Source organism: Anoxybacillus sp. EFIL, assembly GCF_013096955.1.
GTDB classification, from domain to species: Bacteria; Bacillota; Bacilli; order Bacillales; family Anoxybacillaceae; genus Anoxybacillus; species Anoxybacillus ayderensis.
In genome coordinates, this window is record NZ_SDLH01000011.1 from 1 (window position 1) to 57671 (window position 57671).

Annotated in this window: 51 protein-coding genes, 12 tRNA genes, 5 pseudogenes and 1 riboswitch (1 of these 69 running past the window's edge); of the genes and pseudogenes, 54 read left to right on the forward strand and 14 right to left on the reverse strand. The window is 41.5% G+C overall.

All coding sequences use genetic code 11. The features are described from left to right. The first annotated feature begins 129 nt into the window (after nt 1-129). Nucleotides 130-1044 carry an MFS transporter gene (locus ES017_RS13555; protein ID WP_216367566.1) on the forward strand — a complete coding sequence of 305 codons (915 nt, stop codon included), beginning with the start codon at nt 130-132 and terminating at the stop codon, nt 1042-1044. 142 nt (nt 1045-1186) lie between these two features. Here the strand turns inward: ES017_RS13555 and ES017_RS13560 are convergent, their stop codons facing one another. The 3 genes and pseudogenes from ES017_RS13560 to tnpC (ES017_RS13570) form a co-directional block, all read right to left on the reverse strand. After that, on the reverse strand, nt 1187-1627 hold the full coding sequence (locus tag ES017_RS13560) for an acyl-CoA thioesterase (protein ID WP_171335211.1): 441 nt from the start codon (nt 1625-1627) through the stop codon (nt 1187-1189). After that, entirely contained in the window at nt 1618-3894 is a 2277-nt protein-coding gene (gene metE, locus ES017_RS13565) for a 5-methyltetrahydropteroyltriglutamate--homocysteine S-methyltransferase (RefSeq protein WP_171335212.1), read from the reverse strand. The genes ES017_RS13560 and metE overlap by 10 nt, the downstream gene beginning before the upstream one ends. A 142-nt stretch (nt 3895-4036) precedes the next feature. Further along, nucleotides 4037-4226, reverse strand: a riboswitch (cobalamin riboswitch). A gap of 246 nt (nt 4227-4472) precedes the next feature. Further along, nucleotides 4473-5903: pseudogene (tnpC, locus tag ES017_RS13570) on the reverse strand (IS66 family transposase). Between the two features lie 92 nt (nt 5904-5995). Here tnpC (ES017_RS13570) and ES017_RS13575 point away from each other — a divergent pair. From ES017_RS13575 to ES017_RS13585, 3 genes are read left to right on the forward strand one after another with little or no spacing between them, the layout of a single operon-like run. Next, nucleotides 5996-7135: an RHS repeat-associated core domain-containing protein gene (locus tag ES017_RS13575; protein ID WP_021095926.1), complete on the forward strand. Its 1140-nt coding sequence runs from the start codon at nt 5996-5998 to the stop codon at nt 7133-7135. Beyond that, nucleotides 7090-7827, forward strand: a complete 738-nt coding sequence (locus tag ES017_RS13580) for a hypothetical protein (RefSeq protein ID WP_171335213.1) — start codon at nt 7090-7092, stop codon at nt 7825-7827. Before ES017_RS13575 ends, ES017_RS13580 begins: the two co-directional genes overlap by 46 nt. 17 nt (nt 7828-7844) lie before the next feature. Beyond that, nucleotides 7845-8300, forward strand: a complete 456-nt coding sequence (locus tag ES017_RS13585) for a hypothetical protein (RefSeq protein ID WP_035063589.1) — start codon at nt 7845-7847, stop codon at nt 8298-8300. Between the two features lie 174 nt (nt 8301-8474). Here the strand turns inward: ES017_RS13585 and ES017_RS13590 are convergent. The 4 genes and pseudogenes from ES017_RS13590 to ES017_RS13605 form a co-directional block, all read right to left on the reverse strand. Next, nucleotides 8475-9663, reverse strand: a pseudogene (locus ES017_RS13590) (IS701 family transposase). A gap of 433 nt (nt 9664-10096) precedes the next feature. Then, nucleotides 10097-11412, reverse strand: a pseudogene (tnpC, locus tag ES017_RS13595) (IS66 family transposase). Between the two features lie 444 nt (nt 11413-11856). After that, nucleotides 11857-13179 carry an IS4 family transposase gene (locus ES017_RS13600; RefSeq protein WP_171335214.1) on the reverse strand — a complete coding sequence of 441 codons (1323 nt, stop codon included), beginning with the start codon at nt 13177-13179 and terminating at the stop codon, nt 11857-11859. Nucleotides 13180-13230: 51 nt separating this feature from the next. Beyond that, entirely contained in the window at nt 13231-13437 is a 207-nt protein-coding gene (locus tag ES017_RS13605) for a UPF0236 family transposase-like protein (protein WP_042888589.1), read from the reverse strand. Between the two features lie 497 nt (nt 13438-13934). Between ES017_RS13605 and ES017_RS16285 the strand changes: the two are divergent. From ES017_RS16285 to ES017_RS13640, 7 genes and pseudogenes are all read left to right on the forward strand, one after another. Beyond that, a pseudogene (locus ES017_RS16285) lies at nt 13935-14285 on the forward strand (pre-toxin TG domain-containing protein); the annotation flags it as partial. A gap of 9 nt (nt 14286-14294) precedes the next feature. After that, nucleotides 14295-14783: an SMI1/KNR4 family protein gene (locus tag ES017_RS13615; RefSeq protein ID WP_021096119.1), complete on the forward strand. Its 489-nt coding sequence runs from the start codon at nt 14295-14297 to the stop codon at nt 14781-14783. Between the two features lie 417 nt (nt 14784-15200). Next, nucleotides 15201-15518: pseudogene (locus ES017_RS13620) on the forward strand (sensor histidine kinase); the annotation flags it as partial. A gap of 12 nt (nt 15519-15530) precedes the next feature. Continuing rightward, a complete protein-coding gene (locus ES017_RS13625; RefSeq protein ID WP_171335215.1) occupies nt 15531-16157 on the forward strand; it encodes a response regulator transcription factor in 627 nt (208 codons plus the stop codon). A 602-nt stretch (nt 16158-16759) separates the two neighbouring features. Continuing rightward, nucleotides 16760-17464, forward strand: coding sequence for a hypothetical protein (locus ES017_RS13630; protein WP_021096122.1), 705 nt, complete (start codon nt 16760-16762; stop codon nt 17462-17464). 78 nt (nt 17465-17542) lie between these two features. Next, a complete protein-coding gene (locus ES017_RS13635) occupies nt 17543-20602 on the forward strand; it encodes an amino acid adenylation domain-containing protein (protein ID WP_171335216.1) in 3060 nt (1019 codons plus the stop codon). 323 nt (nt 20603-20925) lie between these two features. Next, on the forward strand, nt 20926-22131 hold the full coding sequence (locus ES017_RS13640) for an MFS transporter (RefSeq protein WP_171335217.1): 1206 nt from the start codon (nt 20926-20928) through the stop codon (nt 22129-22131). Between the two features lie 69 nt (nt 22132-22200). On the opposite strand, the gene ES017_RS13645 is transcribed toward ES017_RS13640, so the two are convergent. Then, the gene (locus ES017_RS13645; protein ID WP_021096040.1) at nt 22201-23142 is read right to left on the reverse strand and encodes an RpnC/YadD family protein; all 942 of its coding nucleotides are present in this window, start codon (nt 23140-23142) and stop codon (nt 22201-22203) included. A 170-nt stretch (nt 23143-23312) separates the two neighbouring features. Between ES017_RS13645 and ES017_RS13650 the strand changes: the two genes are divergently transcribed. From ES017_RS13650 to ES017_RS16020, 11 genes are all read left to right on the forward strand, one after another. Further along, on the forward strand, nt 23313-23663 hold the full coding sequence (locus ES017_RS13650) for a lmo0954 family membrane protein (RefSeq protein ID WP_021096039.1): 351 nt from the start codon (nt 23313-23315) through the stop codon (nt 23661-23663). A gap of 14 nt (nt 23664-23677) precedes the next feature. Continuing rightward, entirely contained in the window at nt 23678-24301 is a 624-nt protein-coding gene (locus tag ES017_RS13655; protein WP_021096038.1) for a PspA/IM30 family protein, read from the forward strand. A 73-nt stretch (nt 24302-24374) separates the two neighbouring features. After that, nucleotides 24375-25100, forward strand: a complete 726-nt coding sequence (gene liaF / locus ES017_RS13660) for a cell wall-active antibiotics response protein LiaF (RefSeq protein ID WP_021096037.1) — start codon at nt 24375-24377, stop codon at nt 25098-25100. Beyond that, nucleotides 25097-26104: a sensor histidine kinase gene (locus ES017_RS13665; RefSeq protein WP_042895814.1), complete on the forward strand. Its 1008-nt coding sequence runs from the start codon at nt 25097-25099 to the stop codon at nt 26102-26104. Before liaF ends, ES017_RS13665 begins: the two co-directional genes overlap by 4 nt. Before the next feature lie 13 nt (nt 26105-26117). Then, nucleotides 26118-26744, forward strand: coding sequence for a response regulator transcription factor (locus ES017_RS13670; RefSeq protein WP_171335218.1), 627 nt, complete (start codon nt 26118-26120; stop codon nt 26742-26744). 65 nt (nt 26745-26809) lie between these two features. Continuing rightward, nucleotides 26810-27091, forward strand: a complete 282-nt coding sequence (locus tag ES017_RS13675; RefSeq protein ID WP_019416556.1) for a hypothetical protein — start codon at nt 26810-26812, stop codon at nt 27089-27091. After that, nucleotides 27076-27555: a type II toxin-antitoxin system VapC family toxin gene (locus ES017_RS13680; RefSeq protein ID WP_019416557.1), complete on the forward strand. Its 480-nt coding sequence runs from the start codon at nt 27076-27078 to the stop codon at nt 27553-27555. The genes ES017_RS13675 and ES017_RS13680 overlap by 16 nt, the downstream gene beginning before the upstream one ends. A gap of 71 nt (nt 27556-27626) precedes the next feature. Beyond that, entirely contained in the window at nt 27627-28412 is a 786-nt protein-coding gene (locus ES017_RS13685) for a MerR family transcriptional regulator (RefSeq protein ID WP_171335219.1), read from the forward strand. A gap of 93 nt (nt 28413-28505) precedes the next feature. Next, nucleotides 28506-29549 carry an NAD(P)/FAD-dependent oxidoreductase gene (locus tag ES017_RS13690; protein WP_171335220.1) on the forward strand — a complete coding sequence of 348 codons (1044 nt, stop codon included), beginning with the start codon at nt 28506-28508 and terminating at the stop codon, nt 29547-29549. Between the two features lie 70 nt (nt 29550-29619). Next, on the forward strand, nt 29620-30198 hold the full coding sequence (locus ES017_RS13695) for a DUF4163 domain-containing protein (RefSeq protein ID WP_368737197.1): 579 nt from the start codon (nt 29620-29622) through the stop codon (nt 30196-30198). Continuing rightward, nucleotides 30195-30323: an RsiV family protein gene (locus ES017_RS16020; protein ID WP_244463847.1), complete on the forward strand. Its 129-nt coding sequence runs from the start codon at nt 30195-30197 to the stop codon at nt 30321-30323. The genes ES017_RS13695 and ES017_RS16020 overlap by 4 nt, the downstream gene beginning before the upstream one ends. Before the next feature lie 20 nt (nt 30324-30343). Here the strand turns inward: ES017_RS16020 and ES017_RS13700 are convergent, their stop codons facing one another. After that, nucleotides 30344-31963: a carbon starvation CstA family protein gene (locus ES017_RS13700; RefSeq protein WP_042536446.1), complete on the reverse strand. Its 1620-nt coding sequence runs from the start codon at nt 31961-31963 to the stop codon at nt 30344-30346. Next, nucleotides 31960-32475, reverse strand: a complete 516-nt coding sequence (locus ES017_RS13705) for a DUF8052 family protein (protein ID WP_042536447.1) — start codon at nt 32473-32475, stop codon at nt 31960-31962. The genes ES017_RS13700 and ES017_RS13705 overlap by 4 nt, the downstream gene beginning before the upstream one ends. A gap of 160 nt (nt 32476-32635) precedes the next feature. On the opposite strand from ES017_RS13705, the gene ES017_RS13710 reads away from it, so the two are divergent. From ES017_RS13710 to ES017_RS13755, 10 genes are all read left to right on the forward strand, one after another. Next, complete coding sequence (locus ES017_RS13710; protein ID WP_019416563.1) at nt 32636-33271, forward strand: TetR/AcrR family transcriptional regulator; 636 nt, start codon at nt 32636-32638, stop codon at nt 33269-33271. 98 nt (nt 33272-33369) lie between these two features. Next, nucleotides 33370-34512 (forward strand): acyl-CoA dehydrogenase, encoded by a 1143-nt coding sequence (locus ES017_RS13715; protein ID WP_042536272.1) that lies wholly within the window; start codon nt 33370-33372, stop codon nt 34510-34512. Between the two features lie 143 nt (nt 34513-34655). Continuing rightward, the gene (accC, locus tag ES017_RS13720; protein ID WP_021095843.1) at nt 34656-36017 is read left to right on the forward strand and encodes an acetyl-CoA carboxylase biotin carboxylase subunit; all 1362 of its coding nucleotides are present in this window, start codon (nt 34656-34658) and stop codon (nt 36015-36017) included. Further along, nucleotides 36010-36222 (forward strand): acetyl-CoA carboxylase biotin carboxyl carrier protein subunit, encoded by a 213-nt coding sequence (locus ES017_RS13725; RefSeq protein ID WP_021095842.1) that lies wholly within the window; start codon nt 36010-36012, stop codon nt 36220-36222. Before accC ends, ES017_RS13725 begins: the two co-directional genes overlap by 8 nt. A gap of 10 nt (nt 36223-36232) precedes the next feature. Further along, entirely contained in the window at nt 36233-37123 is an 891-nt protein-coding gene (locus tag ES017_RS13730; protein WP_021095841.1) for a hydroxymethylglutaryl-CoA lyase, read from the forward strand. After that, nucleotides 37123-37905 (forward strand): enoyl-CoA hydratase, encoded by a 783-nt coding sequence (locus ES017_RS13735; RefSeq protein WP_035063618.1) that lies wholly within the window; start codon nt 37123-37125, stop codon nt 37903-37905. The genes ES017_RS13730 and ES017_RS13735 overlap by 1 nt, the downstream gene beginning before the upstream one ends. Nucleotides 37906-37910: 5 nt before the next feature. Continuing rightward, nucleotides 37911-39458 (forward strand): acyl-CoA carboxylase subunit beta, encoded by a 1548-nt coding sequence (locus ES017_RS13740; RefSeq protein ID WP_021095839.1) that lies wholly within the window; start codon nt 37911-37913, stop codon nt 39456-39458. A gap of 193 nt (nt 39459-39651) precedes the next feature. After that, on the forward strand, nt 39652-40320 hold the full coding sequence (locus ES017_RS13745; protein ID WP_171335221.1) for a polysaccharide deacetylase family protein: 669 nt from the start codon (nt 39652-39654) through the stop codon (nt 40318-40320). A gap of 14 nt (nt 40321-40334) precedes the next feature. Next, complete coding sequence (locus ES017_RS13750; RefSeq protein WP_021095837.1) at nt 40335-40916, forward strand: DedA family protein; 582 nt, start codon at nt 40335-40337, stop codon at nt 40914-40916. A gap of 14 nt (nt 40917-40930) precedes the next feature. Further along, nucleotides 40931-42043 carry a UDP-N-acetylglucosamine--LPS N-acetylglucosamine transferase gene (locus ES017_RS13755; RefSeq protein ID WP_021095836.1) on the forward strand — a complete coding sequence of 371 codons (1113 nt, stop codon included), beginning with the start codon at nt 40931-40933 and terminating at the stop codon, nt 42041-42043. A 16-nt stretch (nt 42044-42059) separates the two neighbouring features. Here ES017_RS13755 and ES017_RS13760 read toward each other — a convergent pair whose 3' ends face one another. From ES017_RS13760 to ES017_RS13770, 3 genes are read right to left on the reverse strand one after another with little or no spacing between them, the layout of a single operon-like run. Further along, nucleotides 42060-43190: a Ger(x)C family spore germination protein gene (locus ES017_RS13760; RefSeq protein WP_021095835.1), complete on the reverse strand. Its 1131-nt coding sequence runs from the start codon at nt 43188-43190 to the stop codon at nt 42060-42062. Further along, nucleotides 43187-44650 carry a spore germination protein gene (locus tag ES017_RS13765; protein ID WP_021095834.1) on the reverse strand — a complete coding sequence of 488 codons (1464 nt, stop codon included), beginning with the start codon at nt 44648-44650 and terminating at the stop codon, nt 43187-43189. The genes ES017_RS13760 and ES017_RS13765 overlap by 4 nt, the downstream gene beginning before the upstream one ends. Then, the gene (locus tag ES017_RS13770) at nt 44647-45723 is read right to left on the reverse strand and encodes a GerAB/ArcD/ProY family transporter (RefSeq protein ID WP_021095833.1); all 1077 of its coding nucleotides are present in this window, start codon (nt 45721-45723) and stop codon (nt 44647-44649) included. Before ES017_RS13770 ends, ES017_RS13765 begins: the two co-directional genes overlap by 4 nt. A 151-nt stretch (nt 45724-45874) precedes the next feature. Here ES017_RS13770 and ES017_RS13775 point away from each other — a divergent pair, with 151 nt between their 5' ends. The 9 genes from ES017_RS13775 (at nt 45875) to ES017_RS13815 (ending at nt 55624) form a co-directional block, all read left to right on the forward strand. Beyond that, the gene (locus ES017_RS13775) at nt 45875-46939 is read left to right on the forward strand and encodes a D-alanine--D-alanine ligase (protein WP_021095832.1); all 1065 of its coding nucleotides are present in this window, start codon (nt 45875-45877) and stop codon (nt 46937-46939) included. 9 nt (nt 46940-46948) lie between these two features. Then, complete coding sequence (locus ES017_RS13780; protein WP_042536274.1) at nt 46949-48325, forward strand: UDP-N-acetylmuramoyl-tripeptide--D-alanyl-D-alanine ligase; 1377 nt, start codon at nt 46949-46951, stop codon at nt 48323-48325. Nucleotides 48326-48470: 145 nt separating this feature from the next. Further along, nucleotides 48471-49856, forward strand: coding sequence for a degradosome RNA helicase CshA (gene cshA, locus ES017_RS13785; RefSeq protein WP_305793275.1), 1386 nt, complete (start codon nt 48471-48473; stop codon nt 49854-49856). A gap of 47 nt (nt 49857-49903) precedes the next feature. Next, nucleotides 49904-50266 carry a holo-ACP synthase gene (gene acpS / locus ES017_RS13790; RefSeq protein WP_021095829.1) on the forward strand — a complete coding sequence of 121 codons (363 nt, stop codon included), beginning with the start codon at nt 49904-49906 and terminating at the stop codon, nt 50264-50266. A gap of 74 nt (nt 50267-50340) precedes the next feature. Further along, a complete protein-coding gene (locus tag ES017_RS13795; protein ID WP_021095828.1) occupies nt 50341-51360 on the forward strand; it encodes a LolA family protein in 1020 nt (339 codons plus the stop codon). 94 nt (nt 51361-51454) lie between these two features. Next, entirely contained in the window at nt 51455-52612 is a 1158-nt protein-coding gene (gene alr / locus ES017_RS13800; RefSeq protein WP_171335223.1) for an alanine racemase, read from the forward strand. Nucleotides 52613-52764: 152 nt separating this feature from the next. Then, nucleotides 52765-53046: a CopG family ribbon-helix-helix protein gene (locus ES017_RS13805; RefSeq protein WP_055441975.1), complete on the forward strand. Its 282-nt coding sequence runs from the start codon at nt 52765-52767 to the stop codon at nt 53044-53046. Between the two features lie 4 nt (nt 53047-53050). Next, nucleotides 53051-53401: a type II toxin-antitoxin system endoribonuclease NdoA gene (ndoA, locus tag ES017_RS13810; protein WP_003253417.1), complete on the forward strand. Its 351-nt coding sequence runs from the start codon at nt 53051-53053 to the stop codon at nt 53399-53401. Between the two features lie 57 nt (nt 53402-53458). Beyond that, a complete protein-coding gene (locus ES017_RS13815) occupies nt 53459-55624 on the forward strand; it encodes a Tex family protein (RefSeq protein ID WP_246349065.1) in 2166 nt (721 codons plus the stop codon). Here the strand turns inward: ES017_RS13815 and cmpA are convergent. After that, nucleotides 55619-55732 carry a cortex morphogenetic protein CmpA gene (cmpA, locus tag ES017_RS13820; protein WP_171335225.1) on the reverse strand — a complete coding sequence of 38 codons (114 nt, stop codon included), beginning with the start codon at nt 55730-55732 and terminating at the stop codon, nt 55619-55621. The genes ES017_RS13815 and cmpA overlap by 6 nt on opposite strands. 72 nt (nt 55733-55804) lie before the next feature. On the opposite strand from cmpA, the gene ES017_RS13825 reads away from it, so the two are divergent. From ES017_RS13825 to ES017_RS13885, 13 genes are all read left to right on the forward strand, one after another. Then, on the forward strand, nt 55805-56260 hold the full coding sequence (locus ES017_RS13825) for a SprT family protein (RefSeq protein ID WP_171335226.1): 456 nt from the start codon (nt 55805-55807) through the stop codon (nt 56258-56260). Between the two features lie 127 nt (nt 56261-56387). Next, nucleotides 56388-56462, forward strand: a tRNA-Asn gene (locus ES017_RS13830). A 2-nt stretch (nt 56463-56464) separates the two neighbouring features. Continuing rightward, nucleotides 56465-56557: transfer RNA gene (locus ES017_RS13835), tRNA-Ser, on the forward strand. Between the two features lie 16 nt (nt 56558-56573). Then, a tRNA-Glu gene (locus ES017_RS13840) sits at nt 56574-56645 on the forward strand. Between the two features lie 39 nt (nt 56646-56684). Next, nucleotides 56685-56757: transfer RNA gene (locus ES017_RS13845), tRNA-Val, on the forward strand. Nucleotides 56758-56764: 7 nt separating this feature from the next. Beyond that, a tRNA-Asp gene (locus ES017_RS13850) sits at nt 56765-56840 on the forward strand. 31 nt (nt 56841-56871) lie between these two features. Beyond that, nucleotides 56872-56946: transfer RNA gene (locus tag ES017_RS13855), tRNA-Gln, on the forward strand. Nucleotides 56947-57094: 148 nt separating this feature from the next. Continuing rightward, a tRNA-Lys gene (locus ES017_RS13860) sits at nt 57095-57170 on the forward strand. 5 nt (nt 57171-57175) lie between these two features. Further along, a tRNA-Leu gene (locus ES017_RS13865) sits at nt 57176-57259 on the forward strand. Between the two features lie 21 nt (nt 57260-57280). After that, nucleotides 57281-57363: transfer RNA gene (locus ES017_RS13870), tRNA-Leu, on the forward strand. A gap of 59 nt (nt 57364-57422) precedes the next feature. Beyond that, nucleotides 57423-57499 (forward strand) — tRNA-Arg (locus ES017_RS13875). A gap of 20 nt (nt 57500-57519) precedes the next feature. Beyond that, a tRNA-Pro gene (locus tag ES017_RS13880) sits at nt 57520-57596 on the forward strand. A gap of 22 nt (nt 57597-57618) precedes the next feature. Next, nucleotides 57619-57671: transfer RNA gene (locus ES017_RS13885), tRNA-Gly, on the forward strand (it continues 18 nt past the right edge of the window).

Sequence of the window (57671 nt, forward strand, 5' to 3'; positions counted from 1 at the left end):
AAAAGGACATCGCCCAGTCGATTACTCGGTTTGAACAACATGTCTTACAGCACCCAGATGAGGTGTTACGCCGCATCGGGTGTGCTGCATGAACCAGAGGTTAAAATGTCAATTTGGATGTATATAGCTATGATTATATGGGCTTTATCAGATGCACTCATCTCTGGATCACTTGAAACTTGGATGAGTAGAGTTGTAGGAGAAGAGAGATTCGGGAAAGAAGTAATGAAAAATACTCAAATACTCATTGCATTTATTGTTGTTGGTAGTATTATTAGTGGTTACCTATACTCTTATAATATGTTCTTACCATTTATTATCGTAGTAGCACTTTATACAATCTTGTTTATATGGATGTCAATTTTTGTTAAAGTACCTATTGTTAAAATTGAACACGAACAGGAACATATTAAGGAGTCATTTTTAAATATCTTAAAACAAAGTTTAAAAATAGTTTTTCATAAACGAAAAGTATTGTTAATTGTATTATCTGGATTCTTTACCGCTTTAACTTACGATATGGTATCAAGATATTGGCAGCCCTTACTCAATGAGATGGGTTTTTCTGAAACCGGACTAGGCTATATCTTTGCACTAGCAGGAATATTTGCTTTCATTCTCTTAGAAATAACAATGAAATTAGAGGAAAAAATAGAAACAAATCCATATATGTCTTTAACAATTGTAGAATCAGTCAGCCTACTATTAGTAGGAGTATTAACAATAGGTTTCAAACCGTTAGGGGCAATCGCAACTTCAATATTGTTAGCAGTTGAAGATGTTAGACATCCAATCGTTATTAGTTATTTAAATAAATTTTTCCCAGATAATTACAAAAATACTCTATTTTCTTTAAATTCAGGAGTTGGTGCCCTAGGAGAAATCTTATCTGGTGTTATCTTTGGAATTATTGCAGTAAAATTTGGACTAACAACAACATTTTTGGTAGCTGCCATTTTTCTATTCCCAGCAATTATTATTTACTGGGTAGTACCTAAAATCCATGATAAAACTCCTATTACTGTAGATGAGCAAATTCGCTAACATAAAAAATAAAAAAATAGACTTAAAGAGCCTGTTCGTCAAAATAATCACGATGATTCTCATATTATCGGCATTGGCATGGATAAACAAATGAATATAACCCATGACACTAGCTCTCAACTAGCGCCATGGGTATAAACATTTATACCTTATTGTTTTGCTGATACAGTTGTACGATTTGTTCCTCCTGTTCGCTAATGATGACTTTTGGAACAGGGATCGGTTTTTTGTTTTGATCGATGGCGACCATTGTTAAAAAGCATGTGGTTGTTAAGTGATGTTCGCCTGTAAATAAATCTTCTGTTTCGACTTTGACGAATACTTTCATGGATGTGCGTCCGGTCGAGTAGACGAATGATTCGAGTTTCAAAATATCGCCTACTTTCGCGGACGAAATGAAATCAACTTTGTCGATCGAAACGGTGACGACTGCTTTTCGTGCATGGCGCATGGCGGATATTGCCGCAATTTCATCAATATACGCTAAAACCGTACCGCCAAAAATTGTGCCGAGATGGTTCGTATCAGAAGGCAATACGAGCCGTGTTTGAATCGTTTTCGACTGCTCGACGCTCACTTCCATGCTTTCATCCCTCCGTAAGCCAAGAGTCGCTTGCGATATTCGTGTGCGGCTTCCACCATCGCCTTGAGTGCATCGATAGCTTCTTTTTCTTTTCGTGTTTTTAATCCACAATCGGGATTGACCCAAAATTGTTCTGGACGAAGAACGCGAAGTGCCCGTTCGATTTGCTCACTTATTTCTTCTTTTGTCGGAATGCGCGGACTATGAATGTCATACACCCCTAAGCCAATTTCCTTTTGATACTCATATGTCTCGAATGATGAAACAAGTTCACCGTGGCTTCGCGATGATTCAATGGAGATGACATCCGCGTCAAGTTCATCAATGATATGCATCATATGTTCAAACTGGGAATAGCACATATGTGTATGAATTTGCGTTTCCTCTTTCACCGATGAAGTAGCGAGGCGAAACGCCATAACGGCATCTTCCCAATATGATGCATGTTTCTCTTTTTTGAGCGGCAATCCTTCCCGTAACGCTGGCTCATCGACTTGAATGATGCGTATGCCTTCCTTTTCTAACTGCAATACTTCCTCACGAATGGCGAGGGCGAGCTGCATCAGCACATGTTTTCGTGAAATATCGTCGCGAACGAACGACCAGTTTAAAATGGTTACAGGACCTGTCAGCATTCCTTTGACAGGTTTATTCGTCAGCGACTGAGCATACACGGTTTCTTCTACGGTCATCGGTTGTTGGTAGGCAATATGGCTGAAAATAATAGGTGGACGAACACAACGCGATCCGTATGATTGCACCCAACCGTTTGTCGTGCATGCCATCCCTTGTAATTTTTCCCCGAAAAATTCAACCATGTCTGTGCGTTCAAATTCACCGTGAACAAGTACATCAAGTTGTAGCTGCTCTTGAATCTTGATCCATTTTGCAATTTCATTCTTTATAAACGACTTGTATTGCTTGTCGTTCCATTCGCCTTTTTTCCACTTCATTCGAGCTTGGCGCACGTCGTTTGTTTGCGGGAAGCTGCCAATCGTCGTTGTCGGCAAAAGTGGAAGCTGCAAATGTGCTTGTTGTGCTTTTTTTCTTTCGTTGTAAGGTGTTCCGCTTAACGGAACGGTAGTGATGTCGTTTGTTTGTTCTTGTTGTTTGCGGAACTTAGTGAAATAAGCGTTTGTTTGTTCATCGTATTTGATTAGCTCGTCGATTGTTGCGTTTCCTTTCATATGTTCTGTAAGTATACGTATCTCATCTAATTTCTCATCAGCGAAAGATAGCGTGCTGACAAGTTCCGTTGGCAAGGCATGTTCATGTTTTGTCGTGACAGGGACGTGCAGTAAGCTGCAAGACGGTTGAATGATGAGTTGTTCAGCAACGCCTGCTAAATGATGAAGGAGCGTTGCTTTTTGTGCAAGCGAGCTTTTCCATACATTGCGACCGTCTACAATCCCAGCAACTAATATTTTATCTTTTGGAAATCCGTGTATGTTTATATGTTTTACGTTTTCGCCATCGTCATGCACGAAATCAAGCCCAATGCCTGCGACAGGTAAAGCAACGATTTCACGATAATGCGATACGCTATCAAAATATGTTTGTAAAATAAGGTTTATATTTGGTACATCGCGATGAAAAACTTCATATACATCACGAAATGCATCGACTATGTCGTTATCTATATGTTGAACGAGAATCGGTTCATCGATTTGTACGAATGACACGCCCGCTTCGCTTAGTTGTTTGAATAATTCCACATAAACTGGAACTAACTGGGCGAGATGTTTACGCCACTCATTTCGTTCGTATTGTTTAGAAAGCAAAAGAAATGTAATCGGTCCAAGCAATACAGGTTTTGTTTCAATATGGAATGTTTCTTTTATTAGTTTGTATTCTTTTAATAGCCGATTTTCTACTAATTTCGGCTTCGTTTGCCCGATTTCAGGCACGATGTAATGGTAATTTGTATTAAACCATTTCGTCATTTCAAGCGCATGTTGTCCATTTGTGCCGCGTGCCATCGCAAAATATTGTTCGAGTGCATTGTCTATTTGTTGAAATCGCTCTGGAATATACCCGAACATAAATGCTGTATCTAACACGTGATCGTATAAAGAAAAATCTCCGATTGGAATGAGGTCGATTCCTTTCTCTACTTGTTTACGAATCGAATCAAGTCGAATGTGTTCCATCGTTTCTATGAATTGCTGTTCGTTGATTTGCCCATTCCAAAAAGATTCTAACGCTTTTTTCCATTCTCTTTTCTCACCAATGCGCGGATACCCTACATTTGAACTACGGATGAACAAGTTAAGCACCTCCAGTTATTTATATCCCCAATCAAGCGAAAAAGCCCTCTTCCAAACAGAAGGAGGGCATAGCTAGCTCGTATTGAGATACATGAAGTGCCTCAAGATCATATGTCCTCACTCCTCCCTATGACGCGTAGGTCGTAAGTGCATACAACAGGCAGGTCTCCTGACTTAGCTTCATCGCTGTTTATCTCCTTCCCATTTCGCATGAAACAGTGGATTGTGATAAACAGCTCTGCATCACAGTGGCGCGACCGTGTTGGATTTTCACCAAACTTCCCTTTTAAGATTCACAGCATCTGTGAACCACCTGTTGCGTGAACTTATTATGTTGTTGTATAAAATTCAGAATAAACGAACTTTTTGTTTTTTTCAACTGAAATATTTTTTTCATGTGGATGGTTTTGAGAGATGTAACGCCGTAGTTAATGGTTATATTTTTCTTTTAAGTTAATATTGATATTTTATTAGTAAATTCATATGAAAAAGTATTGATTTTTTGTAACTATTCACCCTAATGCTAGTGTGTAAAGAAGCCCAGCACAAAAAGGGCATTCCTTATCCACGAAAATGCCCTAGGTGGAAAGAATGTGGTCCATCGTTTCGCCTATCAACAGAAGACAGAACGAGTTCCAAACATGTTTGTCGTGTTTCATGAGCGTGGACACGATGCTTCGGGTGATGCAAAACGACTGGGCGAACGCTTCTTTGTGGAATGTGCTCGAAATGTTTTCTTTGACTTTCACCATGCGAAGATCTCGCTCGGCTTGGTTGTTGTCGAATGGAACGTGGGCTTCACGCAAAAAGCGCAACGCTTCTTCCTTTCGCTTTTAAAGCCGTCGAACAAAGGCGAGCGCTTTTTTCGGAAGAGGGGGACTTCCAATTGGCATTGTGCTTTCTCCACTATTCGGTCATACACCCGCTCCTAACGTGTCGCTTCTCCTCACAAAGAGCACCGCCATGTTGCTCGATAGCCTGTTTCGCCGTTAAGAGAAACGTGGTCATGTGCCTTCCCCATGCACGCCCTTGTTCCATCAACCCTTTCAAGTCACGCAAATGATGGACATGACAAAGTGCATGGGTGGCTTCCTTGTATCTCGGGTATGTGCCAAATGCATCATCGTCCCCTTATACCGAGGAAGAATCCCGATTTCATCGGTCGCTTTCTTGCCACGTGAGGCATGAGGGGCCAGATATGTATATGTGTGGGTACAGGCCACATGAACCCATGCCTTTTTTCCATCGATGCACAGACTCGTCTCATCGACATGCAAAAGGGCCGAATCAAGCAAAGCGGCTTCGATGATGTCCACATTCGGTTGAAGGGTGTCATGCCCTCGTTGGAGCATGTTGACAAGGAGCCCTGTGCTGATGGGGTGTTGATAGAGCTCTTCTATCATTTGGCTCAAACGCTTGTAGGGGATGAGTTGAATCTCATGCCTATACACCACAAATGCAGCGAGCCGTGGACCGTATGGTACATCGTTTGTTACATAGGGCGGAAACTCCGCTGGTTGAACCCTTTGGCAATGGGGGCATGATTTCACTTCACGTTCGTGTTGGGTCACTTCGATTATCATCAGAGGGAGATCGAATACTTGACGGATGTCGATTTTCAATGATTTCACCTCATGCAAAGACGCCCTACATCCTTGGCACGTCGTCACACGATGGACGACGCGATGATGCGGATGTTCGACTGGACGAAGCGTCGTGCCACGATGTCCCTCTTGTCCACCAGGCTTTTGGCCAGATGGCTCACAAGAAGAACGTGTTGGGTGAAACCGGTCAGAAGATGGGGCAAATGGCTATTGGAGCTGTTTTTTCGTGTGTGCTTCCAACTCTTGAATGCGATCCTTGAGTTGTTCATTCTCTTTACGTAGTTGTTTGATGTCTTGACGCAAGTGCTCATTTTCTTGAATGAGTTGATGAATGAGCTGTTTTTGTTGTTGGACTTTGACGATTAAGCTTTCAACCGTAAATACAGCTTGTTGTACCGTCAACATTCGATTCACCTCCTTGTCTATCATGATTCACATCATAGACAAACAAAACAAAAACTATTCAGCTCACTTTATGATGTGGCTGAATAGTTACTATGTATGAATACTATGTAGATGATTCGCTTGCAAAAGTAACGGCACCGGGGATTACAACTTCTTTTACTTACAATGGTGGGTCGAAAGTCTCTACAATCAAGGGTGTTAACATTAACGGCGCAACAGTGATTGATTACCAATACGGATATACGGATACGGAACAAATTGCACAAGTCACCGAAAAGGGGCAGGTTAAGAAAAAGTATACGTATGCTCCAAACGGCTATCTGGAAACAGTAGAAACAAACGGTACAAAGTTGAAATATACGTATGATTCTAACGGTAATATTGTAAAGGTCGAGAATTTAACAACTGGGAAACTAAAATCAGAATATACGTATATGACAGGAAATCGGATTAAGCAAAGAAAAGATTATAACGATCAAACTGGGGCGTTAATCCGTACAACTGACTATACGTTCCATCCTAATGGAATGCTGGCGAAGGCAATCACAGTGGAAGGCACAAAGAAAACCGTTATTGATTACGGGTACAATAGTGACGACCAGCTCATCAGCATTCGCACTACGGTAGATGGCAATGTGGTCAAGAATATCATTTACGAGTACGACCAAGATGGCAACCGTCTATCCAAAACCGTTGGCCATACACACTATCATTATCATAGAGACACAAACGGTGAAATTTTCACTATTACGAAACAGATAGACGGCGGACAAGATACTACTGCAAGTTTCTACAAGGATTCAGATGGAAACCTACTGAGCTTCCGATATAAGGATGCAGTATATTATTATCAGTTTAATGTACGGGGAGACGTTATTGCGTTAACGGATGCAGCAGGGAACATTGTTGCCTCTTACGATTATGACGAGTGGGGGAACGTGATCAGCATCACCGGAAACTTAGAGGTTGCGGAAGCCAACCCATATCGATATGTTGGAAAATACGGTGTATGGTACGATCCAGATTCCGGTATGTATGTAATGGGCTGGCGCGATTACGATCCAAAGACAGGCCGTTTTATTATTCCTGACGAATACGAAGGAGAAGAAACGGAACCGACTTCCTTGAACCGTTATTTATATGCTGACGGCGACCCCATCAACAATATCGACCCCCGGATGGCCACTTGCCGAAATGGTTACAGCGCGGCTGGAAGGCGACGAAAAAATTAGCGAAGAAAGGGTATAATATTGCGATCGGCGACGATATTCGGACGTTGAAAAGTCCAAAATCAAAATGGTACCATAAAGCTGGGGCTGCAGCGAGTATCGCCAGCAACTTTATTCCAGGTGCTGGAGCGGTGAAATGGGGCATAAAAGCCGTAAAATACGGCAAGAAAATGAAGAAAGCGAAAAAATTCGTTGCAGTATCCGTTAAGAAAACGAGGAAAAGCAAATTACAATCCAAGCGATACTCACAAACATGGGGTTATAAGCCGTCTGGTCATAGAAAATCAACACCTAGGAAGGGGACTCCTAGACTTACTAAACCAGCTTCAGGAGATAATATAGGAGTTAATTTACGTTCTAAGGGTACGGGTAATGTTTCTAAAGGGTGGAAAGTTGGTGACGATGTCTATAAGCCGACGTCAAAAGGTAACGAACCAGCATGGAACACAGTGAGATCAAGATTTTGGAAAAATGAAGCGACAAGCGCTGATGCAGTAGAAAAATATGGTGCAGAAAATGTGGCTAGGATGAAAAAAGGAAATGCTCCGCAAAGATATAACCCAGATAAGGGTGGGATGGAATCAATGGAGTTGAGTCATGAACCTATTCCAAAAAGAGATGGCGGAAAGGATTTTGTTCCAAGATGGCCACAAGACCATGCGAAAGTCGACCCATTTAGAAGACCTGGTTATTAAGGGAGTGATTAAAGACAATGAGTTTGGCTGATATGTTCATTAAAAATAAGGGTGAGGCAATAAATATTAATGGTAGCCTAGTTGTTATGTCACAAAGGCTAGAGGTTAAAACAGGTCAAGATGTCAAAATTGAATTTATTAGAAGTAAAAATGATTTTAGACAAGGCATTGAACTATCACTGGACAAAAGAAAGGGGTATATTGAAGTTGATAATCAAAAATTAAATTCACCCGTCTTTTGGAAAGATACAGCGCCATCAACTTTTATTTTCAAATGCTTCCCTAAAAAAGAAACGGGGCAACTGAATATATGGAACATATGGCAATATATTGATGATAGGGTTGATGCTTGGATTGGAAATGCAGGAATAGTAGTGGAACAAGAAGATAAAGATATCTTCCTTTTTCGTTGTAGCAGTGGTATTGGTGATATTGATTTTGACGACCTAGTTTTCAGACTAACTTTAATGTAATTAAATCTTTTTAACCCTCGAAGTGTATTCTTCGGGGTTCTTTTTTGGGAGATAGCTGAATGCTTGATAAACTTACGATATTGATGATTCAAAAGAAAAATTAAATAAATGACTCTAGATGAGCATTTTTCATTACAGTAAATTCCATTCCCTGAGAGACAAACAGGGTACCCCTTAGGCGACATGGAGCTGTTTTTTGATCACATCAATGGGAATATCTTGCTTTGCGGCGTCATAGATGAACTCGACGACGCTGTGTCCTTTCCGAGACCGAAGAAGCTCCAGTCCGGAAGAGATGTCTTGTTGGGATTCCGCGATGCTGTATACGCAGGCGAACAGCACCACGACCCAATACCGTTTCACCGCCCGAACGTGGCGAACACGGTACCCATCGAGCTTTAGCTGGTCTTTGGCCTGCCGGAAAAAGCATTCGATCGTCCAGCGCTGGGCGTAGTAACGCAAGATATCTTCGTCACTCAGCTCCCGGTCGGTGCTCAAGACGACATGGAGATGATCCGGCGTCATCGGTTGATCCGCCTTCCAAGCCAGCAGCACCACCGCGTCATCAAGACCGTTGAGCGCACCTTCGTAGCGGTAGACACGATAGCGCTCGTTCCCCACCGTGACGAAGCGGGTGTCTTGGGGCTCGATATAGCGGGCGAACTCCTTCGCTTGGACGGCGATGCCTTTCGGATAGAGAATTCGGTTCGTCTTGAGCATCGCGATGACATGGAATCCTTGTTTCAGGCAGGCTTCGATGAGCGTTTGGGACGGATACCATGAATCCATGAGCACATACACCGGCTGAGCCCCCTTCCCCTTGAGCGAGGAAAGCATCTCGATCGCTAGGTCGATTTTGCTTCTTCCCGCCGCCTTATCATAGAGACGAAACGCGAACGGGAATGCCTGAGTCATGGTGTGCACCATCAGCCAAACGAGCGAATGCCCCCATACTGATTGATGATCTTTGTGAGAGAAATGCCAGTCACACCCTTGAATGGCGCGGGCAGCCCGTGACGAAGGCTTCGTTTTTTGGCAAATGGTATCATCCATCGAAACAAAAAGGGGTTGATTCTCCCGTTTGGCTAGGCGTTCGATCTGGCGAAGAACCCACTCTTGAAGCTTCTCAAGCAGTTTTTCCTCGTTCCAAGGGCTTTTCGTGAAAAAAGTGGCTCAGTGTCGTTCGATGATTCGGGTGAAAACTCCAGTACTGGACATCGGTCAATGTCCCTGAAAATCCCTTGGTAGTCAAGGCATCGACAAGATGAACGAGATGCTTGATGACCGGTTTCGACAAATAAAGCGCCAACCCCAACGTCATGAAAAACTTGTGGATTCCTTGATGATGTGCTAATCTATTCATGAGACATGAACCTCCTTGTGGGTAGTTGGTGGTACATCTATTCTAACCAAGGAATCGGGTTCATGTCTCCTTTTTTGTTTGGTTGTAAATTTATGTTAGAAAATTTGCTCATCTACAGTAAGGTATTTAACAATAAATTGAAAACCTTGACTGGCTATATGCCTTTCAAGGTTCTTTTTATTATTAATGGTTTCGCTCTTAAAATAATTGAACATTAACTTCAGAACTCATGATGGTTATACCTACATGGAGTTTTGGCTGATATGCATACTAAAGAGACGGATAGCATTAATACCCTTCGAACATAGTTTAAAACACGAAAGAACGCATTCTCGCGGCGAGAAAGTGGAGATAAACAGTATCCATTCAGCCCAATACTAGCGAGATTTTCAGAATCCAGCACCAATAGGGCATTTCCGGTATCGAAAATGCCCTAGGAGGAGTGGAGAATCGTTTGGAGAGACTCCCCACTTAGAAGTCTTTGCAACGATTCCCACACCGGCTTTCCGTGTTTTTACAGGGTAGAAATGACGCTGCGAATGGTGCAGAAAGCCTCCGCATCGTCTTCCTGGCGAAACGTTCCAGAAATTTTTGGTTTGACTTTCACCATCCGTAAATCGCGCTCGGCTTGGTTGTTGTCAAACGGCACTTCTTTCTTTCGCAGGAAGAGAAGCGCTTCTTGCTTTCGCTTTTCTAGGCGCTGAATGAACTTTTGCGCGTTGCGGACGCCGTCATGCTTGCCTTGTTGGCAACGTTCATCAAGTTCTCGCCGCCCATTCGAAAGAAGCTCGTCGTACACGGCTTCCCAATGCCGGACTCCCTCTTCCGGCAAGGCTCCGCCCGCTTTCTCCACCGCCTGTTTCATCTCCAACAGGGCTTCGGCCCTCTCTTTCGACCAAGAGTGATGGTAAAGCTCGGCATATTCCCGAAGCTCCCGAAGATGATGGGCGTGGCAAAGGGCATGACTCGCCTCCGTATACATCGGATATACGGCATACGCATCATGTACCATCGTTCCTTTGTACCGTGGCAAGATTCCGATGTCATCCGTTGCTTGCTTGCCACGCGAGCGATGAAGCCCGTATCGGGTTTCCTTGGAAGTGGAAGCCACATGCACCGATTGGTTCTTTCCATTCACACGCAGGCTTGTTTCATCGACGTGCAACGCGTGGGAGGTGAGCAACGTTGCCTCGATCTCTTCGAGCGTACATGATTGGTGACATAGAAAGGGAACTCCGCCTGCTGGACAAGTCGGTATTCTGGACAACGCTTGATTTCCCGTTCATGTTGAGTCACTTCCATTCGAACCACAGGGAGGTCGAACACTTGGCGAATGTCTACTCGAAAAGGAACGACCCCTTCCAACGAATGACCACATCCTTCGCATTGGGTCACGCGGTGAATGACTCGATGGTCAGGATTGGGTACTTGGCGGAGCGTCGTTCCTTGGTGCCCTAGCTGTCCTCCCGGCCGTTTCTCGGACGTTTGGCGAGAAGGAGATTTTGCTACAAACCGGTCAGAGGACGGCGGTAAATGGCTGTTGGTACTGTTTTTTTTCGTACGGGCTTCTAATTCTGCAATACGTGTTTTTAATTGTTGGTTTTCTTGTCGAAGCCGTTGGTTTTCTTGACGTAGTTGTTCATTTTCTTTGATGAGTTTTTCAATCGTTTGTGCTTGCTGTTCGATTTTTGCCACCATGCTTTCCAGTGTGAAGACCGCTTTCTGGAAATCAAAAACAGCGTTGGCCATCATGTTCACCTCCCTTGTCTTGGATGGTACTAGTATAGACAAGGAGAGCGAGAATAAACCCAATCTCGTAAACTTTTTCTACGTAGGGGTTGAATAGTTACCTCTCATCCTGCTCCTATGTGCGATTCTCGTTTTTTTAAATTCCTCTTAATCCTTTCAACGCTTGATACAGCGGAGTGCCTGATGACTGCATGCGAGGTTACCTCTCACGACTTCTTGGACACGCGAGGTCGCTTGCTGGATGCTCTTTTTCACAGTGCTTGGTTTGGCGGCTTTTTCCGGATTATCGGAGGGTTGCCCCATACCCGTCAAGTTTAGTGTTAAGGGTCGTTGTGTCCATACGCAATGTTTGTGGTCATTAGCTGAAGAAAAAGAATACCACATGTTTTAGGCATGCCAAATAACCCTCTTGGAGAGGGATATTTGGCGTTTTTATGAATCAAATCAATAAATACCCAATTTAACCAAGAGATCCAATGCCGTTTCTTTCCCTTTCCTTCGATCCTTTCTTCCATGTTTTCTCAATAGAAGGAGGAGAGAAGAAAGGCTGATTTCTTCCTTGGATAGGCGCAAAAGCAGTTGTTGCCAATAGGATTGGAGAACATCTAGTGCTTTCCGTTCGCTAATTTGAATCCCTTCTGTTTGTTGCCAATACGTTCGAGCTTGAAACAGAAAGGTCTGAGTCACCAAAATGACAATCAACGTCCCATATACATGGCATTCGAACCGTTCTTTCTTCATCTTTTTCACTTTCTCCAAATCAAAAACGGACTTCCACGCTTTAAACAGCAGTTCAATTTGCCACCGCAAAGAATAAACCTGTTGCCCATCAAACGACTCTTGTGGTAAATTAGTCAGTAAGATGTGGTATTTCTTTTGTTCGAGGGTTTGGCGTGCCAGCGCCTTCCCTTTTCTTTTTTCCTTTTTTCGCACATACGCCATCCGTTTTTGCCATTCTTCTTCCGTCAGACGTCGAAAAATCAAGCGTGGGATATACAAACGCTCATGCCCGATGTATACATGTTCCATTTCTACTGATTCCCCTTCCTTTAATTGATTCCCAAGAGATTCCCAATCCCATTCCTTCCACTGGCTATTCTCTTTGATATACACTTTCATATCGGAACGGAGCCGAGTAATATAATACGCTCCTCGGGCGTCGATCTCGGTTAGTGCGGCAACGGAGAAAAAGCCCAAATCCCGAATACATAGGTCATTCGGCAAAATCGTGTGCTGGGCATGATGGGCAAAACGGGCGTCCGAGTCATTGGCCGATTGAACGCATAGTTGAAGACAGGCACCAGACAACAAGTCATATTCAAACTGAATTTTCGCTCCTGATGAGACGGAACCTCGGTAGTCCTCCCCGTAGTCGGCAGGAACCAAAAAACTGGTCGAGTCCAAAATCCGCAAGCGAGTAAAACACGTCCGGTAGGTTTGGATGGTGGACCAAAGCAACGGGCGTTGTCGTTGGAGGAGAAGGAAAAACACTTCTCGCAAAAACGCCACGGCTCGCTCGGTAAAGCGCTGATTCAATCCTTCACTGGACAGGGAACAGTCATGGCGGAGCGTGAGAGACGTACATAACCGTTGGAGTGATTGTTGCGCCAGTGAGCCATCTCCCCATGCACAAAGAGTCAAAAATGCTTCTGCCGTTAATGCTCGTTTTCGTTGGATAAATCCTGTTTCTTGAGCAAGATGAGTCAATGTCTCAGGCGAGAAAAGTTGGCGGATGGTTTTCATCCATGCTTGCATTTGATTTTCCATAGAAAAAATCCTTTCTAACGAAGAGTATTCGCTAGAAAGGATACCATGTTTTTAACGGTGTATAAAGGCCCAAATTCTTAACTTGATGGCTATGGAGGGTTGCCCCTTCCCTTTTCGTGTCTGGAGAACAAGCCCGTCTTTCCATGCCACCAACGACTCGATCAACTTCTTGAATCCTCGTTCACTCCAGCTTCGCCCATTCTTCAATCGTTGCGCAAACACATGCATCGTCTCTTCCGCGCTTCCTATCGGTCGCATGCCTGTGGTGTCGCTGTAACTTGAACCGCTATTTATATGCCGACGGCGACCCCGTCAACAATATCGACCCGGATGGCCACCTGCCGAAATGGTTACAGCGCGGCTGGAAGGCGACGAAAAAGTTCGCGAAGAAAGGGTATAATATTGCGATCGGCGAAGATATTCGGACGTTGAAAAGTCCAAAATCAAAATGGTACCATAAAGCTGGGGCTGCAGCGAGTATCGCCAGCAACTTTATTCCAGGTGCCGGAGCGGTGAAATGGGGCATAAAAGCCGTAAAATACGGCAAGAAAATGAAGAAATCGAAAAAATTCGTTGCAGTATCCGTTAAGAAAACGAGGAAAAGCAAATTACAATCCAAGCGATACTCACAAACATGGGGTTATAAGCCGTCTGGTCATAGAAAATCAACACCTAGGAAGGGGACTCCTAGACTTACTAAACCAGCTTCAGGAGATAATATAGGAGTTAATTTACGTTCTAAGGGTACGGGTAATGTTAGACCGTATGATGTCGTACCGTATCGTCCAAGCAATGCACCACTAGAAAATCACCATGGTATATTAGATGTCTGGGCTAAGCATAATGTACCAAACTATGTAAGTAGAGGTGCTGATACTCCTACAGTTGCTTTGACAAAAGCACAACATGATGCCACAAAAGCAGTATATAGACAATGGTTATACGAAAAAACCGGTAAAAAAGTTGGAGGAAAATTAGATTGGAAAACAGTTTCGCCGAGAGAAATGCAACAATTAACAGAGAGAATGTTCGATGCTGCTGGTGTTCCCCAGTCTACTAGAAGAGAGTATTATCGTGCATTTCATCAATATATTTATCGGGAGTAGTGAAGAAAAATGAGGATTGAGAATTTAATTAATAAAATAAAAAATTTAGGGGATTGTGTAGTTTATCCTCCAGCTGGTATTCCAAATGTAAGTACATCGCATATTTTACCTGATGATGTGTATAAGTTTTATGAGTTATGTGGGGGGGCGCTTTTATTTGAAAAGGCTGATTATTCCATTTTAATAGTCCCTCCTCAGGATTTTCAGTTAGCTAACCCTATTATTGTAGGGGAGTTATGTGAAGAAGATATTTCATCCGATTGGTATATCTGTGCAACGGATAGAAATGGAGAGTACATTACGATTGATTTGAATCCGGGTAGGCTCGGTAGGTGCTATGACAGCTTTTATGATAGGCATGGGGTGGTAGGAGAGTGTTCTATTATAGCGACTTCTTTTACCGATTTATTAGAACGATTGATAGAAAATAGAGGTAGACATTGGTACTGGCTACAAGAAGATTTTATACCGTTAGGTGATGCTTACGATGATTTTTAAAGCCATTTTTGAGAAAGGATGCTTCTCAGGATTCCTCTCCGGATTTAAAAAATTATATAAGGTATTTAACAATAAATTGAAAACCTTGACTGGCTATATGCCTTTCAAGGTTCTTTTTATTATTAATGGTTTCGCTCTTAAAATAATTGAACATTAACTTCAGAACTCATGATGGTTATACCTACATTGTTCCATTGCACAAATCTCCGGTTTGAAATTACTCACAGCAAAAAGAGCCGCTTTGTTTTATTGCGGCTCTTTGTTATGAAGGGATGCTTCCATTTCTTTTGATAATCAGCACTTGCGCATTTTCATCCACTCCTATTTTATGGTTATTATACCTCCTTCGCATAAGAATTGAAACGACTTTCATCATTATAAAAATACGCCTTGAGTCGTAGTTGAAAATATAGCTGGATGAAGTGGAAAATAGAAGATGTGACGCTCGACCGTGGGGTGGAAGATCATTTATTTCGTATTTTACAAGAATCGGTGTCTAATACGCTTCGTCATGCGAAAGCAAACATGTTAGAGGTGTTGTTGCTTGAGCGAGATGGGTTTGTCATTTTGCGTGTGTCGGATAATGGAGTCGGCTTTGATGTCGAACGGACGAAAAGTGGCTCTTATGGCTTACAACATATGTACGAACGAGCGACTGAAATCGGTGGGACGTTAAAAATCGTTAGCATAAAAATTAAAGGAACTCGGCTAGAAGTGAAAGTACCGCTTGTGTAGGGAGGAAGCAAGGTGATTAAAGTATTGCTTGTCGATGACCATGAAATGGTGCGGCTTGGTGTTTCTGCGTATTTATCTGCCCAACCGGATATGGAAGTTGTCGGGGAAGCAGAAAGCGGAGAAAAAGGGGTTGAACTTGCGCTTCAACTTCGCCCGGATATTATTTTAATGGATTTAGTGATGGAGCCGATGGACGGCATTGAGGCGACGAAACAAATTATCAGCGCTTGGCCAGACGCAAAAATTATGATTGTCACAAGTTTTTTAGACGATGATAAAGTATATCCAGCGATTGAAGCGGGGGCAGTCAGTTATATGTTAAAAACGTCGAAAGCAAGCGAAATTGCGAATGCGATTCGTGCCACGTTTCATGGGCAATCGGTATTCGAACCAGAAGTAACGGGAAAAATGATGAACAGCATGCGGAAACAATCGCTTCCACACGAACAACTAACGAGTCGCGAGATGGAAGTGTTGTTATTCATTGCACAAGGAAAAACGAATCAAGAAATTGCCGAGGAGCTGTTTATTTCGTTAAAAACGGTCAAAGTCCACGTCAGCAATATTTTGGCGAAACTAGATGTCCAAGATCGGACGCAAGCGGTCATTTATGCGTTTAAACATGGGTTGGTTAAATAACGCTCGCTTTTATGGCGAGATTTTTTTATTTTTTTGCTTTACATTGACGTTACGTAAACGTTTATAGTGAAATTGGGTATTGTCAGAAAATCTATGAAAAGTCGTCATGGGACACCTTTTTAAGGAAAATAAAGGGGATAGTGGAATCGGATTCGCCCTTGACTAACACTCGCCAAAGGAGAAAAACGGTGAGTAAGGGCAAGGGCAGAAAAGAAGGGCATAGGAAAGTAGCTCTTGCCCAATACTAATTTTACCTTTGGCGAGGTTCGGATGGTCAAGGGTTCGCTCCATCGAATCCGTCCTTAGGATGTTGCTTGTTGGGACAACATCTCTTGCGCCATGACGATCCGCAGGCATATGATGAGAAATCGACAACCCGTGAACGTCTTTCATGATCCTCGCTGTTTTCCGCGCGAAGAGCCCATAGTTGACTTGATGAAAGGTCATTCACGTCGTTCTCCCTTATCGTATCAACGGTTTGCGATCATTGTAAAGATGTTTTGCCACGGATTTAGGATTGATTTTTTTTTTTTTTTTGTTATAGTTTTACATAAAGTGGATTTGAATATAAATTTTTTGAATAAAAGGGAGACAGAGGGGTTATGTTAACTAACGAAAACAAGAACTTGCTAATGAAAATAAAGGACATTTTGATTCAAGAAGTTCCTAAAACGACCGATATTATACAAATATATAGATTGTTACAGGATAATAATTACTCGGAATACAAGTGTAGTGTACTAAAAGAACCTCGTTGGGTCGATGATGCATTTATTGTAAAAATTTCAGATAGTAACTCATCGGACTTTACGTTGAAAATTCACTACGATAAGTATCCTATGGCATCACATGTTTATAATTCTCCTCATTTGCTCAGCAAGCTGGAGCGGTGTTTGTTTTCAACCACTATTGTTGAAACATTTATTATACCCAATGGTCACTTAAATAACATAAGGTTTGTCTTTTATGAATATATTGACGGTACTCCGCTAGATAAACTGGTTGTAGGTGCATCAGGGGAGATGATAGCTACGTATAGGGAATTACTAAAAGAATGTGTAGAAAATTTATTTAAAATTGGCTTTAATCCTTTCATTAGGGATTTGGGAGATTTTATTTTAGTGGAGGAGTCAGGAATTCAAAGGGTTATACTGACAGATTATAACACACTTGTTGATTGTTCTAATTCACATAGTCGCGCTAGGGAGGAGATTATGGATATTATAGAGTATATTATTTACAAAACTGTTTCATCGGATTATAAGCCATTTATCTCAGAAAGGCCAACGATGTTTCAGCTAGATTAACAGATGTTGTTGTGCGTTAAAAACATATTTTTCATTTATAGGAATAAAAATAATTATTAGTTTAGGAGCGTGATTTGTTTGGGCAATGTTTTAGCAAAATTCAAAGAGAGAGTTTCACAAATACCTGAAGCTACAGCTATTATATATGAAGGTCAGAAAATGACTTATAAACAATTAGATGAACTATCATCAAAGTTGGCAAACTATTTATATAAAAACAATTACAGTGAAAATACCTTTATCCCAATTTATATGCCTCCATGTCCTGAAATGATCGTAAGCATTTTGGGAGTGTTAAAGGTAGGTGCTGCTTATCTACCTATATCTACAGAATATCCAGTTCTTCGCATTAATATGCTATTGGAAGACTCTAATAGCAAAATCATTCTGAAAAATACGAATGATTTGTTAAATGTGAACGTGAAACAAATTCATGTTAGAAATATTATTACTTCAGATTACTCAGACTCATTTGATGAAAAAAAGGGCGAATTCGCTTATTTAATGTATACCTCTGGAAGTACAGGGAAGCCAAAGGGTGTTAAAGTTACGCATTCGAATTTAGAATATATACTAAATAACATGCAGAAATACTATCCGATTTCTAGAAGTGACAAGTATATTTTATCAACCCCATTTACCTTCGATGTTTCGGTTGTTGAAATCTTTGGTTGGATCTACGGTGGGGGAGCTTTAGTAATACCGACACAAGAGAACTCACGTAATTTTAGAAAACTGGCCCATTTAATAGAAGTTCATAAAGTAACGCATATAGCACTTTCGCCTGCGATTTTAAATTTGATGCTAGATAAATTAAATGAGGATGATATTGATAAATTAGATAGAAACTTGAAATATTTAATGGTAGCAGGTGAAGAGTTCAAAGCTTCCCTTGCCCATAAAGCTATTAAGTATTTAAAAAATGTTTGTATTGAAAATCTATATGGTCCAACTGAATGTACAGTATATGCAACGCGTTATAGAATTGATCATGACTTTAATCGTTCAACTGTTCCGATTGGGAAGGAACTTGACGGGGTGCAAATTAAAATTTTAGACTCTAACGGAATTGAGGTGCCGATAGGTGTTCAGGGGGAAATGTACATTTCTGGTAATGGGGTTGCTGAAGGATATTTAAACTTACCTACTATCAATAATGAGAAATTCCTATTTATAGATGGAGGGAAATATTATAAAACAGGGGATTATGCGAAAAGATTAAAAGATGGAAACATAGAGTTTATAGGAAGGAAAGATTATCAGGTTCAAATAAATGGGATTCGAGTAGAGCTGGGGGAGATCGAAGATATTATTTTAAAAGAAATAAAAGAAATAAACATGGTTAAGGTGTTATATGAAAACAATAAACTTTATTGCTTTTATCAAGCGAAAAAAGCAATCGTACCCGACGATATAAAGAAGATTTTGAAAAACTTTTTGCCGTCATATATGATTCCAAACTTTTATAAACAGATAGATGAATTTCCGCTAACGATTAACAGAAAAATAGATACGAAGGCGCTTATGTCTTATCATGATGATGCTGATATGATACACAATGTTATTCAAAATGATGTTAGTGATACGCAGCAGAAAATCTTAAGTATATTTAGAGAAACTTTACATGTAGATAGCATTTCTTTATATGATAGCTTTTTTGATTTAGGCGGAGATTCATTAGATGTCATCTCTGTCATTATAGAGCTAGAGAATTATTACAACATTAACTTAGATGAATCTGTGTTATATAACCACCAGAATGTTAGTGAACTGGCAGGTTATATAGAAAAGAGGTTAGAGCAGGAAAATGAAGTAACTAAGCAGTTTCAAAAGACGGCTGAAGATATTAACATCGATCATATAAAATCGCAAATCTCTAGCTCATACTATAAGAACAATAAATCGATAGGTACAATAGAGAAAGTTTATCCAGTATATTATCATCAAAAGAATTACATTAAAGACAACTTTAATAGTGCCATTGACATCAAAATTGACGTGAAAAAAGATTTTCAATTGGAAAGGGTTATTCAAGCATGTAAGGATATCATTTTATCTAATGAACTATTAAGGTCTGTCATTTCTCTGGAGAGTGAACAAGTTGTATTTAAACAGGTTAAATTAGATATGGATAGCTATGAAATACCGTTATTTGACCTATCTGAATATTCTTATGATAGCGCAACCTTACTCGTTGACGAAATGACGAAGACTATGGCAGAAGTCGTCTTAAAAAGTCCTTTGGATGAGCTACTATATACCGTTGCGATCTTTGAATTGCAACAAAAGTACATTGTAGTGTTTGTGTTATCCCACAACATTGCAGATTTATCTAACAAACACATTTTGATTAAACAATTTATGGATTTATTAAACGGTCATAAATTAGGAAATAGATTAGAATATAAAGATTTCATAGATTTCATGGAGAGCAAAAACAAATTAGCGTACATCAGTAATTGTGATTACACAAAAAAACTTTTAAAAGTCAATGACAATAGAGTGAAAGTACAAAGCAGTGACGATTTGTTATTATTGAAGTTTCATTTTGATAACAAACTGAGAACAACATTCGACATAATAGATAAAATGAATTATATAAGTACTCAGATTCTATCTAGGGTTATTGGACAAAAAGAGTTCATCTATCAAACAATCGTTAACATAAGGAAATATAAAGATTTAGACTTCAGTAACTGTATTGGTGATTATCATACTTCGATGGTTCTTCTGGGAAAACCAGAGGAAACATTTGAGGAATTTAAAGATAGAATGGAAGAAGTTTATTCCATGTATAGAGATGGATTCAACCCAATTTATCTGTTTGCAAAAGGTTTTCCAAATATGAGCGAAACCCACAAAGATTTATACCGTCTCTACGGTGTCAATCCTATTGCTAAGACAAACTACTTAGGAACAATTAAAAATGAACAATTAAATGTTATGTTTGATTCATTAGAAGAGACGAGAAAAAACTTAAGTACTTTAAGAGATAATCCGTTTTTTATAACTTCTTTTTCAACAAAAGACTATATCTATATCGCGTTTTTAAACAAACCAGCTAACTTAGATGAAAAAATATATAAAGACCTTGATGTATGCGAAGAACGCATCTTTACTAGTACTTTAGATCAGTAATGAAGAAAAAATAATTTAACTTTGCCTGTTTAAAGAATGGTTGTCTCATCCTCAAAAACAGGCAGAGCTCATAACATTCTAGTGAAAATCCAGTCCTTTTTATTTACTTGCAATTGGGAAGTTTAACTTTATTTTTTCGACTGCCAGAAGGACTCCAAAAGATTGTTTTCGTCACGCCTTTGTGTAACAAAGCATCGAACAACCGACCGTTTCCTAGACAAATACATTTGTCTAGGAGCGATGTTGTTCGGTCACTCGGCAGTCGAAAAATAGCCATTTCTCGTGTGGAAGCCGTAAACAAATCATCTATTATGGGGGATAGTATGCTTAGTAGAAATGAACTTCTCGTTTTTTTTGGTAACTCCATCTCTCAGCTAGGGAATGTGATCTTTACAATGGCTTTGAATTGGTGGATTGTAGTTATGACTGGTAGTGCAAAAATTTTAGGCATGATAACCGCTATTAGTCTAATTCCATCTGTACTCATCAATCTTTTTGGTGGAGTGATTTCAGATCGGTTTAATAAAAGGAATATTCTCATATTAATGGATGTTATAGCTGGGACAATGTGTATACTATTAGGTTTTTTTGCAGATGATAGCAGCTTAAACATTCCGTTAGTTATAGCAGTTAATATTGCATTGAGTATTTCCTTTTCATTGTTTTCGCCTACAATGAGAGCAATTATTCCTGAGATAATTGATGAGAATCGGATTAAAAAAATTAACTCCTATCTCACTACATCTTCAGAAATAATTAAAGTTTCAGGACCGATAGTAGGTGCATGGCTACTTTCTTTAGATTTTATTGGTATAAGTATGATATTTGTAATTAATGGTGTTTCTTTTTTAATATCTGCCTTGATGGAATTTTTTATTAAATACAGTTATGCTCAGTCTAGTAAAGCAAAGTCATACTTTGAAGACTTTATTGATGGGTTTAAGTATGTAAAAAGAGATCCATTATTGATAAGATTACTTATAGCGGTATCCTCGGTGAATTTTTTTATAGCGGGTTATAACATCATTTTACCTGTACTAGTTAATTCTTTATACAAAGATAGTACTGTGTACAGTTTAGCACTATCATCGGAAGCATTAGGAGGAATTATAGGTGCTTTCTTTTTAAGTTTTTCGAAAGGGAAATCTCAGTTAGTTCATATTTCTAGGGAGTTAATTCTATGTGGTAGTGTTTTTCTTTTATTGGTGTTCTCTAATAATCTTTATGTGTTATATGGAGTAATCTTTTTCTTCGGTTTTTTCTTAACAAGGTTTAATGTTCTTTTTTTCACTTATATACAAACTAATATTGATAAAACGCTATTAGGAAGGGTATTTTCCTTTATATTCACTATTGCTATAGTTTTTATGCCGATAGGGAATACGGTTTTCGGTTTTTTAGGTGATTATTTTTATGAAGGACTACTACCTATAATAGGAATAGGTATAGTTTTGAGCGTTATCTTACTATTTTTTAATAAAAGTGCTTTAAAACATAACCATAAATACAAAGGACAGATAGAGTCTTAAGTGTTTTAACATATTGGCATAACGGAGACCTAATTTTGAAATTATGCAAAAAAAAAGAGCCGCTTTGTTTTATTGCGGCTCCTTGTTATGAAGCGATGCTTCCATTTCTTTTGCTAAGTCAGCAACTTCTGCAATCGAAAGACCTGTCCGTTTTGCTATTTCGTGAATAGGTAAAACATCTAAAAGATTTTTAGCGATGTCGATGGCCTTTTTCTTTGCTGTTTCTTGCAAGGTTTGTTTCATTCTCTCCTCTATTTCTTCCATTGCAGCTTTTACAGCTAGTTCTTTTTCTTGTTCTAATTCTTCGACAAGCAAGCGTAGGACTTTGTTCATTTTCATCCACTCCTTTACTTTTTTTGCATAGTGCTCGTCAATCAATTTGTCGGTAGCTGTTAAAACGCCAGCGATGATGTGCAGTTGTGTCGGCTCATCTGTGATTTCTTTTGCGAGTCCAATCGTTTTTTCAATCATCGTTTGTCGATCGTAGCGGCTCTGCATGAGTGGGACGAGAATGAGCTTCATCGTTTCTTCGGCAGTTAACGGTTCATTGTTGCGAATTTTTTCTTCAATTGCATGAAAAATCGCATCGCCGTTGAATTCACAAAGTAATACTGCCTTTGAGGAAATGAATACATCGCCTGCATGTAGTTGCTCCTCCACACGTGTGACATCACTCGTGTAAATAACAACAATACGAATCGGTCGAACTTGTTTCTCTGTTTTATAATATGTGTCTAATAGTCGGTAAGCATAATCGAGGTACTTTAGATGGTTAGCGATAAATCGATTGTTGCTTTCATATTCGAGTAGAAGAATGGAGTCGTCTTCAAGAAGAAATAGCGTATCCGATCGCTTCGTGCTCGCTTGGACAGCTGGAAACTCATTTGGTAGCAATGCTTTAATTTTAGGGAGTCCGTGGAGTCCGTATACATCGAGTGCTTGATTTTTGTACAACTCACTTAATGATTTGAACAAAATGTCTTTCGCTTGATACGATATGCCTCGTGCCATGCTTATACACACTCCTGTTTTATTACTATTATACCTCCTTCGCATAACAATTGAAACGACTTTCGTCATTATAAAAATACGCCTTGAGTCGTAGTTGAAAATATAGCTATGGGACATGATGAAGAAAGATAAGAATCGGTAAGATGAAAGCAAGGAAGGAGGCGAAAGGGATGTTAAAAAAAATCGGGTTATTGCTTGCAGGTGGAATTGCGGTGTTCGTGCTTATGTTTCACCTCGGTCCGCTCGTTGGGTTAGCGATCAGCTTGGCGATTTTGTATTATGCGGTGAAAAAGTTTTTCAAAGCCGATTCGGCGTTTGGCAAAATCGTTTGGGCGCTGATTGGCTTGGCTGCGCTGATGGTGAGCGTCTCGAATGTACCAGCGCTTATTGCCATTGTAGCAGCGTATGTGCTTTATGTCGTGTATAAAAAATGGAACGAACCGAAAGAAGTAGTGCAAGTCGTTGACGATCCGTTCGTTCATTTTGAAAAGCAATGGGCAGAACTACAAAAACATTATTAAAGGAGCGAAGAACAATGGGGTTACTTTCTCGCGTGAAAACGATGATTGCGGCTGATATTCATGAATGGTTGGATGAAAAGGAAAAGAAAAATCCGATTGCGGTGCTAAATGAATACTTACGCCAATGCGAACAAGAAGTAGAAAAAGTACGGAAGCTGCTGGAACGGCAATACTTGCTGAAAGAGCAGTTTACACGCGAATATCGCGAAGCTATACAGCTTGCGGAAAAGAGGAAGAAACAGGCAGATATTGCCTCAAAAGCTGGTGAGTCAGAGTTGTTTACGTTTGCGTCTCATGAGCAAATGCAGTACGAAGAGCGAGCGACGAGATTAAAGCAATTGCTTGAGCAAACAAACGAACAGCTATTGGAACTAGAGAAAAAATACGAACAAATGAAACATCAACTCAAAGATATGCATATGCGCCGCATGGAGCTCATGGGGCGAGAAAATATCGCACGGGCGCATTACCGTATGAATCGTGTATTAGACGGGTATGCAAGCCCAGCGCTTTCTACGTTTGCGGATACAGAGTCATATTTAGAACGCCTCGAGCAACAAGTACAGTCAGACTATTATCGCCATACGATTGATGCTCGCATTGCCGAATTAGAAAAGCGGTTGCAGCAAGAGCAATAAACATATATGCTAAAGGCGTACGTTGTTGCGCCTTTTTCGTTTTATTGATTTATCGCAGAAAGAGGGAAGCCCCATGGATCAACAAAAAACGACCGACTATGTCAGTTGGGTGGTACTGCTTGCGCTCGTTATTTTTGCGCTGGAAATTTCGTTTTTTCATCCAGGCATTGTTTTCTCTGTTCTTTTTTCGGCAGGATTGATTTATATCGGGAGAAAAAAATGGCATCGGAAACTTGGCAAAATCGTCTTCTGGCTTGGGTGCCTCGGTCTTTTTGTGCATGTGTTCACGATGATCACGGTTAGGTTTTTACTTGTCGCACTATTGTTGTATGCGATTATCCAATTTGCTCAATCGAAGCGACATCCTTCCGTTATCTGTCCGGAGATGAAAACAAACAATGCAGAAACAGAACTCGTTTTTCGTCAGCCGCTTTTTCAAAACATGTTGTTCGGTCGGCAAAAAACGCCCGAGCATGCGTATGAATGGAGCGATGTAAACATTCAAACAGGCATTGGCGATACAGTCGTTAATTTAAGCTATGCGGTCGTTCCGAAAGGGGAAGCGGTCATCGTTATCCGCGGCTGGATTGGGAATGTGCACATTTTCGTTCCATATGAAATGGAAGTGAGCGTTGTCCATTCCGTGCTGTTTGGGGCAGCGTCTATTTTTTCAAGAAAAACGGAGCGGCTATGGAATCAAACGTTTATTTATCAAACGCCAGCGTATGAAACGTCCGAGCAGAAGTTAAAAATCATCACCTCGATGGCGATTGGAAATGTTGAGGTGAAACGAATATGAACCGACATATCGTTGGGGCACTTCGACTCGCTTTTACCGTTTCGGTTGTATTATTTCTTTCGTATGCTTTTACGTTTCCACCTGCGAAGTGGTCGGCACTATGGGACGAAACAGTGCTCGGGGTGCCGTTTGTCGCTTTTTTATTTATGGCAAGCGGGGTTATCGGCGTGCTTTTTGGCGTTTCGTTCGATTGGTTTTGGCGAAAACAATGGCGAGCTATTGAATATGCGTTGCTTCAAATCGAACAAGGGAATACAGAGTTACCGCGCCAACAAACGGCAAAAGAACTTGCGGATGTATGGGAGAGAATTGAAAAGCTGCAAAAACATTCGTTTGAACAAACGAAGCTCACGCAAAAATTGGTGACAGAAAAAGTGGAAAACGAAGGAGAGTTAATCGAGCGAATTATTTCAGAAGAACGAAACCGTCTAGCGCGCGAATTGCATGATTCCGTCAGCCAACAACTATTTGCTGCATCGATGATGATGTCTGCACTAATGGAAACATATGCAGGAAGCGAACAAGGGAAAAAGCAATTGAAGCTTGTCGAACAAATGATTCACCAATCCCAATTGGAAATGCGGGCATTGTTGCTTCATCTACGGCCTGTACAGCTGAAAGGAAAGTCGCTTCAAGATGGAATGAGAGAGCTGTTGACGGAGCTTGCCCAAAAAGTGCCGATGGAGATGAAGTGGAAAATAGAAGATGTGACGCTCGACCGTGGGGTGGAAGATCATTTATTCCGTATTTTACAAGAATCGGTGTCTAATACGCTTCGTCATGCGAAAGCGACGATGTTAGAAGTGTTGTTGCTTGAGCGAGATGGGTTTGTCATTTTGCGCGTGTCGGATGATGGAGTGGGCTTTGATGTCGAGCGGACAAAAAGCGGCTCTTATGGCTTACAGCATATGTACGAACGAGCGGCTGAAATCGGTGGGACGTTAAAAATCGTAAGCATAAAAAATAAAGGAACTCGGCTAGAAGTGAAAGTACCGCTTGTGTAAGGGAGGAAGCAAGGTGATTAAAGTATTGCTTGTCGATGACCATGAAATGGTGCGGCTTGGTGTTTCCGCGTATTTATCTGCCCAGCCGGATATGGAAGTTGTCGGGGAAGCAGAAAGCGGAGAAAAAGGGGTTGAACTTGCACTTCAACTTCGCCCGGATATTATTTTAATGGATTTAGTGATGGAGCCGATGGACGGCATTGAAGCGACGAAACAAATTATCAGCGCTTGGCCAGACGCAAAAATTATGATTGTGACAAGTTTTTTAGACGATGATAAAGTATATCCAGCGATTGAAGCGGGGGCAGTCAGTTATATGTTAAAAACGTCGAAAGCAAGCGAAATTGCGAATGCGATTCGTGCCACGTTTCATGGGCAATCGGTATTCGAACCAGAAGTAACGGGAAAAATGATAAATAACGTGCGAAAACAATCGCTTCCACACGAACAACTAACGAGCCGCGAGATGGAAGTGTTGTTATTCATTGCGCAAGGAAAAACGAACCAAGAAATTGCTGAGGAACTGTTTATTTCGTTAAAAACGGTCAAAGTCCACGTCAGCAATATTTTAGCGAAACTAGATGTCCAAGACCGGACGCAAGCGGTCATTTATGCATTTAAACACGGGTTGGTTAAATAATTGCATATTGTGTACGGTGCGAAATTTGTTATAATAAGGTAAAAATATTGGAAGGAGGGGTGGAGATGCGTATTTCAGCAAATGATTTTGAATTGTTGAAAAGGTGGGTTTATTCTCGAAAAAACAACGTTTTATTTGAAACGGAACATGCCATCGTGATTATTGAGGAGGGAGATAAGGTCATATTGAAACCTGAAAGAAAACGGTTAACGAAAGAAGAGAAGTTAGTCCTCGCTGAAAAACTAGCAGGTAGTGCTGATTATTTTAGCGTAAAGGGAGTAGAAGAAAGCATTCGAATTGCCAATCGAGAATATGATCGGGAGGATGAAACGTGTGCCGAAAGTTAATCGATAGCAACATCTGGGTCGCTCACGAAATGGGTTATCCAGATGTTGTTTTTTATATACGTGAATTAATTAAAAGTGAACAGTCGTTGGTCATTAATACTGTAATTGAAATGGAGCTCATGTCTCACTACGAAATTGAAACGAATCCAATCGTTAAGCAAATTAGAGAGGATTACGTATACAAGATGATAGATGAAATTATTGATATTACTAGTCCGATTGCTATGAAGGCAGGCGAAATTAGAAGAAAGGCAAAATTATTGGGTAGAAGAGTTCCGAAAGGACCAGATGCGCTCATCGCAGCGACAGCTATTGTACATCGCATCCCGTTAGTTAGTAATAATGATAAAGATTTTAAATGGATAAGTGAATACTTTGATTTTCCGCTCATCAATCCCATTACAAATCATACCGACTTTCAAGAATTTCAACAAATGTATAAAAGAAAGAGAGAAAACATGTAGCAAAAACTCCTAATTTTATGGCGAGATTTTTTTATTTTTTGCTTTACATTGACGTTACGTAAACGTTTATCATGAAATTGTCAGGAGGTGAGCGAGTGGAGTATACGGTGCAGCAACTAGCGAAATTGGCGGGGGTTACGAGCCGAACGCTACGATATTATGATGAAATCGGTCTTTTGAAACCAGCGAGAGTAAACGCCTCAGGTTATCGCATATACGGACCGAAAGAGGTAGACCAACTTCAGCAAATTTTGTTTTATCGCGAACTTGGGGTTGATTTAGAAACGATTAAGCAAATCATTACGTCCCCGTCATTTGACGACGTACAGGCGTTGAAGCAGCATCGCGAAAAACTCTTGGCAGAACAGCGGCGATTAGAGGCGTTAATCGCCAATGTTGAAAAAACACTATTAGCGAAAGAAGGGAGAATCATGATGAGCGACAAAGAAAAATTTGAGGCGTTTAAACAGCAGCTCATTGACGAGAACGAACGAAAATATGGCAAAGAAATCCGGGAAAAATACGGCGATGAGCAAGTGAACAAATCAAACGAAAAAGTAAAAAACATGACGCAAGCACAATACGAAGAAGCAACAAAGCTCGGCGAAGAAGTATTGCGCGTATTGCATGAAGCGTTTTTGACTGGCGACCCGGCGGGAGAGCTTGCCCAAAAGGCAGCCGATTTGCACCGTCAATGGTTAGGCTATTTTTGGGATCATTACTCAAAAGAAGCACATGCAGGATTGGCACAAATGTATGTGGATGATGAGCGGTTTAAAGCATACTACGACCAAAAACAGTCAGGAATGGCGGAGTTTCTTCGTGACGCCATTTTCATTTACACAGGCAAAAAGTAGGCAGGCATAAGCCTGTCTTTTTTACATTGTAAAAGGTTGAAAAAAGATGTATATTTAAATGAGAATGATAATCAAATTTAAAAGGTGATAGCGATGGAACAACTATACGATGTGACGATTATTGGAGGCGGTCCGGCGGGGCTGTATGCGACGTTTTATAGTGGACTTCGAGAAATGAAAACAAAACTGATTGAATATCAGCCACAATTAGGTGGGAAATTGCATGTGTATCCAGAAAAAATGATTTGGGATGTTGGGGGACATGCTCCGATTACGGGAGAGAAATTACGTGAGCAACTTGTTAAACAAGCGATGACCTTTCATCCAACCGTTGTATTAAATGAAAAAGTTGAAGCGATTCGGCGAAGAGAGGACGGGATATTTGTTTTACAAACATCATCCGGACAACAACATGTGTCGAAAACGGTCATTATTGCAGTAGGAAGCGGTATATTAAAACCGCAAAAGCTTCAAATTGAAGGAGCCGAAAAATTTGAAATTACAAATTTACATTATACGGTGAAATCGTTAAAACAGTTTAAAGGGAAAACGGTGATCATTTCAGGCGGGGGAAATACAGCGATTGATTGGGCAAATGAGCTCGTGCCGATTGCCAAAAAAGTATATGTGACTTATCGCAATGAATCGTTAAAAGGGCATGAAGCGCCAGTGACGCAATTATTGAATAGTTCAGCAACTTGCTTTTTTCATACGTCCATTACAAAATTAGTTGCTCGTGCGAATCATGAAACGATTGAGCGAGTGGTATTGACAAATCATGAAACGGGCGATGTGTTTGAACTCGATATAGATGATGTCATTATTAGCCATGGGTATGAACGAGATGCTTCATTGCTCATGAATAGCGAACTGCCAATTCAAATGGCAGACGATCATTATGTTGCAGGGAACGCAAAAGGTGAATGTTCTGTTCCAGGTTTATATGCAGCAGGAGATATTTTGAAGTATGATGGGAAGTTATATTTACTTACGGGAGCTTTCCAAGATGCAGCGAATGCAGTGAATAGCGCGAAACGGTTTATTGAGCCAACTGCCGATCCGTATGCGATCGTTTCGTCTCACTACGAAGCGTTTAAGGAGCGAAATCGGGAGTTAGTGAAACAAATGTTAAAATAAATGGTAGCGATGATGTATAAACCCGTTTGTTTCAACGCAAACTTTCGGTAAAACAAACGAGGTGAACATCGTGTTCAAACAACGGACAATATGGATGATGGTGTTGGCGTTATTTATATTGACGGCGTACAGCCAGCCACTTACTGTGACAACGAAGCAAATGAAATATACAAATGAACTGATGGAAGTCGATTTAAACATTCCGATTGTATCCGGCTCGATCAACCAATCGTTCCAACGCCAAGTCAATCGTTTATTGCGAAAGGAGTCGCTTGATTTAAAACGTGAAGTAGAAAAGCAAGCGCGAGAAAATATGGCGATAAGTAAAAAGGAAGGATTTCCATATCGGCTACATGCGGCAGTCAGTAATTATGAGGTGACGTACAATCAACGTGGCATTTTAAGCATTCCTGTTACGTTATATGGCTATACAGGTGGGGCGCACGGAATGACAGTGAAAGTGCCAAACAATTTCGATTTCCATACAGGGAAATCGTTGTTACTAAGCGACTTATTTAAAAAAGGAACGAAATACAAACAAGTGATTATAGACGAAGTGATTGCTCAAATAAAAAAGAAAACGATTTATATTTTGACAACGCCATCGCTGTTGTGCAAAAGATGCCGAATGATCAACCTTATTATATGACGAAAGATGGTATTGTCGTTTATTATGGACTTTATGAAATAGCCCCATACGCCGCAGGCATTCGCGAATTTCTTATTCCATTTTCAACTTTGCGACCATATATGAAAACGAAGCTAGCGCAATAAAAGCGCTAGCTTCATTTCATTTATCGGTGGTAAGAAACGACTTCTTTTTTCGTTGTTTTCGTCATCGCTCCCCATCCTTCAATGGCTAAGAAAATGCATAAAACGAAAAGAATGAAAGCAGAGCCAGCTAATAGCCAATTTTGTTTTAATGCGTTTTGATACATCAACACACAAAGAGCAGCAATCGTTACAACGAGCATAAACACCATTGGGATGACAACATAAAACGATTTGGCGCCAATTTTCATGAGCCATGCGGAAACAGCTAGCAAAGCAAGCGCCCCGAGCATTTGATTCGCTGCCCCGAAAAGCGGCCAGACGGACTGCCATGTTCCTGATAATGCAAGCGCTCCAGCACCGATCAGACCAACTGTTGTTGCGACATGATTATTTTTAAATGCGTTTGTTCGCTCTTCACCAAGTTCTTGAATGGCGTAGCGCATTAACCGTGTTGCTGAATCTAATGTTGTTAATAAGAAAGCGGATGCTGTAAGTGCGGTAAATGTAACTGCTGTTGCTTCTGGGATGCCGACATGGGACATAAAATAACCAACACCAGCAGAAAATGTACCAATTGGCCCACCAAGTTCACTCATACGAGTCGCAAAGTCAGCTTGTGTTAAATACGCGACCGTTCCAACCGAAATGATTGCCAAAAAGCTTTCTAACAACATACCACCATAGGCGATAAATTTCCCATTTTTCTCATTATCAAGCTGTTTTGCGGTCGTTCCAGATGATACGAGCGAATGGAAGCCTGAAATAGCACCGCAAGCGATTGTAATGAACAAAATTGGAAACAAAAATCCGAGTTTTTCGTGATAAAAACCTGTAAACGCTGGAAACTGAATAGTCGGTGCAGCGATAATCATGCCGACAGCAGCCCCAGCAATCATGCCGTATAAAAGAAATGAGTTTAAATAATCGCGTGGTTGTAACAAAATCCAGACAGGTAATACCGATGCAGCGTATGCGTAACCTAGTAAAATAAGTGACCATGTTGTTGCGCTTAACGAAAGTGGATATTGAATGCCAACCCATACAGATAAGAGCATAGCGATAACCCCTAGCACGCTGGCTACAAATAAGTTCATTCGCATTTGATTAACAAAAAAGCCAAAAATAATCGCAATGCCGAGGAATAAAACAGATGCTGTAGCTGCTTGTGGAACAGCGACAAACGTATTTGCAACTAAAATAATAAATACACCAACAACGAGCATAAGTGTCGCGATAGAGAAAGTTAAAAATAATACTTGTCCGCGACTTCCCATATATTGTTTAATAATCGTCCCGATCGATTGTGCTTTATGGCGAATCGAAGCTTGCAATGATGTATAATCATGAACACCGCCAATAAAAATGCCTCCGATCATAATCCATAAAACAGCAGGAAACCAACCGAACACGGCAGCAGTGATGGGGCCTACAATTGGTCCCCCTCCAGCGATTGTAGCGAAATGATGTCCAAGTAAAACAGGTTTTTTTGCCGGCACGTAATCTATACCATCATACATTTCATACGCTGGTGTTTTGCGATTGCTATCAACTTTCAATTGTCTTTCGAGAAAGCGTCCATATGTAAAATAGGCAATGACTAAAATGACTCCGCAAACAAGTAACAACGTTAATAAGTTCAACGCACATCCTCCTCAAATGGTTTTTCGAAAACATGTGTAAACGACCGAGCTTTTCGGTGAGTAAATAATTGTTTTGAGTCTAAAGCGATGATCGCAATATAACACTCGAGCCAACCGTGTAATCCGAAACGAATAAATTGTAGCTTGCGAAATCGTTTCACCTCCTTTATTGCTTCATCACATGCATTTGGTGCGACAATTGCCCCGATGAAAACGGTAGACATATGATCTTGATGGTTGGATATGTAGTTCGGCACATGATTGATAAATGTTTGAGAGAATTGTGTGATGTCTTCTTTTGTCACGATATTTTCTTTTTGCCACACAAAAATAAATTGCTCATTTTCAACAGCCCAAATTTTCGACTTTTTTGTCATAAAATATTTCTCATCACGTCGGTGATAATGAGCATAAAAAGGTAAAGACAATGTGCCGAGCTTTTCATCCCGATAAACGTTGAAATAAGGTGTAAGAATTGTTGTTAGGTTATGGATATATTTGTTTATATTCATCACAGCCACCTTTTAAAATTTTCTGAATATTATTATATTTAAAAATGTAAAACATTTCAACAGTTTCTTTTTTCTTAATAAAATACTACTTGCTAGAACAAAAAATCATTTAACTTTTCTGAAAATTGTGTTAAAATACAACAAAAAGGAGTTTGTACGCATGGTTGAAAAGCAATTAAAAGACCGCATTATTGAAACGGCGCTCACGTTGTTCGAAAAGTATGGATATCATGGAGTAACGGTTGATCGAATTGTTGCTGAATGTGGAGCGTCAAAAGGGGGATTTTATCATAATTTTAAGTCGAAAGATGAATTGCTTTACCATATTCATGATGTGTTTATTACGTATGTGCTAAATAAAGCGCAAGAAGCATATGTAAAATATAAGACGCCGACTAAGCGGCTATGTGCAATCATTCAGTCGTTTGTCAGAGTTTTTCATATATATAAACCGCACATTACGGTGTTCAATCAAGAGGCAGCATATTTAAAGCCGGAATACGCTGAAAAAATTAACGCAAAACGTGAGCAGTATAAGCAAATTATTTTTCAAGTGCTTCGTGAAGGTATTGAAGCAAAACAATTTCGTGCAGAAGTACCTGTTGAAATTGCGGGATTGTCGATTATCGGCATGGTCAACTGGATGTATAAATGGTATAAGCCTGATGGACCGATGTCGATTGAACAAATCGCCACAGCCTTTAACGATTTAATTTTACATTCGCTTTTGACAGAAGAGGCGAAGCGAGATGAAGATATTTCGTCATTTCTTTTGTCGCATGTGGGCGACGAATGACGAATGTTGCATAGCGTACAGACCAACTAGTCGGTTTGCTATCAAAACAGGCTTGTTGGTTTCATATATTTTCATTTTTATAGAGGGGGAGAAAAGCGATGCATTTTGAATTAACGAAAGAACAACAAATGATTAAAGAGATGGTTCGCGATTTTGCGGAAAAGGAAATTGCCCCATACGCGTCGAAATGGGATGAGGAGGCCATTTTTCCAATTGAGACGTTCAAAAAAATGGGCGAGCTTGGACTGTTTGGCATTCCGTTCCCTGAACAATATGGCGGTTCTGGTGGAGACACGATTTCGTATGCGATTGCGGTTGAAGAAATTGGTCGAGCGTGTGGCGGAACAGGGTTAAGTTATGCGGCAGCTGTATCGCTCGGTGCTAGTCCAATTTACTATTTTGGGACAGAAGAGCAGAAGAAAGAGTGGCTTGTACCGATGGCAAAAGGTGAGGCTTTCGGCTCGTTCGGATTAACGGAGCCAAACGCAGGGTCTGATGCGGGCGGAACGCAAACGCGTGCGATTCTAGAGGGCGATGAGTACGTCATTAACGGAGAAAAATGTTGGATTACAAATGCAGGTTATGCCCGCCAAGTGATTGTAACCGCTGTCACAGGAAAGGATGAACGAGGAAAAAATATTATTTCTGCGCTCATCGTTCCGACGGATACGCCAGGGTTTTCGATTAATTGTCATTATAACAAGATGGGCGTTCGTGCATCCAATACGTGTGAGCTTGTTTTGCAAGATGTACGTGTGCCAAAAGAAAATATATTAGGCGATCCGAAAAAAGGATTTAAGCAGTTTTTATATACGCTAGATGGGGGACGCATTTCCATTGCGGCGTTAGCTGTCGGCATCGCGCAAGCCGCATTCGAGAAAGCGCTTCAGTATGCAAAGGAGCGAAAACAGTTCGGGCAACCGATCGCGAAATTTCAAGCCATCCAGTTTAAACTTGCTGACATGGCCATGCAATTGGAGCTTGCGCGCAATATGGTGTACAAGGCGGCGTGGTTAAAAGATCAAGGCAAGCCGTTTACAAAAGAAGCAGCGTATGCGAAATTATTTGCTTCCGAAACAGGATTTCACATTTGTAATCAAGCGATTCAAATTCACGGTGGATACGGATATATGAAAGAATACGGCGTTGAACGTCATCTTCGCGACATCAAACTGATGGAAATTGGCGAAGGGACATCGGAAATTCAGCGGCTAGTCATTGCTCGTCAACTAGGATGCTAGATGAACTTACATTCCTCGCACAATACGAAGCTACGAATAAGTAACCTCTATGCAACATTTCTAACAAATACGATCACTTCATATTTGCACCATTCACAGCAATGAATAATCCATTCGAAAATGAAATATTGAGGGGGAGTCTCATGTTCTCAAAAGTACTTATTGCTAATCGAGGGGAAATTGCTTTACGTATCATTCGCACGTGCCAAAAGCTTGGCATTCAAACGGTCGCCATCTATTCGGAAGCGGATGCCGACTCGCTTCATGTAAAACAAGCGGACGAGGCGCATGTGGTTGGAAAAGCGCGCGTGAATGAGAGCTATTTAAATATCGAAAAAATCATTTCGATTGCAAAAGAAGCGAAAGCGGAAGCCATCCACCCTGGTTACGGTTTGCTTTCAGAAAATGCAACATTTGCTCGTCGATGCGAAGAGGAAGGGATCGTCTTTATCGGTCCAAAACCGGATGTCATCGCGAAAATGGGGAGTAAAATTGAAGCAAGACAAACGATGGCGGAAGCAGGGGTGCCGATTGTGCCCGGCATCTCCTTTCCGCTTGCTGATGTCGAGGAAGCAGCACATGTAGCAAACAACATTGGCTATCCGGTCATGTTGAAAGCATCGGCAGGCGGTGGAGGGATTGGCATGCAACTTGTTTATGACGAAGAGCAGCTACGCAAAGCATTTGAAGGAAACAAAAATCGTGCCGCTTCCTTTTTTGGAGACGGAGCGATGTATGTCGAAAAATATATTGATAATCCGCGCCATATTGAAATTCAACTGTTAGCCGATCAACACGGAAACTGCGTGTATTTATGGGAAAGAGAGTGCTCCATTCAACGTCGACATCAAAAAGTTGTTGAAGAAGCCCCATCCCCGTTTTTAGACGAAGAAACGCGCAAAAAAATGGGAGAGGTGGCTGTGCAAGCGGCAAAATATATTGGATATACGAACGCAGGGACGATTGAATTTCTCGTGGACGAGCAAAAAAACTTTTATTTTCTTGAAATGAATACACGCTTGCAAGTAGAACATCCCGTCACAGAAGAAATTACGGGCATTGACATTGTCGAACAACAACTACGCATTGCAGCGGGAGAAAAACTTTCTTTTTCACAAGCTGAAGTAAAACGGGAAGGGCATGCGATTGAAGTGCGTATTTACGCCGAAGACCCAAACACATTTTTCCCTTCTCCTGGAACGATTACATCTTTACAACTGCCGAGCGGGGAACATGTACGCCATGAAATTGCGGTACAAAGCGGTTCTGTCGTTACCCCTTTTTACGATCCGATGATTGCCAAATGTATTGTCAAAGGAAGCGATCGACAAACAGCTATCGCAACGATGATTGAAGCATTACGTGAGTATAAAATCGAAGGAATTAAAACGAATATACCGATGTTAATGGCTGTATTAACACATGAAGCATTTCAACAAGGGCATACGACAACAAACTTTGTGAATACGTATATGAACAAAAAAGGAGGGAAAACACATGCATGAAGTTGTCGCGTTAATGGCAGGGAACGTATGGAAAATTGTTGTGCAAGTAGGTGATGTCGTTGAAGAAGGACAAGACGTTGTCATTTTGGAATCGATGAAAATGGAAATACCAGTCTCTTCACAAGTAAGTGGGGTAGTCAAAGCGATTCGTGTACAAGAGGGAGATTTCGTAAACGAAGGGGACGTATTAATCGAAATCGAATAGGGGGGCATGTATGCGCGTAACAGTAAAAGAAGTCGGACCGCGTGACGGGTTACAAAATGAGCCGACATTTATTCAAACGGAGGATAAAATTGCATGGATTAATCAACTTTCGAAAACAGGGCTGACATATATAGAAGTGACGTCGTTTGTCCATCCGAAATGGATTCCGCAGCTTGCCGATGCGTATGAAGTTGCTTCTCGCATTGAGCGAGTAGAAGGAGTGACATATGCTGCGCTTGTGCCAAACAAAAAAGGATTAGAAGGTGCGCTAGCAGCGAATATGGATGAAGTCGCTGTATTTATGTCGGCAAGCGAAACACATAATCGAAAAAATATTAATAAGTCAATCGAAGAAACGTACCCGGTGTTAAAAGAAGTGATTGACGAAGCGAAGCGAGCAAACAAAACGGTTCGCGGTTACGTATCAACTGTGTTCGGCTGTCCGTACGAAGGAAAAATCAGTATTGAACGCGTCATCTCTGTTTCTGAACGATTGTTTGAGCTTGGGATTGATGAACTGTCGCTCGGTGATACGATCGGTGTCGCGAATCCCGTCCAAGTCCAACAAACATTAGAACAGCTATTGAAGCGGTTTTCAGCTGAGAAGATGGCACTCCATTTTCATAATACGCGCGGTATGGCGCTTGCAAACGTGTTTGCATCGCTGCAAATGGGCATAACCATTTTTGATAGTTCACTCGGTGGGTTAGGCGGTTGTCCGTATGCTCCAGGGGCATCTGGGAATTTAGCGACAGACGATTTAGTATATATGCTTACACAAATGGGGATCGAATGCGGTGTCCAGTTGGAACCTTTAACAGAAGCAGCACGATGGATAGAAGAGAAAATTGGCCGTCCGCTTATGAGTCATCACCTAAACGTTGTAAGGGGGAATAGATGATGATGGAAGCTGTTCTTTATTCCACAATTGATGCAGGGGTGGCAGTTGTCACGTTAAATCGACCGGATGCAGCGAACGCTCTTTCATTAAAAATGTTAAACGAACTGCAGCGCATTCAAGCGGAACTGAAGTTAAATCGAAACGTGCGGGCAGTCATTGTCACAGGTGCGGGGCAAAAAACATTTTGTGCAGGGGCAGATTTAAAAGAGCGGGCAAAAATGAATGAAACACAAGTGCGTCAAACGGTTGCGCTCATTCGAGAAACGATCAATGGGTTTGAACAGTTGCCTCAACCTGTTATTTGTGCCCTGAACGGTGGAGCTTTTGGCGGTGGACTTGAATTGGCGCTTGCATGTGATATTCGCATCGCTGCTGAGCATGCCACGATGGGACTGACAGAGACAGCGCTTGGCATCATTCCTGGTGCAGGAGGGACGCAACGCCTTCCACGGCTTATTGGGATCGGGCGCGCAAAAGAGATGATTTATACAGCAAGGCGCATTTCGGCGCAAGAAGCAGAGCGGATTGGTTTAGTCGAGCGCGTCGTTTCTGCTGAACAATTGTTAGATGAGGCGTTTACGATCGCGACAGCGATCTCGAATAACGCTCCGATTGCCGTTGCTCAAGCGAAAGCAGCAATAAACCATGGGGTGCAAGTCGATATGCATACAGGGCTTGTCATTGAACAAATGGCGTATGAGCGAACGATTCATACAAACGACCGATTAGAAGGATTACGAGCATTCAAAGAAAAACGAAAACCGGTGTACAAAGGGGAGTAAAGGACATGATTTCAAACGAACAATTATCGCTTGTTGAACAGCTACAACAAAAACGAAAACAAATTGAACAAGGGGGCGCGCGCAAATATCACGAAAAAAACGCTGAGCAAGGGAAATTGTTTGTGCGCGATCGCTTGAAACTGTTATTTGATGAAGGGCTACAATTTGAAGATGCATTTTTCGCCAACTGTTTAGCGGACGGACTGCCGGCAGATGGTGTCGTGACAGGAGTCGGGAAAATTAACGGACAAACGGTATGCGTTATGGCAAATGATTCGACCGTCAAGGCAGGTTCGTGGGGGGCAAGAACAGTAGAAAAAATTATTCGCATTCAAGAAACGGCTGACAAACTACGATGCCCGATTTTATATTTAGTCGATTCCGCTGGTGCGCGCATCACGGATCAAATTGAAATGTTCCCAGGACGACGGGGAGCCGGACGTATTTTTTACAATCAAGTGAAATTGTCTGGAAAAGTGCCGCAAATTTGCTTATTGTTCGGACCGTCAGCTGCAGGTGGGGCGTACATCCCTGCGTTTTGTGATATCGTTATTATGGTCGAAGGAAACGCTTCGATGTATCTCGGTTCACCGCGCATGGCGGAAATGGTTATCGGTGAAAAAGTGACACTTGAGGAGATGGGTGGCGCTCGCATGCATTGTTCTGTTTCGGGTTGCGGTGATGTGCTCGTAAAAACGGAAGAAGAAGCGATCGCCTTTGCGCGTAAATATTTGTCGTACTTTCCAGCTAATTTTAGTGAAAAACCGCCGGTGGCGGAACCGAGAGAGCCAAAGGCGTTTGACCAAACGATTGAAGAACTCATTCCGAAAAATCAAAATGCCCCGTTCAATATGTACGATTTAATCGACCGTGTGATCGATGAAGGATCGTTTTGCGAAATCAAAAAGCTGTTTGCACCTGAACTCATTACAGGTCTTGCACGCATTAACGGCCAACCGGTTGGGATTATCGCTAATCAACCGCGCATGAAGGGCGGCGTGTTGTTTCACGACTCAGCCGATAAAGCCGCGAAATTTATTACACTGTGCGATGCATTCCATATTCCGCTCATCTTTTTAGCAGACATCCCTGGTTTTATGATCGGAACGAAAGTGGAACGAGCAGGGATCATTCGTCATGGTGCAAAAATGATTTCAGCGATGTCAGAAGCAACTGTGCCGAAAATTTCAATCATTGTACGAAAAGCATACGGAGCAGGATTATACGCTATGGCAGGACCAGCTTTTGAACCGGATTGCTGCTTAGCTTTCCCGCATGCACAAATTGCTGTCATGGGACCAGAAGCAGCGGTAAACGCGGTATATGCGAATAAAATTGCTGAACTGCCAGAAGAAGAGCGAGCCGCTTTTATTGAGCAAAAACGTGAAGAATATCGAAAAGACATCGATATTTACCGACTTGCTTCTGAAATGGTTGTCGATGGCATTATTGCGCCAAATGAGTTACGTTCTGAACTCATTCGGCGATTAGATGCATATATGTCGAAATATGTGGTATTTTCTGAACGAAAACATGGGGTTTACCCTGTGTAGTTGTCAAGACATATGGTACAATGGAGGCGATGTGTTGTAACATCGCCTTTTTTTTCGGGAAATTTCCCCGGAAATCGACAACAATTTGCACATGTTGTCGATGAAAAGAAAGATGAATTTGTTTTTTTAAAAAACGCTCTTTGTTCCATATTTCCTGTATCTTTTTGTATAATCGAGAAAGGGGATTTGACGTTTGATTTACATATGGCTTATCGCACTATTTTTCATTTATAGCATATTCCCAACGTCGATTGTCCGTATTTCCTCATTTCGTGTACAAAAGAGAGTGAAAAAAGGCGTAGCATTAACGTTTGATGATGGTCCAGATCCACTTTACACGCCTCAGTTGCTTGATTTATTAAAAACATACAATGTAAAAGCAACGTTTTTCGTTGTCGGCTGGAAGGCGAAAAAATACCCACATCTTATTCAAAGAATGCATGAGGAAGGGCATACGATCGGTTTGCACCATTATTACCATACGAGCAACTGGTTTCTTCCGCCGCTTGTGACGGAATGGGAGCTTGAACGATCAGCACGTGTCATTGAGCACATGACAGGCGTTCGTCCGGTATACTATCGTCCGCCATGGGGACATTTAAACATATGGACGGTGTTGATGCAAAAAAAGTATAAAATCGTCATGTGGACATATATTCTTGGTGATTGGAGAACTTCATTAGGTGTGGATCGCCTTTATGAGCGGTTAATGAGCAGTATAAAAGATGGGGCGATCATCGTATTGCATGATAGCGGTTCGACCATTGGGGCTGACGAACATGCGCCAGCGAACATGTTACGAGCATTAGAGCAATTACTGCAACATTGTTCTGTTCAATGGGTAAAAGTGAACGAGCAATAAAGGGGAATGAGGAAATGGAAGCGAACAACATTTTAATGTATATTCAATCCCACGGTTATATTGTATTATTTCTCTCGTTATTTTTCGGTATTGTCGGTATTCCCGCACCTGAAGAATCACTTTTGTTTTTCGTCGGCATATTTATTTCACACGATCAATTGCATTTATTTAAAAGCTTATTTTTCGCGATTTCCGGGGCGACAGTTGGGATGGTTGTTGCCTATATGGCTGGCTATACGTTTGGTTCAGCGCTGTTATTTAAATATGGACATTATATTGGTTTTCATCGTCGGCGTTATCGGTATGTTTATCGTCACTTTCGAAAACGAGCTCCTTGGATTATTACATTTGGTTATTTTATTCCAGGTGTTCGTCAGTTATCTCCATACATGGCTGGGGTTGTTCGCGTTCCATTTCTCCCGTTTCTTTTTTTGTCGTTTATTGGATCAGCGTTTTGGATTAGTTTATTTATATTTGTCGGGAAGTTTCTTGGGGAGCGTATACATATTCCTCTTTACTTATTACCGTGGATAACGATTGTATTTTTTAGTTTATTTTTCATTGGGCTATATGTGAAAAGAAGAAAAACAAATTAAAGGGAGTTCGCATAATGATGAACATTCTCGTACTACCTTTGTTTCAAATGTCATCTGGCCATCATCAGGTGGCCGATGCGCTCATATATTCATTGCAACATCGTTTTCCTAACGTTTCTTGCGAAAAACTTGATTTCTTAAGTTATTGTAATGAACAAATGGAAAGGCGAGTAGCGGACTTTTATCTTCGCTGGATTTCGTTATCACCGCACTCATATGAGTGGATGTACCAACGATGGATGAAAAAATTTGAACAACCAGCGATGGAACCGTGGTTGCTTTATTTTGAAAAGAAGATGAAACGTCTCCTTCAAGAGAAAAAACCAGATCTCGTCATATGTACGCATTCGTTTCCTTCGCACGTGTTGCAGCGATTGAAACAAAAAGGCGCTGTAACAGTGCCTGTTATAAACGTATATACAGACTTTTTTTTAAGCGGCATTTGGGGAAAAACAGCGATTGATTATCACTTCGTTCCGCATGAGGAAGCGAAGCGGTCGCTATGTACGAGGTTTCGTATCGAGCGTCATCGCGTCATTGTGACAGGCATTCCGATCCATGAACATATCGTACCTGCGCAAAAAATAAAGCGACGGATGAATAAACATATTTTAGTGGCTGGCGGCAATCAAGGACTAGGGAAGATGAAACAATTTTTAAAAAACGCTAACCATTCACAGTTAACGTATTCTGTTTTATGTGGTAAAAATGAAAATTTATATGAAGAATTAAAAAGTTGGAACGACCCGCGTATCCGTCCGTTCCGATACATCTCGGATCGAGCAAAAATGAACGAATTGTACGATGAAGTTGATGCGGTTGTGACAAAGCCGGGTGGTGTCACGATGAGTGAAGTGCTCGCAAAAAAACTGCCTGCTTTTACACTTTCGTATTTGCCAGGACAAGAACAAATAAATTTGCATTATTTAAGAAAAAAAGGACTTATTTATCTTCTTCGGGACAATGAGCCTTATGACCAACAATTGATGCGTATATTAACGAATGATGAGGAAATGAATGAATTAGAAGAGCGGATCGAGAGCTATTGGCTCGGACGTGAAAAAACAGCGCAAGAAGCGCTTGCTGAATGGATTGAAACGAATATATATGCAATGAAAAAGCGATGAAATTTGCTCATCGCTTTTATTTTTTTGATTTTCCGTATGTGTCAATGCTTAATTTGACATTGATTTTTTCTAGTGTATCATTTGTGAGCGAAACGAATCCGTTTGTCGTATATTTGCGCCAGTCATTGACGTTTTGACGGTACAATGCGTTCGATAATTGAAGTGTATCGACACCTTCTTTTACTCCGTGCTGGAATAAGCTTTTTATTTCTTTCTCGACTGTTTTTGTTGCGTACTCAATAATTTGTTTCTCAGACATTTGTTCGCGAAGTTCAATGATGCTCCCCGTTGCTTGTATATCAACGGTAAATACAGGGTGACCGTCTTTTATTTTGTACGATATGCTTGCTTTCGGTGCGCGCACGACGAGCGTACCAATCATGTTGCCGTTTGGTTGAATATAAATGGGCGTTCGTCCTGTGCCTTTTGTTACCCAGCGCAAGCCATCTAGTTTATGACGCGGAAGGCATGCTTGTTTATCATAGCGATGTAGAAAACAAACACCGTCTATTTTTAACATCTGTTTCTTTTTTTTATTTTCCGTCCAACTTTTCGTTTCCACCGCAAGAGAAGGGAGTGGAAAGGTGACCGCTTTTTCGTTGGAAGCGGCAATGAGTTGATTCAGTCGCTTCGGTTGAATAAAAGAACTTTGTTCGTAAATGTCTGTCGGATTAGCGAGCAAAGAAAAATATGGTGAATAATCTAGAAATGGTGTTGTTTCAAAAATATGTTCAATCGATTCCTTAGTTGTAAATGCCCAGATCGTATGACGAATTTCGTTGTAACGATCAAGTACATCAATGACATTGCGCACAAGCCCTTTTTTGAGCGCCCGTTCTGTAAAAACGATTCCTTTCACATGTCCCCATGATACACGTTGTTGAATCGCATAATATAGCCGATCTGTCGCAACGTTAAACGTTTCCCCCTTTGCTTTTCCAACGGTAACCGTTGATTTTTGTCTTCCGCCGCCTGCTTCTGCTTTCGCAAGCCCTGTAAAACTAATAAGTTGGGCGTAGGCGATTACTTGTCCGTCTTTGTAGTCCACGCCGATCGCATGAATATAAGCAAGATGATCAATTTCTTTCATCCCCCAGCAGCCGGTTAAAAGGAAACAAAAAAAACAACAAATAAGCGCGCGAGTCATGATTCGTCACCCGGTGTATTATCGTTCGTTTTTAACATTTTCGGGCGAATTTTAAACTTCTTCCATCCGCTCGTAATAATCACTTTCCATATATCTCCTGTTACTGGAGAAATCGGTGCCAAATACGGGACACCAAACGATGTTAAGTTTACAGTATAAACTAAAAGAAAAAACATCGATGCAATAAAACCGAAAAGCCCGAGCATAGAAGAAGCGGCAAGGACGATAAAACGTAAAATGGACACCGTCCCAGCAAGCGATTGATTCACAAGTGTAAATGTTGCGACAACAGATGTTGCCATGGCAACAAGTGTTCCGGGCGCTGCCAGTCCGGCGTTAATGGCGGCCTGACCGATAATAAGACCACCGACGACCGATAACGTTTGTCCAATCGCGATCGGAAGCCGCATGCCTGCTTCTTTAAAAATTTCAAATAGACTGATCATAATAAACGCTTCTAAAGGAGCAGGGAGCGGAACCCCTTGCCTAGCGAGAACGATCGTAGCTAATAACGTAAACGGTAGTTGATCTTGATGGTATGTTATAATGGCTACCCAAAGCCCCGGCAGAAACACAGCGATGCTTACTCCGATTAGTCGAATAAGGCGTTGAAATGACACGAACACAAACGATGTGCTATTGTCTTCAGATGTATTTAATAGAAAAGTTAAATTTGACGGCCCAATTAAGGCAGTTGGTGATCCATCAACAAAGACAGCGAATCGTCCGCTCAGTAGTGCGTTGACGACAAAATCAGGGCGTCCAGAGTAAGCGAAAACGGGAAATAAAGAAAAATATTTTTCGCTTAACAATTCTTCTAATTGGTTTGTTCCTGTTAAGGCATCAATGTTAATTGTGCTTAAGCGACGCTTTAATTCAACAACCGTTTCTTGATTAATAATGTCTTTAATATATAAAATATCAACTTTCGTCCGACTTCTCTTACCAATTAATACTTGTTCAACATGCAAGCTGCTCGTTTTTAGCCGCTTTCGGATGAGCGCGACGTTTTTCGCCACTTCTTCAATAAACCCGTCTTTCGGTCCGCGAATGGATACTTCGGTGTTCGGTTCTTCTGGATTGCGATTCGGTGGATTCGCAAGCGAAATGGAATACATCGCTTCCGCTTCTACAAAGTAAATGACTAAATCCCCATTAAAAACGATAAAATCAAGCTGCTGGGCAGAGACCGATTTTCCGATTAAATGAAGCGGCATTTGTTTATATTTCTCAATGTCCGTTACTGAATATAGCGGATATCGTTGTCCCATGCGTGTAATTGTTGGGAAAATAAATTGTTTGAGTAACTTCGTGTCACATAATTCTTCACAATAAATGAAAATAAGCGAGAGTGGCTTTCGTTCTTCTGAATAAATGGTAGCTGGCATAATGACAACATCTTTACATTGCGCAAAATGTTCTTTTAACGTTCGCTCATCGACAATGATTTCAGCGGTCATGCGGACGCTCTCCTTTCTTTTATACGTATCGCTAACGCGAGGACAAATAATGATGTTGAAAGAAAACAAATGAAGAAAAATGAAATCGGCAGTATCCATTTTTTTAACATATGAAAAAACGTATAATCACTCATCGGTGTCATTGCAGCGAAGAAAATGACGACGTATACAAATATTAAAATCCATCGCCGCGAGGCTTTATTTGTTATGTCAAATAACTCTGGAATGAGCGCTGTCGCAAGCGAAATGCGAATAAACGCCCCTGCTATCCATTGATACACCGATAAAAAATCAAAATGCTCTAAATACGTCCCTAAATTCACCATTCGCCATTGCTCAAAGGCAGGGTAGCGTAAATGACTAGCTTCTGCTGGTCCAAACTCTGTAATGGCTCCAATTGTTGGACCGATCGATAAACTGGCGGCTACAAGCCCGAATAAAACGAGCTTCATAAAAGAAATGTTCGTTTTCATTTGTTGTTGCATAAATAGTAAAAGAACAATTTCACCATATCCGGCAGCGACGTACATCACTCCCTTCCAAACGGGCATCCAGCCATTTTCGAGCATCGGCTTTAACAGTTCATAATTTTTATGTGGGATCGTCGCTAAAGCGACAAATATGCCGAACAATACGACGAAAGGTAAAATAATACCTGACGTTTTAGCGATCGATGGCAAGCCGATGGAAGCATTATAAAAGCAGATGATACAAAGTGTAACAACTATCGCCCAGTTCGGTGTTGCCGTTAAATATGATGTCGTTGTAAACGTTGTCGTATCTTTTAATGTCACAATGCTAATGATGAGTAAATATAAACATGTGACAGAAGCGATAAAATAGGCTATTGGAGCACCGATATTTTCTTTTAGCCATTGAAAGATGTGCGTTTGTTGTGATTGTTTTATAGGAAAATAAATGAGAGGAAGAAACATGACAAGCAATATAAGCCCGATAATGGTCGAGATCCACGCATCTCGTCCAGCAATTTCAAGTAAAACAGGAATGATGATGACATGATTCATAAGACCGATCGATAACATTAAAACGAATAACATTTGTATCGTATTCATAAACACACACCTTTTCCCTTGTTGTATTTTTATCGTTTCCAAACAGGGAAATGATATGCATTGTCACCATCTAGGCTCGTTTCACCATATAAATAAAAAAGTAGTTGTGCTACAATAAATGAAGTGAATGAACAGTCGAGGAGGAACGAACATGAAAATGACGTTAGGTGTATTATATGGCGGCAAATCGCCTGAACATAAAGTATCATTGCAAACGGCGCGTTCGGTTATCAATGCGATAAATAAAGAAAAGTTTCGTGTCGTACCCATTTATATTACAACCGATGGAGAATGGTTGCGTGGGGAAGCGATTGAAGGGGAAGTGCAAGATGTGAAGCAGCTTGCGTTTCAGCAAGGTTTGCCAGCACTTGCGTCTATTGCGAATCGTTCGGAAAAAAATGAGGAGCGCATTGATGTCATTTTTCCTCTTTTACACGGGCCGAACGGAGAAGATGGAACGGTGCAAGGAATGTTAGAATTATTAAACGTGCCGTATGTTGGGAACGGTGTGCTAGCATCAGCTGTCGGTATGGATAAAGTTGTTATGAAGCAACTGTTCGCACAAGCGGGATTAAAACAGGCGCGTTACGTCTTTTTCTTGAAAAAAGAATGGGAAAAATATAAAGAGACTGTATATGAAACAGTAGAACGTGAGCTTGGCTATCCGTGTTTTGTCAAACCAGCCAATGCTGGTTCGAGCGTAGGAATAAGTAAATGTAAAAACCGTGAGCAGCTACAAGTGGCATTCCAAGAGGCGTTTCGTTACGATCGAAAAGTCATCGTCGAAGAAGCGATTGTTGGCCGTGAAGTAGAAATTGGGGTGATCGGAAACGATGAGCCAATTTGCTCTGTTGTTGGGGAAATTGTGCCGAAAAAAGAATTTTACGATTACGAAGCAAAATATGTCGATGGAAATACAGAATTAGTTATTCCAGCGAACATTACAGATAAAGAATACGAAACGATAAAACAAATGGCACTTACCGCTTTTAAAGTGCTCGATTTAGCTGGATTAGTCCGCGCCGACTTTTTCTTGACGGCAGATGGGGAGGCGTATATTAACGAAGTCAATACGATGCCGGGCTTCACGCCGTTTAGCATGTTTCCGCTTTTATGGAAACATACCGACGTATCGTATGAGGAGTTAATTGAACGTCTCATTCAACTAGCGATTGAGCGATATGAAGAAAAACAAAACATTACGTATGTGTTTTAAGGTGATAATATGATTACACGTTCATTAGCTGACATTCAAACAATGATTCCAGGCAGTACGATTGATGAGCGTTTTTCTGCCGTTGTCATTCACGGTGTGTCGACAGATACGCGCACAATTGAGCAAGGAAATTTATACGTTCCGCTAAAAGGAGCGACATTTAACGGCCATCAATTCGTCATGCAGGCGTTTGAAAAAGGGGCAACAGCTGCATTATGGAGCAAACATGAGCCAAATGCACCGAAAGATGTGCCGCTCATTTTTGTTGATGATTCGCTCGTTGCATTGCAACAGCTAGCCCATGCGTATCGAAAACAACTTCGTGCGCGCGTCATCGGGGTGACAGGGAGCAATGGAAAGACGACGACAAAAGATATGATTGCCTCATTGCTTGGGACAGTATATCGTGTGCAAAAAACAGAAGGGAATTTAAATAATCATATCGGTGTGCCGCTAACGCTTCTCCGCCTCAAAGAAGAAACAGAATATGCGGTCGTTGAAATGGGCATGAGCGGCTTTGGAGAAATTGAATTACTCTCTACCCTAGCTGAACCAGATGTTGCGATTATTACAAATATTGGTGAATCACATTTACAAGAGCTCGGTTCGCGTGAAGGAATTGCAACAGCGAAGTTTGAAATTGTAAAAGGATTAAAGCGTGACGGACTGTTTATTTATCACGGGGATGAACCGTTGTTGCAAACGCGTGTGGAAAACGCTAATCTTTCGCATGTTCAAACGTTTGGGATGGAGACGACAAACGATTATTATCCGCTTGATATTCATGTTCAAGCGGATGGAACGGTGTTTGAGGTAAATTGTTGGCCAAATGAAACGTTTCATATGCCGCTTCTTGGCCGTCACCATGTGATGAACGCCCTTGCGGCCATGGCAGTCGCTCGTTTCGCTTCTGTTGATGTGTCCGATATGAAAAAAGGATTTTCGCGTTTATCTGTTACAAAAATGCGCACAGAAGTCATTAAACGTCATGACGGAGTGACGATCATTAACGATGCATATAACGCGAGCCCGACGTCGATGCGAGCTGCCCTTCAGTTGCTCGGACAATTGACAGGATATCGTAAGAAAATAGCGATTGTCGGCGATATGCTTGAATTAGGTGAGCAAGAAATCGCTTTTCACGAACAAATTGGCGAAATGATCGACCCACAAAAAATAGATTACGTATTAACGTACGGAGAGCGTGCGAAAGCGATCGCTGAGCGGGCAAGCAAACGGTTTAGCGAAGGACATGTTCGCTCGTATACAGATAAGGCGAAATTAGCCACAGATGTACAAGCGATGATGGGAGCGGGCGATGTTATTTTATTAAAAGCATCTCGCGGCATGAAGTTAGAGGAAATCATTTCTTTGTTAAATGAGTAAAAAGAGACGTTCAATTTGTTGAAAACATATGCATAAAATGGTATGATGAACAAGAGCTATTTACGGAATGAATTTCAACAAGGCACTTCCGTCTATACGGGAATGCCTTTTTTCGTAAGTTATTTGAAGAAGGAGTATGAAAACATTGGTTACATTTAAAGAATTTGATTTAAGTTCAGAAGTAATGAAAGCAGTTAGTAAAATGGGATTTGAAGAGGCAACACCGATTCAGGCGGCTACGATTCCGCTTAGTCTACAAAATCGTGACGTCATTGGCCAAGCGCAAACAGGAACAGGAAAAACGGCAGCATTCGGCATTCCGCTTGTTGAGAAAATTGATATGAACAACGATGCCGTGCAAGCGATCGTTGTTGCGCCAACGAGAGAATTAGCCATTCAAGTGTCCGAAGAGTTATATAAAATCGGTTCAACAAAGCGTGTGCGTGTTCTGCCGATTTACGGTGGGCAAGACATTGAGCGACAAATTCGGGCGTTAAAAAAACACCCGCACATTATTGTCGGTACACCAGGGCGCATTCTTGATCATATTCAGCGTCGTACGCTCCGTTTACAAAACGTGCATACGGTTGTGTTAGACGAAGCGGATGAAATGTTGAACATGGGGTTTGTGGAAGACATTGAGGCGATTTTAAGCCACGTGCCGACAGAGCGTCAGACGCTTCTTTTTTCAGCGACGATGCCAGAGCCGATCCGCCGCATCGCCGAACGTTTTATGGTCAATCCGGAGCTCGTTCGTGTCAAAGCGAAAGAAATGACTGTTCCGAACATTGAACAATATTATATTGAAATTCAAGAAAAGAAAAAGTTTGACACGTTAACGCGTTTATTAGATATTCAATCGCCTGAGTTAGCGATCGTTTTCGGAAGGACGAAGCGCCGTGTTGATGAGCTAGCAGAAGCGCTCAATTTGCGCGGCTATACGGCTGAAGGGATTCACGGTGATTTAAGCCAGGCGAAGCGTTTATCCGTGCTGCGCAAGTTTAAAGAAGGTTCGATTGATATTTTAGTTGCAACGGATGTCGCTGCACGCGGTTTGGATATTTCTGGTGTGACGCATGTATATAATTTCGATATTCCACAAGACCCAGAAAGCTATGTTCACCGAATCGGTCGAACAGGACGTGCAGGTAAAACGGGAATGGCGATTACGTTTGTTACACCTCGTGAAATCGGACAGTTACATCATATCGAGAAGACGACGAAGCGGAAAATGGAGCGCATGAAACCGCCAACGTTAGATGAGGCGCTTGAAGGTCAACAACGAGCAGCGATCGAAAAACTGCTTGCGACAATTGAGCATAACAACTTATCGTTTTACAAACGTGCAGCAGAAGAATTGTTAGAAGAGCACGACTCCGTTTCACTTGTTGCCGCATGTATTAAAATGTTAACGAAAGAGCCTGATATGACGCCAGTGCAGTTGACAGAAGAGCCACCGGTGATGAAAAAAGAGAAAAAGCGACAAGTGCAGACGCGTCAACGCCGCAATGAAACGCGTGCGAAACGATAGGAGCTGTCTTCGTAGATAGCTTCTTTTTCTTTATTGGAGGGATATGGATGATTGTTGGTATTGGAATTGACATTGTGGAATTAAGTCGTATTGCTCAGTTGATCGAACAACAACCGAAATTTATTGACCGCATTTTAACACATAATGAGCGCATTCGTTTTCAACAATTATCGCCAAAACGAAAAGTTGAGTTTATGGCTGGGCGCTTCGCGGCAAAAGAAGCGTATGCGAAAGCGGTTGGGACGGGGATTGGCACACATGTTTCATTTCACGATATTGAAATTCAAAATGATGAAAACGGTAAACCATATATCGTTTCCCCAGCATTGACTGAACGTGTGCACGTCTCCATTTCACATAGCGAACATTATGCTGTTGCTCAAGTAATCATTGAACGCTTGTCAAGCTAGTCTGCATATTCTCCCGCTTGACCTCATATGATGGCTTATGAAGGAAGTCCAAATGAGGTAAAGGGGTTGAAAAAATGAGACGAACATTGCTTTTTTGGTGCCTGCTTCTTTTCATTGTAGGCAGTTTGGCCGCTTGCGGAGAAAAGTCGCAACAAGATGTATTAAAAGCGCTCGATGAAAAAGTGCAAACGATGTCTGGGTACAAAGCAGAAGCAAAAATGACGCTTCAAACAGGAACAGAGCCACAAGTGTATGAAATTGAAATTTGGCATAAGTCGCCAAATTACTACCGAGTGAACTTAAAAAATGCCCAGCGTGACCAACATCAAATGATTTTGCGTAACGATGAAGGAGTATTTGTATTAACGCCTGCGTTAAATAAAAGTTTTCGCTTTCAAAGCGACTGGCCGCAAAACACAAGTCAAGTATACTTGTATGAATCGCTCGTAAAAGACATTTTAGCTGATTCGAAAGCAGATTTTAAAGCGACAAAAAACCATTACGTGTTCCAAACGAAGACAAATTACGAAAACAAAAAAATGTTGCCAAAACAAGAAATTACATTAAACAAAAAAGATTTAACTCCAGTGAAAGTGACCGTTATGGATATTGACTCGCAACCGATGTTAACTGTTGAGTTTTCAAAAGTAGAATGGAACGCCGCATTTGATGATAATGCTTTTGATGTCAGTAAAAACATGACGAGAGCGAAGTTAGAAAATGAGCAAGAAGCGACGACAGAAGCGAATCAACAAGCGGTGCCCGTCATGTATCCGACGTATGAGCTCGATGGGGTGAAGCTTGTTGAGGAAAAAGAATTTACAACAGCGAACGGCAAGCGAATCGTCATGACATTTGCCGGAGAAAAGTCGTTTACGCTTGTACAAGAAAAGGCGCATGCTGTACCAACAGCGAACGTATCGACAACCGTTAAAGGCGAGCCAATTGATTTAGGATTTGCGGTTGGAGCAATGACAAACGGAACGTTGACGTGGACGTATAAAGGAGTTGATTTTATTCTCGCTTCCCAAGACTTAACGAGAGATGAAATGGTTGCGATTGCTCGTTCCGTACAAGGAAAGATGATGAAGTAAGACTCGCGTGGCGGGTCTTTATTTTTTTGTTGACATGGCGCAAGGGGAAAAGAAATAATCAAACGTGAACACATTTTTGAAGGGGTTTGAAAGGATGGAGCAAGCATTTTATCGCGATACATGGGCAGAAATTGATTTAGATGCGATTTTTTATAATGTGCAATCGATGAAACAGCATGTCGGTCCACATGTCGATGTGATTGCTGTGGTAAAGGCAAACGCTTACGGGCATGGGGATATCCAAGTAGCGAAAACTGCGCTGGAAGCAGGGGCAACGAGATTAGCAGTCGCTTTTTTAGATGAGGCGCTAGCACTGAGAAAAAAAGGAATTTCTTCAGACGTCCCGATTCTCGTACTTGGAGCGACAAACGCTCAATATGCACCGTTAGCTGCCAGTCAAAACATTGCATTAACTGTTTTTCGAGCCGAGTGGTTTGAGCAAGCATTCATGTATGGACCGTATGAGCAACCGTTGAATGTTCATATCAAATTGGATACAGGGATGGGGCGGTTAGGAGCTAAAACGAAAGAAGAAGTGCAACAAATTGTAAACGTAGTTGAACAAAAAGACTCGTTTGTCATTGAAGGAGTATATACGCACTTTGCAACAGCCGATGAACAAAATGTTGATTATTTTTCGTTTCAATACGATACATTTATGCACATGCTAGAGTGGTTTCCTGTGAAACCTCCCCTCATTCATTGCGCCAATAGTGCAGCGGGACTGCGTTATCCTGATCGAGTATTTAATGCGGTACGCTTAGGCATCTCGATGTATGGGTTGGCACCGTCGCAAGAAATGAAACCATTGTTGCCGTATCCGTTAAAAGAAGCGTTCTCGCTCCATAGCCGTTTAACGCACGTAAAAAAGGTGAAGGCAGGGGAAAAAATTAGTTACGGGGCGACATATGCCGCAGAAGCGGATGAATGGATTGGTACGGTTCCGATTGGCTATGCAGACGGTTGGTTGCGTCGCATGCAGCACTTTTCTGTCCTTGTTGATGGAAAACGAGCTCCGATTGTTGGGAGGATTTGTATGGATCAAATGATGATTCGTTTACCTTACGAACTTCCAATTGGTACAAAAGTAACGCTTATTGGTGAACAACAAGGGGACCGTATTTCCATTGATGATGTTGCAGCACATGTAAATACGATTAATTATGAAATTCCTTGTACAATTAGTTATCGTGTCCCCCGTATTTTTTTGAAAAACAAGAGTATAATTGAAGTGAGAAATGCGGTATTATAGTAGATGGGTGCAACGAGAACGATCGTTTTCGAAAAATTTCTACAAAAAATGGACGAATGATGCTGGAAATGACTTTGCATCATGAAGATGAAATGGTATGATGTAAATTGGGAGCGACTATGTGGTTGTAGTTTAGTTGGAGGTGTGTGTTTGTGTCTGAATCCAGCGCAACAACAGAAATTGTTATTCGGTTACCGCAGGCGTTAGTGAGCGAATTAGATGGCATTGTGAAGCAAGAAAATGGCAACCGAAATGAACTTATTTATCAAGCGATGAAGATGTACATTCGTGAGCGGAAAAAACGTCAAATTCGAGAAGCGATGAGACGTGGGTATATGGAGATGGCGAAAATTAATTTGTCGCTTGCGTCGGAAGCTTTTCTTGCGGAATATGAAGCTGACCACACCGTTGAACGCTTAGTTAGCGGGGGGTAATCTTTTGATTGTCAAACGTGGTGACGTGTATTTTGCCGATCTTTCTCCAGTAGTTGGATCAGAGCAAGGGGGCGTGCGCCCTGTGCTTGTTATTCAAAATGACATTGGGAACCGTTTCAGTCCAACCGTCATTGTTGCTGCCATTACTGCGCAAATCCAAAAAGCGAAGTTGCCTACACATGTTGAAATCGACGCAAAGCGCTACGGATTTGAACGGGACTCTGTCATTTTGCTTGAACAAATTCGGACGATTGATAAACAACGTCTGACAGATAAGATTACCCATCTAGATGACGAGATGATGGATAAAGTAGATGAAGCGTTGCAAATTAGTCTTGGTCTTATTGATTTTTAATATGTTGGGAAAATAGCTACGTTGTGTAGCTATTTTTGTTTAGGGGAGGAATTTTGTTTGGAGCTATTAAAGCAATTGGCTACGAAATTAAACATTCCATTTGTGCATGTGCAACAAGTCATTCAACTTCATGAGGAAGGAAACACAATTCCATTTATTGCTCGTTACCGAAAAGAAATGACTGGTGCGCTCGATGAAGTACAAATTCGAACCATTTTAGATGAATGGAATTACTTGCAAAACTTAGCGAAGCGAAAAGAAGAAGTCATTCGTCTAATCGATGAGCAAGGAAAGTTAACGGACGAACTGAAAGAAGCGATTACGAGAGCAACGAAATTACAAGAAGTGGAAGATTTATACCGCCCATATAAACAAAAACGGCGAACAAAGGCAACAATTGCCAAAGAAAAAGGGCTCGAACCTTTTGCGGAATGGTTGTTGACGTTCCCGAGCGAACCCATCATAGAACGAGCACAAAGGTTTATTGATTCACAAAAAGAAGTACATACGGTTGAAGAAGTCATTCAAGGTGCAAAAGATATTATCGCTGAAAAAGTGTCAGATGACGCTGCGCTTCGTCAATGGATTCGTCAACAAACGTGGCAAATGGGTACGATTGTTTCTTTTGGAAAAGAAATAGAAAAAGACGAAAAGCGTGTATTTGAAATGTATTACGATCATCAGGAACCGATCGCCAAAGCACCTGCTCATCGTGTTTTAGCGATGAATCGTGGTGAAAAAGAAGGAATTTTACGCATTGCCATTGACGTAGATGGAAACCGAATGATTGAGTACATTCGTAAAAAAGTCATAACAAATGAGCAATCGCCGGCGGTTGACATTGTAGCTGAAGCGATTGAAGATGCATATAAACGTTTAATTGCCCCATCCATTGAACGAGATGTGCGAAATGAGCTGACAGAACACGCAGAAGAACGGGCCATTCACATTTTCGCTGAAAACTTGCGCAATTTATTGTTGCAACCACCATTAAAAGGGAAAGTTGTTTTAGGAGTAGATCCAGCGTATCGTACAGGATGTAAGTTAGCTGTTGTCGATGAAACCGGAAAGGTACTTCATATTGATGTCATTTACCCACATCCGCCGAAAAATGAGGTGGAAAAATCAAAAGAAAAATTAAAGCAATTACTTCATACATACCGAGTGGAGTTGATTGCCATCGGCAACGGAACGGCATCGCGAGAAACGGAGCAGTTTATCGCTGATACAATTGCAGAGTGGGAAGGAAACGTGTTTTATTTGATTGTCAACGAAGCGGGGGCAAGTGTATATTCTGCATCAGATTTAGCACGCAAAGAGTTTCCGCATTTGCAAGTCGAGGAGAGAAGCGCTGTCTCGATTGCCCGGCGCGTGCAAGATCCACTTGCCGAATTAGTAAAAATTGATCCAAAGTCTGTTGGGGTCGGCCAATATCAACATGACGTGTCACAAAAAAAGCTAGAACAGTCGTTGCAGTTTGTTGTTGAAACAGTCGTGAACCAAGTGGGTGTAAACGTCAATACCGCTTCCCCAACGTTATTGCAATATGTATCTGGTCTAACGAAGACTGTGGCTGAAAATATAGTCAAATATCGCGAAGAGTATGGGAAGTTTACTAATCGCATGCAATTAAAATGTATACCGCGCCTTGGGGCTAAAACGTATGAACAATGTATCGGTTTTTTGCGTATTTTAGACGGAGATGAGCCGTTAGACCGCACGCCGATTCATCCCGAGCGATATGAAGAAGTGCATCAATTGTTGCATCGACTTGGCTTTTCAACAGAAGCGATTGGAAGCGAGCAGTTGCGAAGTGCGCTTGAAGCGATCAGCATCGAAGAAGTAGCACAAGAACTTAATATCGGAATACTGACACTTCAAGATATTATCGATGCGCTGAAGCGTCCAGAGCGCGATCCTCGTGATGATTTGCCTAAACCAATCTTAAAGCAACATGTGTTAAAAATGGAGGACTTGAAAAAAGGAATGGAATTAGAGGGGACGGTACGAAACGTTGTCGATTTTGGTGTATTTGTAGATATTGGTGTGAAGCAGGATGGGCTTGTTCATATTTCGAAATTAAGCAATCGATATGTGAAACATCCACTTGATGTCGTATCAGTAGGAGATATTGTTAAAGTATGGGTCGATTCGGTCGATTTGCAAAAAGAGCGCATCGCTTTAACAATGATTCCACCAACATCGGAAAACACACTGTCATGAACAGTGTGTTTTCCGATAAAAAAACCAACATTGATTGAGAAGCTTAATTTGAGCGCGATTTTTCTCATAATATGCACGTCGCATTTGCTTTTTTAGCCACATCGGCATAATGATCACCTTCAAATTGTTTTTTATTATGTTATGAGTAAAAGAGCCCAATGGTGAAAGGACGGAAATAAAATGAATGAACGCGAGTTACAAGCGCTTGTTGAGCGCATATCATTACATGTATTTCATAAGCCATTTCGCCATCGAGCGATATTTAACGATCGTTTAAGAACGACTGGCGGAAGATACATTCTTTCTACGCATCATATTGAACTAAATCGAAAATATTACGAACAATACGGGGAAGACGAATTTATTCAAATCATCAAACACGAGTTATGCCATTACCATTTGCACCTTGAAGGAAAAGGGTATCGCCATCGCGATCGTGACTTTCGGGAACTATTGAAAAAAGTGCAAGCGCCACGCTTTTGTAAACCTATTGTATTACCGAAGAAAGGGAAAACGTATTATTACGAATGCACATCATGTCGTTATATGTACGTGCGAAGAAAAGCAGTAGATACAACTCGATACGTATGTGGTTTTTGTCGAGGGAAATTGAAAAAAATAAAAAGAGAGTGTTGACAAGCCAAATCCTTATATGCTAAATTATAAAAGCCGTCGTTACTCGACGAAGAAACAAAATAAAAAAGACAGTTGACAGATCAAAAAAGAGTAAATATAATATAAACAGTCCTAATGATTAAGTTATTCCGCAGTAGCTCAGTGGTAGAGCACTCGGCTGTTAACCGAGCGGTCGTAGGTTCGAATCCTACCTGCGGAGCCATTGGAGAAGTACCCAAGTGGCTGAAGGGGACGGTTTGCTAAACCGTTAGGTCGTTCTTTTACGGCGCGCGGGTTCAAATCCCGCCTTCTCCGCCACGAAAATAATAAACATGGCCCGTTGGTCAAGTGGTTAAGACACCGCCCTTTCACGGCGGTAACACGGGTTCGAATCCCGTACGGGTCATCTTTTGGAGTGCTCATTTTGTCCACTCCATTTTATTTCGGAGGATTAGCTCAGCTGGGAGAGCACTTGCCTTACAAGCAAGGGGTCGGCGGTTCGATCCCGTCATCCTCCACTCTTTTGGTCCCGTGGTGTAGTGGTTAACATGCCTGCCTGTCACGCAGGAGATCGCGGGTTCGATCCCCGTCGGGACCGCCACTCAAGAACTGAACTTTTTAAGGGTGTTTGTTGGGCTATAGCCAAGCGGTAAGGCAACGGACTTTGACTCCGTGATGCGCTGGTTCGAATCCAGCTAGCCCAGCCATTAATGTGACGAGCCATTAGCTCAGTAGGTAGAGCACGATCGATTTAGCTTCTTTGAAAAAGCAACAGCGTACCGCTCGAGCTGCTACTTGATTAAGCATACTGAGAGCGGGACGTCAAAAATCTTATTTAAAAACTCTTTTTGAAACGAGCCATTAGCTCAGTAGGTAGAGCATCTGACTTTTAATCAGAGGGTCGGAGGTTCGAGTCCTCCATGGCTCACCATGTATGCGGGTGTGGCGGAATTGGCAGACGCACCAGACTTAGGATCTGGCGCCTTTGGCGTGGGGGTTCAAGTCCCTCCACCCGCACCAGTCGGTCAGTTTCTATCATATGCGGTCGTGGCGGAATGGCAGACGCGCTAGGTTGAGGGCCTAGTGGGGGCAACCCCGTGGAGGTTCAAGTCCTCTCGGCCGCATCAAGAAAAGCTTGACTTTGATTAATGAAACATGATATATTGAAAAGGTCGTTAAAAATGCGCCCGTAGCTCAATTGGATAGAGCATCTGACTACGGATCAGAAGGTTAGGGGTTCGAATCCTCTCGGGCGCGCCATGTTTTTATTATAATGAAGACGGGAAGTAGCTCAGCTTGGTAGAGCACATGGTTTGGGACCATGGGGTCGCAGGTTCGAATCCTGTCTTCCCGACCATTTTGCTAATAATTATGATTATGCGGGTGTAGTTTAGTGGTAAAACCTCAGCCTTCCAAGCTGATGTCGTGGGTT

Bases quoted from the DNA above. Each gene is read 5' to 3' on its own strand.
- ES017_RS13555 (WP_216367566.1), top strand. From the start codon at position 130: ATGATTATATGGGCTTTATCAGATGCACTCATCTCTGGATCACTTGAA.
- ES017_RS13560 (WP_171335211.1), bottom strand. From the start codon at position 1,627: ATGGAAGTGAGCGTCGAGCAGTCGAAAACGATTCAAACACGGCTCGTA.
- ES017_RS13575 (WP_021095926.1), top strand. From the start codon at position 5,996: ATGTATGAATACTATGTAGATGATTCGCTTGCAAAAGTAACGGCACCG.
- ES017_RS13585 (WP_035063589.1), top strand. From the start codon at position 7,845: ATGAGTTTGGCTGATATGTTCATTAAAAATAAGGGTGAGGCAATAAAT.
- ES017_RS13600 (WP_171335214.1), bottom strand. From the start codon at position 13,179: ATGGAAAATCAAATGCAAGCATGGATGAAAACCATCCGCCAACTTTTC.
- ES017_RS13605 (WP_042888589.1), bottom strand. From the start codon at position 13,437: ATGCGACCGATAGGAAGCGCGGAAGAGACGATGCATGTGTTTGCGCAA.
- ES017_RS13615 (WP_021096119.1), top strand. From the start codon at position 14,295: ATGAGGATTGAGAATTTAATTAATAAAATAAAAAATTTAGGGGATTGT.
- ES017_RS13630 (WP_021096122.1), top strand. From the start codon at position 16,760: ATGTTAACTAACGAAAACAAGAACTTGCTAATGAAAATAAAGGACATT.
- ES017_RS13640 (WP_171335217.1), top strand. From the start codon at position 20,926: ATGCTTAGTAGAAATGAACTTCTCGTTTTTTTTGGTAACTCCATCTCT.
- ES017_RS13645 (WP_021096040.1), bottom strand. From the start codon at position 23,142: ATGGCACGAGGCATATCGTATCAAGCGAAAGACATTTTGTTCAAATCA.
- ES017_RS13650 (WP_021096039.1), top strand. From the start codon at position 23,313: ATGTTAAAAAAAATCGGGTTATTGCTTGCAGGTGGAATTGCGGTGTTC.
- ES017_RS13655 (WP_021096038.1), top strand. From the start codon at position 23,678: ATGGGGTTACTTTCTCGCGTGAAAACGATGATTGCGGCTGATATTCAT.
- liaF (WP_021096037.1), top strand. From the start codon at position 24,375: ATGGATCAACAAAAAACGACCGACTATGTCAGTTGGGTGGTACTGCTT.
- ES017_RS13665 (WP_042895814.1), top strand. From the start codon at position 25,097: ATGAACCGACATATCGTTGGGGCACTTCGACTCGCTTTTACCGTTTCG.
- ES017_RS13675 (WP_019416556.1), top strand. From the start codon at position 26,810: ATGCGTATTTCAGCAAATGATTTTGAATTGTTGAAAAGGTGGGTTTAT.
- ES017_RS13685 (WP_171335219.1), top strand. From the start codon at position 27,627: ATGAAATTGTCAGGAGGTGAGCGAGTGGAGTATACGGTGCAGCAACTA.
- ES017_RS13690 (WP_171335220.1), top strand. From the start codon at position 28,506: ATGGAACAACTATACGATGTGACGATTATTGGAGGCGGTCCGGCGGGG.
- ES017_RS16020 (WP_244463847.1), top strand. From the start codon at position 30,195: ATGACGAAAGATGGTATTGTCGTTTATTATGGACTTTATGAAATAGCC.
- ES017_RS13705 (WP_042536447.1), bottom strand. From the start codon at position 32,475: ATGAATATAAACAAATATATCCATAACCTAACAACAATTCTTACACCT.
- ES017_RS13710 (WP_019416563.1), top strand. From the start codon at position 32,636: ATGGTTGAAAAGCAATTAAAAGACCGCATTATTGAAACGGCGCTCACG.
- ES017_RS13715 (WP_042536272.1), top strand. From the start codon at position 33,370: ATGCATTTTGAATTAACGAAAGAACAACAAATGATTAAAGAGATGGTT.
- accC (WP_021095843.1), top strand. From the start codon at position 34,656: ATGTTCTCAAAAGTACTTATTGCTAATCGAGGGGAAATTGCTTTACGT.
- ES017_RS13725 (WP_021095842.1), top strand. From the start codon at position 36,010: ATGCATGAAGTTGTCGCGTTAATGGCAGGGAACGTATGGAAAATTGTT.
- ES017_RS13730 (WP_021095841.1), top strand. From the start codon at position 36,233: ATGCGCGTAACAGTAAAAGAAGTCGGACCGCGTGACGGGTTACAAAAT.
- ES017_RS13735 (WP_035063618.1), top strand. From the start codon at position 37,123: ATGATGGAAGCTGTTCTTTATTCCACAATTGATGCAGGGGTGGCAGTT.
- ES017_RS13740 (WP_021095839.1), top strand. From the start codon at position 37,911: ATGATTTCAAACGAACAATTATCGCTTGTTGAACAGCTACAACAAAAA.
- ES017_RS13750 (WP_021095837.1), top strand. From the start codon at position 40,335: ATGGAAGCGAACAACATTTTAATGTATATTCAATCCCACGGTTATATT.
- ES017_RS13755 (WP_021095836.1), top strand. From the start codon at position 40,931: ATGATGAACATTCTCGTACTACCTTTGTTTCAAATGTCATCTGGCCAT.
- ES017_RS13760 (WP_021095835.1), bottom strand. From the start codon at position 43,190: ATGACTCGCGCGCTTATTTGTTGTTTTTTTTGTTTCCTTTTAACCGGC.
- ES017_RS13765 (WP_021095834.1), bottom strand. From the start codon at position 44,650: ATGACCGCTGAAATCATTGTCGATGAGCGAACGTTAAAAGAACATTTT.
- ES017_RS13770 (WP_021095833.1), bottom strand. From the start codon at position 45,723: ATGAATACGATACAAATGTTATTCGTTTTAATGTTATCGATCGGTCTT.
- ES017_RS13775 (WP_021095832.1), top strand. From the start codon at position 45,875: ATGAAAATGACGTTAGGTGTATTATATGGCGGCAAATCGCCTGAACAT.
- ES017_RS13780 (WP_042536274.1), top strand. From the start codon at position 46,949: ATGATTACACGTTCATTAGCTGACATTCAAACAATGATTCCAGGCAGT.
- acpS (WP_021095829.1), top strand. From the start codon at position 49,904: ATGATTGTTGGTATTGGAATTGACATTGTGGAATTAAGTCGTATTGCT.
- ES017_RS13795 (WP_021095828.1), top strand. From the start codon at position 50,341: ATGAGACGAACATTGCTTTTTTGGTGCCTGCTTCTTTTCATTGTAGGC.
- alr (WP_171335223.1), top strand. From the start codon at position 51,455: ATGGAGCAAGCATTTTATCGCGATACATGGGCAGAAATTGATTTAGAT.
- cmpA (WP_171335225.1), bottom strand. From the start codon at position 55,732: ATGCCGATGTGGCTAAAAAAGCAAATGCGACGTGCATATTATGAGAAA.
- ES017_RS13825 (WP_171335226.1), top strand. From the start codon at position 55,805: ATGAATGAACGCGAGTTACAAGCGCTTGTTGAGCGCATATCATTACAT.